This is a genomic window from Streptomyces sp. NPDC007084 (assembly GCF_040703595.1).
Lineage (GTDB): Bacteria > Actinomycetota > Actinomycetes > Streptomycetales > Streptomycetaceae > Streptomyces.
The window spans coordinates 171,853-227,887 of sequence record NZ_JBEYFY010000005.1 but is presented as its reverse complement, the minus strand read 5'-3'; the positions used below and the strand labels follow the sequence as shown (position 1 = coordinate 227,887).

General features: G+C 72.3%; 55 protein-coding genes (2 of these 55 running past the window's edge). 32 read left to right on the top strand and 23 right to left on the bottom strand.

Annotated features, from left to right (window positions below):
- Positions 1–303 carry the 3' portion of a MarR family transcriptional regulator gene (locus AB0912_RS07460; RefSeq protein ID WP_366697004.1) on the top strand. Its footprint begins 129 nt before the window's first position, so the window shows 303 of its 432 coding nt (coding positions 130–432); the start codon falls outside the window, past its left edge; it ends in the stop codon at positions 301–303.
- A gap of 343 nt (positions 304–646) precedes the next feature.
- Here the strand turns inward: AB0912_RS07460 and AB0912_RS07455 are convergent, their stop codons facing one another.
- Positions 647–1,024, bottom strand: a complete 378-nt coding sequence (locus tag AB0912_RS07455) for an STAS domain-containing protein (RefSeq protein WP_366697003.1) — start codon at positions 1,022–1,024, stop codon at positions 647–649.
- 296 nt (positions 1,025–1,320) lie between these two features.
- On the opposite strand from AB0912_RS07455, the gene AB0912_RS07450 reads away from it, so the two are divergent.
- The 4 genes from AB0912_RS07450 (at position 1,321) to AB0912_RS07435 (ending at position 5,208) form a co-directional block, all read left to right on the top strand.
- The gene (locus tag AB0912_RS07450) at positions 1,321–1,782 is read left to right on the top strand and encodes a helix-turn-helix domain-containing protein (RefSeq protein ID WP_366697002.1); all 462 of its coding nucleotides are present in this window, start codon (positions 1,321–1,323) and stop codon (positions 1,780–1,782) included.
- Positions 1,779–2,639 (top strand): ATP-binding cassette domain-containing protein, encoded by an 861-nt coding sequence (locus tag AB0912_RS07445; protein ID WP_366697001.1) that lies wholly within the window; start codon positions 1,779–1,781, stop codon positions 2,637–2,639. Before AB0912_RS07450 ends, AB0912_RS07445 begins: the two co-directional genes overlap by 4 nt.
- Positions 2,599–3,459 (top strand): ABC transporter permease, encoded by an 861-nt coding sequence (locus AB0912_RS07440; RefSeq protein WP_366697000.1) that lies wholly within the window; start codon positions 2,599–2,601, stop codon positions 3,457–3,459. The genes AB0912_RS07445 and AB0912_RS07440 overlap by 41 nt, the downstream gene beginning before the upstream one ends.
- A 114-nt stretch (positions 3,460–3,573) precedes the next feature.
- A complete protein-coding gene (locus AB0912_RS07435) occupies positions 3,574–5,208 on the top strand; it encodes an MFS transporter (protein ID WP_366696999.1) in 1,635 nt (544 codons plus the stop codon).
- An 80-nt stretch (positions 5,209–5,288) separates the two neighbouring features.
- Here the strand turns inward: AB0912_RS07435 and AB0912_RS07430 are convergent, their stop codons facing one another.
- A complete protein-coding gene (locus tag AB0912_RS07430) occupies positions 5,289–8,024 on the bottom strand; it encodes a SpoIIE family protein phosphatase (protein WP_366696998.1) in 2,736 nt (911 codons plus the stop codon).
- Positions 8,025–8,223: 199 nt separating this feature from the next.
- Between AB0912_RS07430 and AB0912_RS07425 the strand changes: the two genes are divergently transcribed.
- On the top strand, positions 8,224–8,460 hold the full coding sequence (locus tag AB0912_RS07425) for a DUF6296 family protein (protein WP_366696997.1): 237 nt from the start codon (positions 8,224–8,226) through the stop codon (positions 8,458–8,460).
- 5 nt (positions 8,461–8,465) lie between these two features.
- On the opposite strand, the gene AB0912_RS07420 is transcribed toward AB0912_RS07425, so the two are convergent.
- Together AB0912_RS07420 and AB0912_RS07415 are read right to left on the bottom strand one after the other, a co-directional pair.
- Positions 8,466–9,020, bottom strand: coding sequence for a GNAT family N-acetyltransferase (locus tag AB0912_RS07420; protein ID WP_366696996.1), 555 nt, complete (start codon positions 9,018–9,020; stop codon positions 8,466–8,468).
- 115 nt (positions 9,021–9,135) lie between these two features.
- Positions 9,136–9,783 carry an AAA family ATPase gene (locus AB0912_RS07415; RefSeq protein WP_366697042.1) on the bottom strand — a complete coding sequence of 216 codons (648 nt, stop codon included), beginning with the start codon at positions 9,781–9,783 and terminating at the stop codon, positions 9,136–9,138.
- Positions 9,784–10,147: 364 nt separating this feature from the next.
- On the opposite strand from AB0912_RS07415, the gene AB0912_RS07410 reads away from it, so the two are divergent.
- Entirely contained in the window at positions 10,148–12,544 is a 2,397-nt protein-coding gene (locus AB0912_RS07410; RefSeq protein WP_366696995.1) for a M4 family metallopeptidase, read from the top strand.
- An 89-nt stretch (positions 12,545–12,633) separates the two neighbouring features.
- On the opposite strand, the gene AB0912_RS07405 is transcribed toward AB0912_RS07410, so the two are convergent.
- Positions 12,634–13,254 carry an L-threonylcarbamoyladenylate synthase gene (locus AB0912_RS07405; RefSeq protein WP_366696994.1) on the bottom strand — a complete coding sequence of 207 codons (621 nt, stop codon included), beginning with the start codon at positions 13,252–13,254 and terminating at the stop codon, positions 12,634–12,636.
- Between the two features lie 148 nt (positions 13,255–13,402).
- Between AB0912_RS07405 and AB0912_RS07400 the strand changes: the two genes are divergently transcribed.
- The gene (locus tag AB0912_RS07400) at positions 13,403–14,476 is read left to right on the top strand and encodes a dihydrodipicolinate reductase (RefSeq protein WP_366696993.1); all 1,074 of its coding nucleotides are present in this window, start codon (positions 13,403–13,405) and stop codon (positions 14,474–14,476) included.
- A gap of 12 nt (positions 14,477–14,488) precedes the next feature.
- Entirely contained in the window at positions 14,489–14,968 is a 480-nt protein-coding gene (locus AB0912_RS07395) for a carboxymuconolactone decarboxylase family protein (RefSeq protein ID WP_366697041.1), read from the top strand.
- A gap of 84 nt (positions 14,969–15,052) precedes the next feature.
- On the opposite strand, the gene AB0912_RS07390 is transcribed toward AB0912_RS07395, so the two are convergent.
- Both AB0912_RS07390 and AB0912_RS07385 read right to left on the bottom strand, forming a co-directional pair.
- A complete protein-coding gene (locus AB0912_RS07390; RefSeq protein WP_366696992.1) occupies positions 15,053–16,696 on the bottom strand; it encodes a GMC oxidoreductase in 1,644 nt (547 codons plus the stop codon).
- A gap of 96 nt (positions 16,697–16,792) precedes the next feature.
- Complete coding sequence (locus AB0912_RS07385) at positions 16,793–17,896, bottom strand: PP2C family protein-serine/threonine phosphatase (protein ID WP_366696991.1); 1,104 nt, start codon at positions 17,894–17,896, stop codon at positions 16,793–16,795.
- 330 nt (positions 17,897–18,226) lie between these two features.
- Between AB0912_RS07385 and AB0912_RS07380 the strand changes: the two genes are divergently transcribed.
- The 3 genes from AB0912_RS07380 (at position 18,227) to AB0912_RS07370 (ending at position 21,874) form a co-directional block, all read left to right on the top strand.
- Positions 18,227–19,084 carry an anti-sigma factor gene (locus AB0912_RS07380; protein WP_366696990.1) on the top strand — a complete coding sequence of 286 codons (858 nt, stop codon included), beginning with the start codon at positions 18,227–18,229 and terminating at the stop codon, positions 19,082–19,084.
- A gap of 133 nt (positions 19,085–19,217) precedes the next feature.
- On the top strand, positions 19,218–20,873 hold the full coding sequence (locus tag AB0912_RS07375; RefSeq protein ID WP_366696989.1) for a sulfite oxidase: 1,656 nt from the start codon (positions 19,218–19,220) through the stop codon (positions 20,871–20,873).
- Between the two features lie 143 nt (positions 20,874–21,016).
- Positions 21,017–21,874 (top strand): DMT family transporter, encoded by an 858-nt coding sequence (locus AB0912_RS07370; protein WP_366696988.1) that lies wholly within the window; start codon positions 21,017–21,019, stop codon positions 21,872–21,874.
- Positions 21,875–21,952: 78 nt separating this feature from the next.
- Here the strand turns inward: AB0912_RS07370 and AB0912_RS07365 are convergent, their stop codons facing one another.
- From AB0912_RS07365 to AB0912_RS07350, 4 genes are all read right to left on the bottom strand, one after another.
- Complete coding sequence (locus AB0912_RS07365) at positions 21,953–22,378, bottom strand: SsgA family sporulation/cell division regulator (protein WP_366696987.1); 426 nt, start codon at positions 22,376–22,378, stop codon at positions 21,953–21,955.
- Between the two features lie 318 nt (positions 22,379–22,696).
- Positions 22,697–25,096 carry a SpoIIE family protein phosphatase gene (locus AB0912_RS07360; protein ID WP_366697040.1) on the bottom strand — a complete coding sequence of 800 codons (2,400 nt, stop codon included), beginning with the start codon at positions 25,094–25,096 and terminating at the stop codon, positions 22,697–22,699.
- A 150-nt stretch (positions 25,097–25,246) separates the two neighbouring features.
- Positions 25,247–29,242, bottom strand: coding sequence for a HAMP domain-containing protein (locus tag AB0912_RS07355; RefSeq protein ID WP_366696986.1), 3,996 nt, complete (start codon positions 29,240–29,242; stop codon positions 25,247–25,249).
- 355 nt (positions 29,243–29,597) lie between these two features.
- Positions 29,598–30,479 (bottom strand): RNA polymerase sigma factor SigF, encoded by an 882-nt coding sequence (locus AB0912_RS07350; protein ID WP_366696985.1) that lies wholly within the window; start codon positions 30,477–30,479, stop codon positions 29,598–29,600.
- 415 nt (positions 30,480–30,894) lie between these two features.
- Here AB0912_RS07350 and AB0912_RS07345 point away from each other — a divergent pair, with 415 nt between their 5' ends.
- Positions 30,895–31,839 (top strand): sensor histidine kinase, encoded by a 945-nt coding sequence (locus tag AB0912_RS07345; protein WP_366696984.1) that lies wholly within the window; start codon positions 30,895–30,897, stop codon positions 31,837–31,839.
- 198 nt (positions 31,840–32,037) lie between these two features.
- Here the strand turns inward: AB0912_RS07345 and AB0912_RS07340 are convergent, their stop codons facing one another.
- Positions 32,038–32,607, bottom strand: a complete 570-nt coding sequence (locus AB0912_RS07340) for a DNA starvation/stationary phase protection protein (protein WP_366696983.1) — start codon at positions 32,605–32,607, stop codon at positions 32,038–32,040.
- Positions 32,608–32,842: 235 nt separating this feature from the next.
- On the opposite strand from AB0912_RS07340, the gene AB0912_RS07335 reads away from it, so the two are divergent.
- The gene (locus AB0912_RS07335; RefSeq protein WP_366696982.1) at positions 32,843–33,205 is read left to right on the top strand and encodes a DUF5133 domain-containing protein; all 363 of its coding nucleotides are present in this window, start codon (positions 32,843–32,845) and stop codon (positions 33,203–33,205) included.
- Between the two features lie 235 nt (positions 33,206–33,440).
- Here the strand turns inward: AB0912_RS07335 and AB0912_RS07330 are convergent, their stop codons facing one another.
- Together AB0912_RS07330 and AB0912_RS07325 are read right to left on the bottom strand one after the other, a co-directional pair.
- The gene (locus AB0912_RS07330; protein WP_366696981.1) at positions 33,441–33,842 is read right to left on the bottom strand and encodes an STAS domain-containing protein; all 402 of its coding nucleotides are present in this window, start codon (positions 33,840–33,842) and stop codon (positions 33,441–33,443) included.
- A gap of 116 nt (positions 33,843–33,958) precedes the next feature.
- Complete coding sequence (locus tag AB0912_RS07325; protein WP_366696980.1) at positions 33,959–34,108, bottom strand: hypothetical protein; 150 nt, start codon at positions 34,106–34,108, stop codon at positions 33,959–33,961.
- 182 nt (positions 34,109–34,290) lie between these two features.
- Between AB0912_RS07325 and AB0912_RS07320 the strand changes: the two genes are divergently transcribed.
- Positions 34,291–34,755, top strand: a complete 465-nt coding sequence (locus tag AB0912_RS07320) for a hypothetical protein (RefSeq protein WP_366696979.1) — start codon at positions 34,291–34,293, stop codon at positions 34,753–34,755.
- A gap of 25 nt (positions 34,756–34,780) precedes the next feature.
- Here the strand turns inward: AB0912_RS07320 and AB0912_RS07315 are convergent, their stop codons facing one another.
- Positions 34,781–35,338, bottom strand: coding sequence for a DUF4383 domain-containing protein (locus AB0912_RS07315; RefSeq protein WP_366696978.1), 558 nt, complete (start codon positions 35,336–35,338; stop codon positions 34,781–34,783).
- A 129-nt stretch (positions 35,339–35,467) separates the two neighbouring features.
- On the bottom strand, positions 35,468–35,929 hold the full coding sequence (locus AB0912_RS07310) for an SRPBCC family protein (protein ID WP_366696977.1): 462 nt from the start codon (positions 35,927–35,929) through the stop codon (positions 35,468–35,470).
- 178 nt (positions 35,930–36,107) lie between these two features.
- Here AB0912_RS07310 and AB0912_RS07305 point away from each other — a divergent pair, with 178 nt between their 5' ends.
- The 8 genes from AB0912_RS07305 to AB0912_RS07270 all read left to right on the top strand — a co-directional run bounded on the left by AB0912_RS07305 (position 36,108) and on the right by AB0912_RS07270 (position 42,421).
- Entirely contained in the window at positions 36,108–36,284 is a 177-nt protein-coding gene (locus tag AB0912_RS07305; RefSeq protein ID WP_203659033.1) for a hypothetical protein, read from the top strand.
- Positions 36,285–36,563: 279 nt separating this feature from the next.
- Positions 36,564–38,126: a GAF domain-containing SpoIIE family protein phosphatase gene (locus AB0912_RS07300; protein WP_366696976.1), complete on the top strand. Its 1,563-nt coding sequence runs from the start codon at positions 36,564–36,566 to the stop codon at positions 38,124–38,126.
- Positions 38,123–39,235, top strand: a complete 1,113-nt coding sequence (locus AB0912_RS07295) for a cobalamin-dependent protein (protein WP_366696975.1) — start codon at positions 38,123–38,125, stop codon at positions 39,233–39,235. Before AB0912_RS07300 ends, AB0912_RS07295 begins: the two co-directional genes overlap by 4 nt.
- Positions 39,232–39,615 (top strand): STAS domain-containing protein, encoded by a 384-nt coding sequence (locus AB0912_RS07290; protein ID WP_366696974.1) that lies wholly within the window; start codon positions 39,232–39,234, stop codon positions 39,613–39,615. Before AB0912_RS07295 ends, AB0912_RS07290 begins: the two co-directional genes overlap by 4 nt.
- A gap of 213 nt (positions 39,616–39,828) precedes the next feature.
- Positions 39,829–40,194, top strand: coding sequence for a PRC-barrel domain-containing protein (locus AB0912_RS07285; protein WP_366696973.1), 366 nt, complete (start codon positions 39,829–39,831; stop codon positions 40,192–40,194).
- Positions 40,195–40,365: 171 nt separating this feature from the next.
- Complete coding sequence (locus AB0912_RS07280; protein ID WP_366696972.1) at positions 40,366–40,737, top strand: STAS domain-containing protein; 372 nt, start codon at positions 40,366–40,368, stop codon at positions 40,735–40,737.
- Between the two features lie 80 nt (positions 40,738–40,817).
- The gene (locus AB0912_RS07275) at positions 40,818–41,273 is read left to right on the top strand and encodes an ATP-binding protein (RefSeq protein WP_366696971.1); all 456 of its coding nucleotides are present in this window, start codon (positions 40,818–40,820) and stop codon (positions 41,271–41,273) included.
- Positions 41,274–41,761: 488 nt separating this feature from the next.
- Positions 41,762–42,421, top strand: a complete 660-nt coding sequence (locus tag AB0912_RS07270) for a fasciclin domain-containing protein (RefSeq protein ID WP_366696970.1) — start codon at positions 41,762–41,764, stop codon at positions 42,419–42,421.
- Positions 42,422–42,699: 278 nt separating this feature from the next.
- Here AB0912_RS07270 and AB0912_RS07265 read toward each other — a convergent pair whose 3' ends face one another.
- The 3 genes from AB0912_RS07265 to AB0912_RS07255 are packed head-to-tail and all read right to left on the bottom strand — an operon-like array spanning position 42,700 to position 44,248.
- Entirely contained in the window at positions 42,700–43,038 is a 339-nt protein-coding gene (locus AB0912_RS07265; RefSeq protein WP_366696969.1) for an Asp23/Gls24 family envelope stress response protein, read from the bottom strand.
- The gene (locus AB0912_RS07260) at positions 43,035–43,670 is read right to left on the bottom strand and encodes an Asp23/Gls24 family envelope stress response protein (RefSeq protein WP_366696968.1); all 636 of its coding nucleotides are present in this window, start codon (positions 43,668–43,670) and stop codon (positions 43,035–43,037) included. The genes AB0912_RS07265 and AB0912_RS07260 overlap by 4 nt, the downstream gene beginning before the upstream one ends.
- Positions 43,667–44,248 (bottom strand): sigma-70 family RNA polymerase sigma factor, encoded by a 582-nt coding sequence (locus tag AB0912_RS07255; RefSeq protein WP_366696967.1) that lies wholly within the window; start codon positions 44,246–44,248, stop codon positions 43,667–43,669. Before AB0912_RS07255 ends, AB0912_RS07260 begins: the two co-directional genes overlap by 4 nt.
- Before the next feature lie 249 nt (positions 44,249–44,497).
- On the opposite strand from AB0912_RS07255, the gene AB0912_RS07250 reads away from it, so the two are divergent.
- The 7 genes from AB0912_RS07250 (at position 44,498) to AB0912_RS07220 (ending at position 49,731) form a co-directional block, all read left to right on the top strand.
- Entirely contained in the window at positions 44,498–45,037 is a 540-nt protein-coding gene (locus AB0912_RS07250) for an Asp23/Gls24 family envelope stress response protein (protein ID WP_366696966.1), read from the top strand.
- Positions 45,038–45,106: 69 nt separating this feature from the next.
- A complete protein-coding gene (locus tag AB0912_RS07245; RefSeq protein ID WP_366696965.1) occupies positions 45,107–45,292 on the top strand; it encodes a hypothetical protein in 186 nt (61 codons plus the stop codon).
- On the top strand, positions 45,289–46,383 hold the full coding sequence (locus AB0912_RS07240; RefSeq protein ID WP_366696964.1) for a DUF6286 domain-containing Asp23/Gls24 family envelope stress response protein: 1,095 nt from the start codon (positions 45,289–45,291) through the stop codon (positions 46,381–46,383). The genes AB0912_RS07245 and AB0912_RS07240 overlap by 4 nt, the downstream gene beginning before the upstream one ends.
- Positions 46,383–46,964 carry a hypothetical protein gene (locus tag AB0912_RS07235; RefSeq protein ID WP_366696963.1) on the top strand — a complete coding sequence of 194 codons (582 nt, stop codon included), beginning with the start codon at positions 46,383–46,385 and terminating at the stop codon, positions 46,962–46,964. Before AB0912_RS07240 ends, AB0912_RS07235 begins: the two co-directional genes overlap by 1 nt.
- Positions 46,965–47,073: 109 nt before the next feature.
- Positions 47,074–47,877 carry a YihY/virulence factor BrkB family protein gene (locus AB0912_RS07230; RefSeq protein WP_366697039.1) on the top strand — a complete coding sequence of 268 codons (804 nt, stop codon included), beginning with the start codon at positions 47,074–47,076 and terminating at the stop codon, positions 47,875–47,877.
- 76 nt (positions 47,878–47,953) lie between these two features.
- Positions 47,954–48,232 (top strand): GlsB/YeaQ/YmgE family stress response membrane protein, encoded by a 279-nt coding sequence (locus tag AB0912_RS07225; RefSeq protein WP_366696962.1) that lies wholly within the window; start codon positions 47,954–47,956, stop codon positions 48,230–48,232.
- A gap of 287 nt (positions 48,233–48,519) precedes the next feature.
- Entirely contained in the window at positions 48,520–49,731 is a 1,212-nt protein-coding gene (locus tag AB0912_RS07220; protein WP_366696961.1) for a cysteine desulfurase-like protein, read from the top strand.
- A 128-nt stretch (positions 49,732–49,859) separates the two neighbouring features.
- Here the strand turns inward: AB0912_RS07220 and AB0912_RS07215 are convergent, their stop codons facing one another.
- The 4 genes from AB0912_RS07215 to AB0912_RS07200 all read right to left on the bottom strand — a co-directional run bounded on the left by AB0912_RS07215 (position 49,860) and on the right by AB0912_RS07200 (position 54,926).
- Positions 49,860–50,945: a MerR family transcriptional regulator gene (locus AB0912_RS07215; RefSeq protein WP_366696960.1), complete on the bottom strand. Its 1,086-nt coding sequence runs from the start codon at positions 50,943–50,945 to the stop codon at positions 49,860–49,862.
- 395 nt (positions 50,946–51,340) lie between these two features.
- The gene (locus AB0912_RS07210) at positions 51,341–51,661 is read right to left on the bottom strand and encodes a DUF6480 family protein (protein WP_366696959.1); all 321 of its coding nucleotides are present in this window, start codon (positions 51,659–51,661) and stop codon (positions 51,341–51,343) included.
- A 60-nt stretch (positions 51,662–51,721) separates the two neighbouring features.
- On the bottom strand, positions 51,722–53,749 hold the full coding sequence (locus AB0912_RS07205; RefSeq protein WP_366696958.1) for a regulator: 2,028 nt from the start codon (positions 53,747–53,749) through the stop codon (positions 51,722–51,724).
- Between the two features lie 277 nt (positions 53,750–54,026).
- Complete coding sequence (locus AB0912_RS07200) at positions 54,027–54,926, bottom strand: oxygenase MpaB family protein (RefSeq protein WP_366696957.1); 900 nt, start codon at positions 54,924–54,926, stop codon at positions 54,027–54,029.
- A gap of 342 nt (positions 54,927–55,268) precedes the next feature.
- On the opposite strand from AB0912_RS07200, the gene AB0912_RS07195 reads away from it, so the two are divergent.
- Entirely contained in the window at positions 55,269–55,517 is a 249-nt protein-coding gene (locus AB0912_RS07195) for a WhiB family transcriptional regulator (protein ID WP_366696956.1), read from the top strand.
- A 426-nt stretch (positions 55,518–55,943) separates the two neighbouring features.
- Positions 55,944–56,035: the 5' portion of a DUF2071 domain-containing protein gene (locus AB0912_RS07190; RefSeq protein WP_366696955.1), read on the top strand. 670 nt of this gene lie beyond the right edge of the window; the window shows 92 of its 762 coding nt (coding positions 1–92); its start codon is at positions 55,944–55,946; its stop codon lies beyond the right edge, outside the window.

Sequence of the window (56,035 nt, the reverse complement as noted above, 5' to 3'; positions counted from 1 at the left end):
GCCGACGCGCTCGGCTCCACGCCTCCCTCGACGAGCCGGCTCTGTGACCGGCTCCAGGCCGTCGGGTACATCGAGCGGACGCCCAGCGCCACCAGCCGCCGGGAGTTGCGGCTGTTCCTCAGCGTGCGCGGCCGGACCTTCCTCAGGGAGCTGCGCGCGCGCCGCGAGGGCGCGGTGGAAGCGGTGCTCGCCCAGATGCCGGCGGCGCAGCGGACGGCGCTCGCGGAGGGCCTCGCGGCCTTCTGCGCGACCGCGGCCGCACAGCTCCACGAGGACGACACGCCGGCCGCCCGCACGGCCTGAGCCGCCGCGCGGCCCGGACCGGGGGCCGGTCGCCGCGAGGGCGTGCGGCGCGCGAGCCGCACGGGCTCCGCCTCCATCACTCTCCGCGCCATCTCGGATCCTCTCCGCTCTTCGGGGGCGATCACTTTGTTGCCTCACGGTCATAGTTGTCAAATGGCAACTGTCGGCCGCGTGATCACGGTCTCCTGCGGTTCCGCGCAGGGGGTGGGGTTGGGTGGGTCTGACGGTGCCGATGCGCCCGGGAAGGGCCTCCGGAGAGCCGCGGGAACCGCCGGGTGACCGCACGTCGGTCCGGTGGTGCTCTCCGGCCGCGTGCCGCCCCTGGGCCCGTCCCGCTCCCGGTCTACTGACGCGAGGTCTCCTCGCCCACGTGCGCGAGCGCCGCTTCGAGGCCGTCCACGGACGCGATCGTGAGGCTCACGCCGGTGAGGTCCAGGACGCGGCGGACGACCGGGGCGGGCGAGACGAGGCACAGGCTCCCGCCCGCGAGGCCGGCCTCCTCGTGCGCCTTCAGGAGTGCGTTGATGCCGGAGGAGTCCATGAAGGGGACCGCCGACAGGTCGAGCAGCAGGTGCGGGCGGCCGGCCCGTATCTGGTCGGCCAGCCGGCCGCGCAGCTCGGGAGCCGTCTCGACGTCCAGTTCCCCGGCGACGCCGACCAGGACGATGCCGTCGCCGTACGGGGTCACCTCGATGGACACGGGCGCTGGTTCGGCCGGCACGCTTACCTCCAAAGGACACTGACCCGTCGGACACTGACCCGTCGGGAACCGCCGGCGCTGGGACGCCGGTGAGCAGGTCAACGGTTACCCCCCGAACCGGGATGCACACCTGGGGCTTCGCCGCCGGGAGCGCCCCCGGACGCAGTGGCCCGGGTCACGCGGCGCGCGCTCCGGGGCGCGGCGCCCACGTCGGCGCGCGGATCGGCGAGGCAGCCCAGGGCCGCGGCCTCCCGGCCCTCCTTTTCTTGACCCTCTCTTTTCCGCAATGCCTCTGACGCAGAGCTAATCTCGGGAGGGTGGAGCACGAGCCGGAGAGTTTTCCCGAGGCGCTGGCGGACGCCCTCGCCGGGCTGCAACGGCTGATCAGGAAGCGGCTGCGCGGCGGCACGGACGGGCCGCGGCTGCGCGGCGCCGAGGTCGACCTGCTGCGGCTGGTCGCGGAGCGGCCGGGGCTCGGTGTGTCCGAGGCCGCCAAGGAGCTGTATCTGGCGGCCAATTCGGTCTCGACCCTGGTCAACCACCTGGTCCGGGACGGCTACTTGGTCCGCGAGACCGACCCGGCCGACCGGCGGGCGGCCCGGCTGCTGACCACACCCGCCGCCGACACCCGGCTGCGGGACTGGCGGCAGCGGCGCGCCGTCCTGGTGCGCCGCGAGGTCGACCGGCTCGACGCCGCGGACCGCGCGGCCCTGGAAGCCGCCCTGCCGGCCCTGCGCACGCTGGCGGCGAACCTGCACGAGGAGGCCGAGGAGACATGACCGCGCACGAGAGCGAACCCGGGCAGGACACGGTGAACGCCGTGTCCTGCTCCGGGCTCGTCCACGCCTTCGGTGAGACCGTCGCCGTCGACGGACTCGACCTCGACGTCCGCGACGGCGAGGTGTTCGGACTGCTCGGCCCCAACGGCGCGGGCAAGACGACGGCGATCCGCTGCATCACCACGCTGCTGCCCGTCCCGGCCGGCAAGGTCCGGGTCTTCGGGCACGACGCCACCCGCGAACAGATGGCCGTACGCAGGCTGTTGGGCTACGTCCCGCAGCAGTTGTCGGCCGACTCCGGACTCACCGGCCGGGAGAACGTCGAGCTGTTCGCCCGCGTCTTCGACGTGTCCCGGCGCGAGCGCGCCGCCCGGGTCGAACAGGCGCTCAGCGCGGTCGACCTGACCGACGCGGCCGACCGGCTCGCCAAGACGTACTCCGGGGGCATGGTCCGGCGTCTGGAGCTGGCCCAGGCGCTGGTCAGCGCGCCACGCCTGCTGATCCTCGACGAGCCGACCATCGGCCTCGACCCGATCGCCCGCACCAGCGTGTGGGAGCACATCAACGCCGTACGCGCCGCCACCGGCATGACCGTCCTCGTGACCACCCACTACATGGACGAGGCCGACCAGTACTGCGACCGGGTCGCGCTGATGCACCGCGGACGCGTCCGCGCGCTCGGCACACCGGAGCAGCTCAGGCAGGGCCTCGGCGAGCGCCGGGGAACCACCGGCGACGGTGAACTGCCCACGCTGGAGGACGTCTTCCGGGACGTCGCCGGCAGTGGACTCGACGACCACTCGGGAGAATTCAGGGATGTCCGAAGCACCCGCCGCACCGCGTCCCGTGTCGGCTGAAGCGGCCCCGACGGGGAGCCTCGACCTGCTCGTTGTCCCGCCCCGGGCCCGTACCGGCTGGCGGGTGCTGCCCGCCCGGGTCGCCGCGATGTGCGCGGTCGAACTCCAAAAGCTCCGGCACGACCGCACCGAGCTGTACACGCGGGCGATCCAGCCCGCCCTGTGGCTGCTCATCTTCGGGGAGACCTTCACCCGGATCCGCGCGATCCCCACCGGCGGCATCCCCTACCTCGACTACCTGGCGCCCGGGATCATCGCCCAGTCCGCCATGTTTATCGCCATCTTCTACGGCATCATGATCATCTGGGAGCGCGACGCCGGCATCCTCACCAAGCTCCTGGTCACGCCTACACCCCGCTCCGCGCTCATCACCGGCAAGGCGTTCGCCGCCGGGGTGAAGGCGCTCATCCAGGCCGTGGTGGTCGTGGTGATCGCCGCTCTGCTCGGCGTGGCCATGACCTGGAACCCGCTGCGGCTCCTCGGGGTGGCGGTGGCCGTCGTCCTCGGCTCGGCGTTCTTCTCGTGCCTCTCCATGACGATCGCGGGCATCGTTCTCACCCGCGACCGGCTGATGGGCATCGGGCAGGCCATCACGATGCCGCTGTTCTTCGGCTCCAACGCGCTCTACCCGGTGGCCGTCATGCCGGGCTGGCTCCAGGCCGTCAGCAAGGTCAACCCGCTCAGCTATCAGGTAGACGCGCTGCGCGGACTGCTGCTCGGCGTCCACGCGCACCTGGCCCTGGACTACGGCGTCCTCGTCCTGGCCGCCGCCCTCGGCATCCTGTCCGCCTCCTCGCTGCTGGGACGACTGGCCAGGTGAGAGGGGGTCCGGGAGCCGTGCCGGTGATCGATTGGTGAGGTCGCGTGGTCGGGCATAACGTCGATGGGGTGACCATCCACGTTCATCGCCGACCCTAGATGCGGGGCCCTCTCCATGACGGCCGATCACGTGACATCCTCCGAGTCCGCCGACTCTCCGCAGCGGGGCAGAGGAAGCGGCCTCGCTCTTCTCGTCATCGCCTCGTGTCAGCTCATGGTGGTTCTCGACATCACCATCGTGAACATCGCGCTCCCGCACATCCAGACGGCCCTCGGCTTCTCGACCGAGAACCTCTCCTGGGTGATCAACGCCTACACGCTGACCTTCGGCGGACTGCTGCTGCTCGGCGGCCGGTCAGGGGACATCCTCGGCCGCCGCCGCGTCTTCATGTTCGGCGTGCTGCTCTTCGTCTTCGCCTCCCTGCTCGGCGGAATCTCCCAGGAGTCCTGGCAGTTGCTCGCCGCGCGGTCGCTCCAGGGCGTCGGCGGCGCCATCGCCTCGCCGACCGCGCTGTCCCTCATCACCACCACGTTCCGCGAAGGACCCGAACGCAACCGGGCGTTCGGCGTGTTCGCCGCCGTCTCGGCGGGCGGCAGCGCGATCGGCCTGCTCGCGGGCGGCATCCTCGTCGAATGGCTCGACTGGCGCTGGGTCTTCTTCGTCAACATCCCCATCGGCCTGCTGATCGTGCTCGCCACCCCCCGCGTCATCAAGGAGTCCGAGCGCCACCCGGGCCACTTCGACTTCCTCGGCGCCCTCACCTCCACACTGGGCATGGTGCTGCTCGTCTACGGCTTCATCCGGGCCTCGGAGGACGGCTGGAGCGATTCCCTCACCCTCGGCGCCTTCGGCGCCGCGGTGGTGTTCCTGATCGCGTTCATCACCGTCGAACGCCGGTCGAGACAGCCCATCACACCGCTGTGGATGTTCCGCGACCGCAACCGCTCGGGCGTCTACGCGATGATGCTCAGCCTGTCCGCCGCGATCTTCGGGATGTTCTTCTTCCTGACCCTGTTCGTGCAGAACATCCTCGGATTCAGCCCGCTCAAGGCCGGGTTCGCGTTCCTGCCGGTGAGCGTGATCATCGCGATCGGCGCGGGCGTCGCCTCCAACCTGCTGCCCCGCTGGGGTCCCAAACCCTTCATGGCGGTGGGCGCCATCCTGGCCGCCGCCGGTCTCGGCTGGCTGACACTGACCGACGTCCACAGCACCTACCTCGGCAGCATCCTCGGGCCGACGATCGTCTTCGGCTTCGGCATGGGTCTGCAGTTCGTGTCGCTGACGCTGATGGCGGTGTCCGGCGTGGAGTCGCGGGACGCGGGCGCCGCCTCCGGCATCCTCAACGCCACCCAGCAGGTCGGCGGCTCCCTCGGCCTGTCGGTGCTGGTCACCGTGTTCGGCACGGCGAGCCGCAACGAGGCCACCGACCAGGTCAAGAGGTTCCTGTCGACCGCGACCCCGCGGCAGCGGCTGGAGTTCCGCAGAACCGGACAGCTCCCGAAACCCTTCAGCGACCAGGTGCTGACCTCCGGCATCTCGGGCGCCTTCGTCGCCGCGGCCGTCTTCGCCGTCTTCGCGGCCCTGGTCGCCCTGATCGTCATCCAGGTGCGCCCCTCCGACCTGGAACGCCTCCAGGGCGGCGCGGGCCTCGTACCGGTGGACGGCGGCGGCTCCGGAGCGGGCGAGGGCGTGAGCGGCGGCCCGGCGCACGCGCGGGACTCCCACGAGCGACCACCGCCGCCCGGCTGACCGGATCACCCCTCCGGCCTGACCTCGGGTACCCGTGGGCGCTGGTCGGGCAGTGGGCGTCCGGGGCAGGCGAGCGCCCCTCAGGGCAGTGGCTGTTCCGCCCAGATCACCTTGCCCCCGGGGGTGTACCGGGTGCCCCAGCGGTCGGCCATCTGGGAGACCAGGAACAGACCCCGGCCGCCCTCGTCCGTCGACGCCGCGTACCGCAGATGCGGCGAGGTGCTGCTGCCGTCCAGGACCTCGCAGATCAGCGTCCGGTCGTACAGCACCCGTACCGAGATGGGCCCGTTGCCGTACCGGATCGCGTTGGTCACCAGCTCGCTCAGGATCAGCTCCGTCGTGAACGCCATCTCCTCCAGCCCCCACTCCGCCAGCCTCCGGGTGACCGCGGCACGCACCTCGCCGACGGCCACCGGGTCGGACGGCACGTCCCACTCCGCGATCCGGTCGGCGCCGAGCGCGTGGGTCCTGGCGACGATGACGGCGATGTCGTCGCTCGGCCGGGCCGGCAGCATCGCCTCCAGCACGGCCCGGCAGGTGTCCTCCGGGGAGCGGTCGGCGCCGGTCAGCGCGGCGCGCAGCATGCCGAGGCCGACGTCGATGTCCCGCTCCCGGTCCTCGACCAGCCCGTCCGTGTAGAGCACCAGCCGGCTGCCCTCGGCAAGCTCCACCTCCGCCGTCTCGAACGGCAGCCCGCCGAGGCCCAGCGGCGGCCCGGCCGGCACGTCCGCGAACTCCACGCTGCCGTCGGGGTGGACCACCGCGGGCGGCGGATGGCCGGCCCGGGCGAAGGTGCAGCGCCGGGTCGTCGGGTCGTAGATGCCGTACAGACAGGTGGCGCCGGTGACGGCGGCCGTGCCGCCCCCCGCCGGCTCGTCCTGGTCGATCCGGCCGACCAGCTCGTCCAGCAGGCCCATCAGCTCGTCGGGCGGCAGATCGAGCGAGGAGAAGTTGTGGACCGCCGTACGCAGCCGGCCCATCGTCGCCGCGGCGAGCAGCCCGTGCCCGACGACGTCCCCCACGACCAGGGCGACCCGCGCCCCGGGCAGCGGCAGCACGTCGAACCAGTCGCCCCCGACGCCCGCCTGCGCCGGCAGATAGCGGTAGGCGAGGTCGAGGGCGCTCTGCTCGGGCAGGCCGCGCGGCAGCAGGCTGCGCTGGAGCGTGACGGCCATGGCGTGCTCGCGGGTGTAACGGCGCGCGTTGTCGATGGAGACCGCCGCGCGGGCGACCAGCTCCTCGGCGAGCGCCAGGTCCTCGGCGTCGAAGGGCTCCGGCTTCTCGGACCGCCAGAAGTTCACCACGCCCATGACCAGCGGCCCCACCCGCAGCGGCACGGTGATCAGCGAGTGGATCCCGTACTCCACGATCTGCGCCGTGCGCGCGCGGTCCTGGTCCAGCCAGCCCGGCGCGCCCCCGAGGTCGGGCTCCACCACGGCCTCGCCGGTGCGCAGGCTGTGCGCCTGCGGCGAGGAGGGGATGAACCCGATGTGCTGCCCGACCGGGTACAGCGGGGCGTCCTTGCGGATGCCGCCGAAGGCGGTGCGGCGCAGCGCGGTGCCCGTCTCCGGGTCCTGGCCGCTGAGCACCGCGTCGGCCAGGTCCACGGTGACGAAGTCCGCGAACCGGGGGACGGCCACCTCCGCCAGCTCCTCGGCCGTGCGCGTGACGTCCAGGCCGGTTCCGATGCCCACCCCGGCGTCGTAGAGGAGTTTGAGGCGTTCGCGGGCGGACTCGGCGCGGCCGGACAGGGCCCGCAGCTCGGTCGAGTCGCGGAGCGTGGCCACGCTTCCTGCGGGGCCGCCCCGCAGGTCCGTGGGCCGCTGGTTGATGGCCAGCAGGCGGTCGCCCACCAGGTGCACCTCGTCGGTGGCCACGCGTCCGGAGGTCAGCAGGTCGGCGGTGTCCGCGTCGAGGCCGAGTTCGCCGACGGACCGCGCCTCGGCGTCCGGGGGCAGGTCGAGCAGCCGGTTCGCCTCGTCGTTGGCGAGCAGGAGCTGCCCCTCGCCGCCGACGATGATCACTCCCTCCCGGACGGAGTGCAGCACCGCGTCGTGGTGTTCGTACATCCGGGTCATCTCGTACGGGCCGAGACCGTGGGTCTGGCGCAGCAGGCGCCGGCTCACGAGAGCGGTGCTCGCGGTGGCCAGCGCGAGTGCGACGCCGGCCGCGCCGAGCACGAGCGGCAACTGGCGGTCGGCCGCGCCGCCGACGTTCGCGGTGGTGATCCCGGCCGACACCATGCCGACCACCGTCCCGTCGGGCGCCTTGATGGGGACGGTGGCCTGGACGAGCGGCCCGATGGTGCCGTTGACCTGTTCGGTGATGGAGTGCCCGGCGAGGACCGGCGCGGTCGTCCCGACGAACTTCTTCCCGATCCGGTCCGGCTTGGGGTGGGTGTAGCGGATCGCGTCGGTGTTCAGGACGACGATGAAGTCCACCTTCGAGGCCTTGCGGGCGGCCTCGGCGCTCGGCTGGAGCACGGCGGTGGGGTCCGGGGCGCTGAGCGCCGCCCGGGTGCCCGGCGCGTTGGCGAAGGTCTCGGCCACGGCGAGTGAGCGGCCACGGGCCTCCTGAGTGCTGTCGTGCCGCACCTGGAGCACCAGGGCGACCACCGCCGCGACGACCAGCAGCAGCACGACGGCCACTTGCAGGACGAAGACCTGGCCCGCGACACTGCGCCCGCCGAGCGCGGAGCGGAACCCGCCGAACGGGCCGCCACGTCGGTGCCTGCCTTCGTGTGACCCCCGCTTCTGGTGCGCTGTACTGGGGCGGCGGGTCGACTGAGCCCGGGTTCGACCCAATAGTCCGACCATGAGCTATGTCTACACTGCCGGGCGGCCGGTGGCGAGAGGCGTCACCCACCGTGAGCGCGTGCGGTTGCGGCCACGGGGCGGCCCCGGCGCCCCTTCGCGGGGGCGGCGCTGCTGTCCCGGACAACTGACGGCATCATGGAGACGTACCCCTTTGTCCGTTCCATCACGTTGGCACGTCACTGTGGCGCGGGAGGCCTGCATGAAGACCGTGGACCGCTACCGGCTGACCTTCACCCACCCCGGACCCGGCACGGGCATGGTCGCGGACGAGGTGGTCGTCGAACGGACGGATGCCAAGGGTCCGGGCGGCCACCCCGTGTACAGCGATCCCACCGGCATCCTGCGCGCCGAGATCAGCCCGGCGGGCGAGGTGCGCATGCTGGCCAGCGGCGCCTACCAGAACCCCATCAACCCGGCCGCCGAACCGGTCGACTGATCCGTTCACCCGCGGGGTGCGGCCGGCTCCGCCGCCGCGAGGCCCAGTTCGAAGCGGAGCGCCGGCCGGCCGTTGAGGACGGTTTCGCCGATGAGCCGGAACCCCGTACGGGTGAGCACGGTGCGGGAAGCCGCGTTGTCGACGGTGGCGGCGGCCCGCAGGGAGCGCAGCCCGTACGCCGTCACGGCCAGGGCGCGGACCTCCCGTACGGCGGCCGTGGCGAGCCCCTTCCCGGCCGCCCGCTCGGCGATCCGGTATCCGAGGTCCGCCGCGCCCTCCGCCACGTCGACCAGGTTCACCCGGCCCAGCACCGCGCCGGTGTCGTCCACCAGGAGATGGAAGAAGCACAGCCCGGCCGCCTGCTCCGCCAGCCGTTCGCGGTGGAGGGCGTCGAATCGGTCGAAGAAGGCGTCACCGCGGTCGGGGACGGACGCTCCGAAGTAGGCGCGGTTCTCCCGCTCGAACGTCAGCAGCGCGGTGGCGTGGTCCGCACGAAGCTGTTCGAGGCGGAACGGTTCCGCGCGGAACGGTTCGACGCGGAACGGTTCGAGGCGGGGCACCGGGCCATGCTAAGGACCCGGGCGGTTCCCGGCACCCGGGTTTTCGCGCCCCCGTGACGGGCGGTTCGGGCATCCGCGCCTCGGGCGATCCCGGCCGGCGTCTCGGACCGACGGTTCACGGCTCGACGATGTGCCGCAGATAGGCCCGCGGGTCCGCGAGATAGCGGCGCCAGTGGTCCACGAGCGCCAGTTCCTCCCAGGCCGCCCGGCGCATGCCGTGGTCGCCGACCTCGATGATGTCCGCGCCCGGCAGCGCGGTCAGCAGCGGGGAGTGGGTGGCGCAGACGACCTGCCCGCCTCCCTTCGCCAACCGGTCGACATGGCCGATGAGTTCGAGGCACGAGGAGAAGGAGAGCGCGGCCTCCGGCTCGTCCAGGACGTAGAGCCCCGGCCGGTCGAACTTGCCCCGGAACGCCGCGAGGAAGCCCTCCCCGTGACTGACCGACTCGGGGGCGAACCCTTCCCGGCCGAGCGCGTCCAGCGCGGTCTCGGCCCGCAGGAAGAAGCCTTTGCGGGCGGCCCAGCTCGCCGCCATCCGCCGCCCGCGCGGCGCCGCGTCGAACCGCACACGCTCGCCGAGCACCGACTTCTCGCGCGGGGAGGCATAACGCCAGTCGTGCGAACCGCCGTAGGAGTCGAGGCCGAATCCCTCCGCGAGCGCCTCGGTCAGAGTCGACTTGCCGGACCCGTTCTCCCCGACCAGGAAGGTCACCGGAGCGGTGAACCGGAGCCCCTCGTCGAGGAGTTGCCGGACGCAGGGCACCGACCAGGGCCAGGCGGCCGGGTCGAAGGCGTCGGCGCCGCCGTCCCGCGGGCCGTGCGACGCCGGGGGACGGACGTACGCGCGCTCGATGATCACCCCACCAGTGTCGGCCCCGGGAGGGGCGGCGGCGCGGTGCGCGCGGGGTGTTCCCTCGCCGCGCCGTAGGGATAACCCTCGATCGGCCCCGCGACGATGTCATGCATCGGTCAACAGTGTCATCCTTCCCCCACCTGTACGGCAGGCCGCGTCCCGCCTGCCCACGGTCGCGTTCCCGCACGCCCCTGCTCAGCTCGTCCCGGACAGCACATCCGTCTGCCCGGTCTGTCACCGGCCGCCGAACGCGGCCGAAGCAGTAGGAGTACGAGTGAGACGTATCCCCCGTCAGGCGACCGCGGCCGGAGCCCTGGTGGCCACCGCCGCTTTCCTGGCCGTCGGCATACAGACGGTCCCGGCAGCCGCCAAGCCCGCCCCCCACACCCTCAGCCCCCTGCGCACCGGGGGACTCGAGGCCACGCTCTCCCCGGCCCAGCACACCGCCCTGCTGAAGAAGGCCTCGCAGCAGACCACGGACACCGCCGGTCTTCTCGGCCTCGGCCCGAAGGAGAAGCTGGTCGTCAAGGACGTCGTCAAGGACAACGACGGCACCCTGCACACCCGTTACGAGCGCACCTACGCCGGGCTCCCGGTGCTCGGCGGTGACGTCGTCGTGCACACCCCGCCCGCCTCCCTGGCCTCCGGCACGGTCGGCACCACCTTCAACAACAAGCACACCATCAAGGTCGCGACCACCACGGCGACGGTCACCCGGTCCGCCGCCGGGGCCAAGGCACTGAAGGCGGCGAAGGCGCTCAAGGCGGAGCGGCCCGCCGCCGACAGCGCCCGCAAGGTGATCTGGGCCGGCACCGGCACCCCGCGCCTCGCCTGGGAGACCGTGGTCAGCGGCTTCCGGGACGACGGCACGCCGAGCAAGCTGCACGTCGTCACCGACGCGACCACCGGCAAGGAACTCAGCCGGTACGAAGGCGTCCAGACCGGTACCGGCAACACCCAGTACAGCGGCACGGTGACGCTGAACACCACGCTGTCCGGGTCGACCTACCAGCTCTACGACACCACGCGCGGCGGCCACAAGACGTACAGCCTGGGCAACGGCACCTCCGGCACCGGCACCCTGATGACGGACGCCGACGACGTCTGGGGCACCGGAGCCGGCTCCAACACCCAGACCGCCGGCGCCGACGCGGCGTACGGCGCCCAGGAGACCTGGGACTTCTACAAGAACACCTTCGGCCGCAGCGGCATCAAGAACAACGGCGTCGCGGCCTACTCCCGCGTCCACTACAGCTCGGGCTATGTGAACGCGTTCTGGGACGACAGCTGCTTCTGCATGACCTACGGCGACGGCTCGGGCAACACCCACGCCCTGACCTCGCTGGACGTGGCCGGCCACGAGATGAGCCACGGCGTCACCTCCAACACCGCGGGCCTCAACTACTCGGGCGAGTCCGGCGGCCTGAACGAGGCGACCTCCGACATCTTCGGCACCGGCGTCGAGTTCTACGCCAACAACGCCTCCGACCCCGGTGACTACCTCATCGGCGAGAAGATCGACATCAACGGCAACGGCACGCCGCTGCGCTACATGGACAAGCCCAGCAAGGACGGCGGCTCGGCGGACAGTTGGTACTCCGGCGTCGGCAACCTGGACGTCCACTACTCCTCGGGCCCCGCGAACCACATGTTCTACCTGCTCTCCGAGGGCAGCGGCAGCAAGGTCATCAACGGCGTCACGTACAACAGCCCGACCTCCGACGGCGTCGCCGTCACCGGCATCGGCCGGGCCGCCGCCCTGCAGATCTGGTACAAGGCGCTGACGACCTACATGACGTCCAGCACCAACTACGCCAGTGCCCGCACCGCCGCGCTGAACGCCGCGACCGCCCTGTACGGCGCCGGCTCGGCCCAGTACGCCGGGGTGGCGAACGCCTTCGCCGGCATCAACGTGGGCAGCCACGTCACCCCGCCGGCCAACGGGGTGACCGTCACCAACCCGGGCAACCAGTCCGCCACCGTCGGCACTGCGGTGAGCCTCCAGATCGCCGCGAGCAGCACCAACAGCGGCTCCCTGAGCTACGCGGCCTCCGGCCTGCCGGCCGGTCTGTCGATCAACAGCTCGACGGGAGCCATCACCGGCACCCCGACGACCGCGGGCACGTCCAGCACGACCGTCACCGTCACGGACAGCACCGGAGCCACCGGCACCGCGACGTTCACCTGGACGGTCAGCTCCTCCGGCGGCGGAGGCACCTGCACCGCCACACAGCTCCTCGGCAACCCCGGCTTCGAGTCCGGGAACACCACCTGGACGGCCACCAGCGGAGTCATCACCACCGCCAGCGGCCAGGCGGCCCACGGCGGCTCCTACAAGGCCTGGCTGGACGGCTACGGCACCACCCACACCGACACCCTGTCCCAGTCGGTGACCGTGCCCGCCGGCTGCAAGGCCACGCTCACCTTCTACCTGCACATCGACACGGCCGAGACGACCACCGGCACCGCCTACGACAAGCTGACGGTGACGGCCGGATCGACCACGCTGGCGACCTACTCGAACCTGAACAAGGCCACCGGCTACACGCAGAAGACGTTCGACCTGTCCTCGTTCGCCGGTTCCACCGTCACGCTGAAGTTCAGCGGAGTGGAGGACTCCTCGCTCCAGACCAGCTTCGTCGTGGACGACACCGCCCTGACGACGAGCTGACCCGCACCACCACCCGTTTCCCCTGAACGGCGACGGCCGCGCCGTGGGTCCTCCGCGAGGACGACCCACGGCGCGGCCGAGCGTGTGGCCTACTCGAACCGTGCCGGGTCGCCCGCCCCCAGCCGTACGATCTCGGGCTCCCCGGCGGAGAAGTCGACCACCGTCGTCGGCTCCGTGCCGCAGTCCCCGGAATCGATCACGGCGTCCACCACGTGATCGAGCCGGTCCTTGATCTCCCAGCCCTGCGTCAGCGGCTTGTCCTCCTCCGGCAGGAGCAGGGTGCTCGACAGCAGCGGCTCACCCAGCTCCGCGAGGATCGCCTGGGCGACCGTGTGGTCCGGGATGCGCACACCGACCGTCTTCTTCTTCGGGTGCAGGAGCCGGCGCGGAGCCTCCTTCGTCGCCGGGAGGATGAAGGTGTAGCTGCCGGGCGTCGCCGCCTTGACCGAGCGGAAGACCGCGTTGTCGATCCGTACGAAGAGCCCGAGCTGCGCGAAGTCCTCGCACATCAGCGTGAAGTGGTGCCGCTCATCGAGCTGCCGGATCGACCGGATGCGGTCGATGCCCTCCTTGTTCCCGAGCGCGCAGCCCAGCGCGAAGCAGGAGTCCGTCGGATAGACGATCAGTCCGCCGCTCCGGACGATCTCCACCACCTGGCTGATGATGCGGCGCTGCGGATTGTCGGGGTGCACGTCGAAGTACTTGGCCATGCCCCCGAGCTTAGGCCGCTCCCGTCCCGGGCCTCGGCTCCGGCCGCCCCGGCCCCTCGCGGCACCCCCGACGGGCCGTCCGGGGACCGGATTCTTTTCCCCGTTCACGGCTATGGGAACCTCGCGGCCGACTCGCTACCCTCCGCGCATGATTTCCACGGTGGTCTGGGGTACCGGCAACGTCGGCCGCGCGGCCATCCGCGCCGTCGAGGCCCACCCGAAGCTGAAACTCGCGGCCGTCCTCGTGCACGATCCCGGGAAGGTCGGCCGTGACGCGGGCGATCTCGCCGGGCTCGGTCACGGCCTCGGCCCGGCCGCGACCGACGACATCGACGCCGTTCTCGCCGCGGGCCCGGGGGCCGTCGTCTACGCGGCCTCCGGCGACATCCGCCCCGACGAGGCCCTCGCCGACATCGCCCGGGCGATCCGGGCCGGCGCGGTCGTCGTCACCCCCGCGCTCTATCCGCTCTACGACCAGCGCAACGCGCCGCCGGAGTTCCGGGAACCGATACTCGCCGCGATCGCGGACGGCGGCGGCTCCCTGTTCGTCTCCGGTGTCGACCCCGGCTGGGGCAACGACGTACTGCCCCTGCTGATCAGCGGACTCGGCACCACGATCGACGCCATCCGCTGCCAGGAGATCTTCGACTACTCCACGTACGACCAGGAGGAGTCCGTCCGGTATCTGGTCGGCATGGGGCAGCCCATGGACTACGAGCCGCTGATGCTCGCCCCCTCGATCCCGACGATGGTGTGGGGCGGCCAGATACGGCTGATGGCGCGGGCGCTCGGCGTCGAACTCGACGAGATCACCGAGACGCTGGAGCGACGCGCGCTCACGACGACGGTGAACACCCGCACGATGGGGGAGTTCGCGGCCGGCACCCAGGGCGCCGTGCGCTTCGAGGTACGGGGGATCGTCAGGGGCGAGCCGCTGATCGTCATCGAGCACGTCACCCGCGTCCACGCCTCCTGCGCCCCGGACTGGCCGACGCCCCCCGACGGCGACGGCGCCCACCGCGTGATCATCGAGGGCCGGCCGCGGATCGCGGTCACCGTCGAGGCGACCGACGAGGGCGAGAACCGCTCCGCGGGCGGCAACGCCACCGCGGTCGGCCGGCTGGTCGGCGCCGTCGACTGGCTGGTGGACGCCGACCCCGGCCTCTACGACGCACTCGACGTCCCGCTGCGACCCGCGGTCGGCCGACTCGGAAGGAAGTGACGGCCCATGACCATGCACATCGACATCCCCGAGGGCGAGGAGCCGATCGGATACGTGTGGGGGGACATGGTCCCCGGCATCGGGATGGCGGCGGCGAACTTCTCGCTGTCGGTGTACGCCCACACGACCCTGGGACTGCGCGAGTTCGAGGCCGCCCGGCTGCGTATCGCGCAGATCAACGGCTGTATGTTCTGCCTCGACTGGCGTACCGAGCGGGACGGCGTGAAGGTCGAGGAGGAGTTCGCGGACGCGGTGACCCGGTGGCGTACCACCGACGCCTTCGACGAGCGGACCAGACTGGCCGCCGAGTACGCCGAGCGGTACGCCCTGGACCACCACGGGCTGGACGACGAGTTCTGGGGCCGGATGACCGCCCGCTACAGCCAGCGGGAGATCGTGGAACTGAGCATGAGCATCGGCTCGTGGCTGGCGTTCGGCCGGCTCAACCACGTCCTGGGCCTCGACAGCGTGTGCGTGCTGCCCACGCACTGAGACGCCCGCACGGAGGCGACCCGGGCCGCTCGGGCGGCCCGGACCATCTCGGGCGGACGTCGGCCGAACCCAGGGCGTGGTGTCCTAGAGGTCGGTGGCGATGATCTTCTCGATGTTCCGTTCGGCGAGCGCCGTGATGGTGACGAACGGGTTCACGCTGGTGTTGCCGGGGATGAGCGCGCCGTCGATGACGTACAGGCCCGAATAGCCGTGCAGGCGTCCGTAGTTGTCGGTCGCCTTGTTGAGGACGGCGCCGCCGAGCGGGTGGTACGTGAGGTGGTCGCCCCAGATCTTGTACACACCGAAGAGGTCGGTCCGGTAGATCGTCCCCTCCTTCTTGTTGATCTTGTCGAAGATGGTCTTCGCCATGTCGATGGCGGGCTGCTTCCAGGCGGTCTGCCAGTTCAGGTCCACCGTGCCGGTCGCCGCGTTCCAGCTGAACCGCGCGCGGTGGGGGTTGTCGGTGATGGACAGGTAGAACGAGGCGAACGTCTCGATGCCGGTGGGCAGCGGGGCGACCTCGGCGAACGCGCCGCCCGCGGACCAGTTGTCGATACCGCCGCAGGGGATGCTGGACTGGAGCGAACCGGTCGGGTCCCAGATGTGGTTGGCCCGCCCGCACATGACGTTGCCGTTGTCGCCCCAGCCCTGCCCGATCTCGCTGTTGAGGGAGGGCAGCGCGCCGGTGGCTTTCAGTTTGACCAGGAGCTTGCTGGTGCCGACGCTTCCGGCGGCGAAGAACACCCGGTCCGCGGTGACCGTCTTGGAGGACACGGTGTCGCCGTTGGTGCTGAGTTCGTCGATCAGCACGGTGTAGCCGCCGGCCGCCGCGGGGGAGACCGAAGTGACCTTGTGCAGCGGGGAGATGGTGACCCGCCCGGTCGCCCTGGCCTGCGCCAGATAGGTCTTCTGCAGGGACTTCTTGCCGTAGTTGTTGCCGTAGAGGATCTCTGCGGCGAGCGCCGACTTGGGCGCGGTGCCGGCGGCCTCCTGCTTCATGTAGTCCCAGTCGTACACGTCGGGCACGAACACGAACGGGAAGCCGGAGCGCTGGGCCTGTTTACGGCCGACCCGCGCGTACTGGTAGCAGTCGGTGGTGTCGAACCACGCCGGGTCCACGACGCCCACGCCGAGGTTCGTGTTGGCGCGTGGATAGTAGGTCGAGTACATCTCGTCGGCGTTCACCGACGGGAGGACGGCGCCGAAGTTCTCCCGCTTCGGGGTGACCGCCATGCCGCCGTTGACCAGCGAACCGCCGCCCACGCCGCGGCCCTGGTACACGATGATCTGCCCCATCTCCTCGGCGTCGAGAATGCCCGTGTAGCGCGGCACGGACCGGTCGATGGGGAAGCCGAGGAAGTTGCTGAGGGGCTGCTTGGTCTTGGTGCGCAGCCAGTACGAACGGTAGTCCGGGCTGGTGGTGTTGGCGAAGATCTTGCCGTCGGAGCCGGGGGTGTCCCAGGCCATGCCCATCTCGACCATCTGCACGTCGACGCCCGCCTGGGCGAGCCGCAGCGCGGCGACCGAGCCGCCGTACCCGGTGCCGATGACCAGGACCGGGATGTGCGCCCCGGACGGGATGGACGCGGTGGCCGTGACGGCGGGGGCCGGGGCCGCGACGGCGCGGCCGGCGAGGCTCACGGCGCCGAGAATAGAACCTGTTCCTGTGATGAATCTCCGGCGCGAGACACCTCTTTGTCCCCCGCCGGACTGGTTGATGTCAGTCATGTGACGCTCCTCACTCGGGGATGAGTGGGAACACGTTCTACTGTTGCGGGCTTGTTAAGTCACTACATACCGAAGGGTAATTTGTGCTCGCCGTGATCAGCCCGCCGACGGCACCCGCTCCAGCACCAGCATCGTCACGTCGTCCCGGACCGAGGGGCAGAAGGCGGTGAGGTCCTTCCAGAGCCGGTCGGGGAGGGTGGCCGAGGGCTCGTCGGCGAACGCGGTCAGGCGGTCGGGCAGGGGATAGAAGGCGCCGGACCGGTCGCGGCTCTCGCTCACCCCGTCCGACGCCAGGAACAGCCGGTCCCCGGGCTCCAGCTCGACCGTGCGGCACTCCGGAGGGGACAGGGCGAAGAAGCCCGTGCCGACCGGCGGCCCGGGCTCGCTGTCGAGTTCGAGGGCCTTCGTGCCGCGCAGCAGCAGCGGACGCGGATGCCCGCAGGACACCAGCCGCACGGCGTCCGCCCCGGGCGGGAACTCCAGCAGCAGCGCGGTCGCGAACATCTCCGCGTGCTCGGTCCCAGCCGAGTCCACCACCAGTCTGCGGTCGAGCCGCGCGGCGGCCTCCACCAGATCACGCTGGTCGAGGACGGTCTCCCGGAACGCCCCGAGCAGCGACGCCACCGTCCCCACCGCCGACAGCCCGTGCCCCTGCACGTCCCCCATCACGGCGCGCACCCCGAACGGGCCGTCGCGCACGTCGAAGAAGTCACCGCCGACCAGCGTCTCCCGCTGCGCGGGCCGGTAGAGCCCCACGCAGCGCACCGGCCCCACCCGGTCGGGCAGCGGGGGCAGCACGGCGAGCTGCGCGGCCTCCGCCACCGACCGCACCGTCACCAGATGCTGTTCCCTGCGGCTGCGGACCAGCGCGACGAGAACGCTGAGCAGCGCGATGAAGATGATGGTGAGAAGGTCGGCGTTGCCCGGATGGTTGAGCTGGATCGCCGGGATGTTCAGCAGGACCACCACGACCAGCCCGTACGCCGCCGTCCCCACGGGCCCGTACGACAGGACGGCGAGCGAGGGGATGGCGCCCAGCAGGAACCCGATGTCCAGTGCGTGACTGGTCGAGAGTTCGGCGGAGCAGACGCCGACGAGCAGGGCGAGCGGAAGCAGCCGCACCCAGCGTGGCGGGGGCGAGCCCCGCAGCCAGCCCCGGTCCCTGCCGTCCCGCTCACCCGGCGGGGCCTTCGTGGCCATCGCACTCCTCCTTATGCCACCACGCTCCTCCATGGCGGGCCGCCGCGCATTCCGGTCGACCGGGCGGGCCTGGGGCATCCGGGCGCGAGAAGCCCCGCCACCACGGGGAGAGACGAAGCCCCGCCACCACGGGGAGACCGGGAGAAGCGAAGCCCCGCCACCACGGGGATAGGGGGTGACGGGGCTCCACTCCTCGGGTGCCCGGCGCGACGCGCTTCACCCGCAGGCGTGAGGAGCTTCACCCGGAGTCGTGAGGAGTCGTACACCAATCCGCGGCCCCCGCGGCTGCGGATTACCGGCGATGGGCCGCGCCCCGGGAAAGGACTCCGAATGTCGCGTGGAATTCTCGCAGGTGCGTTCCAGGCCGGGAGGGACCGCGGCTTTTCCGCGTTCGCCGGACGCTTTCGTCCCGCGGGCCGCCACGCCGCCGGTGTCCACGCCAACCGCGCCGGGGTGAACGACCCGCATCTGCTGATGGGCGCGTACGCGCTCGACGCCCTGGACCCCGGCGAACAAACGGAATTCGAACGGCATCTGCGTTCCTGCCCCCTCTGCGCGACCGAGGCGGAGGAACTCCGGGAGACCGCCGCCCGCCTCGCCGCCGCCACGACGGTACGGCCCCGGCGGGAGTTCCGGCACGAGGTGCTGACCCGCGTCGAGGCGACCCGGCAGCTCCCGGCCGCCGGGCCACGGACGGGAATCCCGGCGCTCGCCGGGGGCCCGCACCGTGCCGCGCGCTGGGCTCTCGCGGCCTGCGTCGCCGCCGCCGTCGCGCTCGGCGGCACGAGCGTGTGGCAGAACCACCGGGCCGGCCTCGAACAGGGCCGCGCGGAACAGCGGCTGTCCCTCGTCACCGCCCTGCTGGCCGCGCCGGACACCCAGAGCCAGTCCCTGCCGCTGACCGGCGACGCCACCGCCCGCCTGGTCGTCTCCCACCGGGTGGACCGCGCCCTGTTCACCGCCGAGGCCGTCCCCTCCCCGGGGAGCGGGCGGGTGTTCGAGCTGTGGTTCAACGACGCCGGGGTGATGCGGCCCGCCGGGCTCGTTGCGGCCTCCACGCGCCCCGTCGCCCTGGTCCTCGACGGCGGTGTCGGCCCTGCCTCCGGGCTGGGCGTCACCGTGGAGCCGGCCGGCGGCTCGGCCCACCCCACGTCCACGCCGGTCGCCCTGCTCGGCTTCCGCACCTGAGCCACCATCCCGGCGATACCGCCCCCGGAAGGGCAACTCGCCGAGGCGACGGGCCGGCGCGGAACACGCCGCCCGAGGCGAATTCCCCGTCCGGACCAATCCGCCGCCTCACCGGAATCGGATTCCCCACGTGATGACAGGACAGAACGACCGGAAAACGCGGAAGAATTGGGTGCGGTATCCGCTCGGCGCGCTCAGCGGAATCCTCGCCGGATTCGCCGCCCTCGCCGTGGCCGAACTGGTCTCCGCGCTCGTACGGCCCGAGGCGGGCCCGATCGTCGCCGTCGGCGGCGCCGCCATCGACCGCACGCCCCCGGCGGTCAAGGACTACGCGATCCGGCATTTCGGCACGAACGACAAACTCGTGCTCCAGCTCGGCATCCTGGCCGTGCTCGCCCTGTTCGCCGCGGTGCTCGGCGCGTTCGCCGTCCGGCACCGCCGCACCGGAGCCGCGGGAGTACTCCTGTTCGGCGTCATCGGCGGCGCCGCGGCCGTCAGCCGGCCCGACTCCACGAGCATGACCGACGCCCTGCCCTCCGTGGTCGGCGCCCTGTGCGGCGCGGTCCTCCTCTACGTGCTGGTCGGACGGCTCACCGCCACCCGGCCGGCACCCTCCGCGCCGGACCCCCAGCCGGACGGGATCCACTCCGGGACGACCGACGGAGCTGCCGCCCCGGCCGTCCCGTCGAGGGAGTCCGGCTGGGACCGGCGCGGATTCATCGTCGCCGCCACCGCTGCCGCCGCCGCGTCGGCCGGGGCGGGCGCCCTCGGCCGCTCGCTCAACAGCGACCGCGGCCAGAACGCCGTCGCCTCACGCGACAAGCTCGTCCTGCCCGCCGCGTCCTCCCGGGCCCGCCCCGTCCCCGCCGGCGCGCGGCTCCGCGTCCCCGGCATCAGCCCCTTCATGACCCCGAACGGCGATTTCTACCGCGTCGACACCGCCCTGGTCGTCCCCAAGGTGGACGCCACCGGCTGGCGGCTGAAGATCCACGGCAAGGGCGTGACCCGCCCGATGACCCTGACCTTCGACGACCTGCTCCGGCGCGACCTGATCGAACGGAACATCACGCTGACCTGCGTGTCCAACGAGGTCGGCGGCCCCTACGTCGGCAACGCCCGCTGGATCGGGGTGCGGTTGGCCGACCTGCTCGCCGAATGCGGCGTCCGCCCGCCGTCCAAGGGGGGCCGCGCCGATCAACTCGTGGCCCGCTCGGTCGACGGCATGACCATCGGCAGTCCCGTGGACGACGTGATGGACGGCCGGGACGCGATGCTCGCCGTGGGCATGAACGGCCGGCCGCTGCCCTTCGAGCACGGCTTCCCCGTACGGATGCTGGTGCCCGGGCTCTACGGCTATGTGTCCGCGTGCAAGTGGATCAAGGACATCGAGCTGACCACCTTCGACTCCTACGACCCCTACTGGGTGAAGCGGAAGTGGGCGCGCCGGGCGCCGATCAAGACCGAGTCCCGCATCGACACCCCGAAGCCCTTCGCCCGGCCGAAGGCGGGCACCGTCATGGTCGCCGGGGTCGCCTGGGCGCAGCACCGGGGCATCGACAAGGTCGAGGTGCGGGTCGACGACGGCCGCTGGCAGGAGGCCCGCCTGGCGGCCGAGGACACCGTGGACACCTGGCGGCAGTGGTCCTTCCCCTGGCAGGCCACCAGCGGCGGGCACACCCTCACCGTCCGGGCCACCGACCGCACCGGCCGGGTGCAGACCGCCAAGCGCACGGAGACCATCCCGGACGGGGCCAGCGGCAGGCACTCGGTGGTCGTCACCGTCGACTGACCGCCCCGCATCCCGGCGACCCGCCCCCCGAGCCGTAGCCGCTCCGCAAGAAGTCCCGGTAGTCCCGGCCGCCCCCCGTCGGCCCCCGTCCGTCCGGTGCGGCCGGGATGCCACGGTCCAGCGTCCCGGGGCATGGTGGAGGGGTGATAGCGCTGGCCGTACTGTTCGCCCTGCTGGGAGCCGCGAGCAATGCCATGGGTACGGCATTCCAGCGCAAGGCGGCCGCCCGCGTCCCCCAGGGCGGCGGACTGCGGCTCATCCTCCAGCTCGCCCGGCAGCCCGCGTGGCTGATCGGCATCGCCGGAGTGGCCGGGGCGGCGCTGTTCCAGGCTCTCGCGCTGGTGAACGGTCCCCTGTCCCTGGTCCAGCCGCTGTTCATCCTGGAACTGCCGTTCGCCCTGATGATCGCCATCCCGCTGCTGCACCGCCGCCTCCCGCGCGCCGGATGGTGGGCCGTCGCCGGGGTCGTGGGCGGCCTCGGTCTGGTCCTCGTCGCCGCCGACCCGTCGGGTGCCACCGTCTCCGCGCCGATGGCCCGCTGGATCCCCATGCTGATCCTGTGCCTGTCGGCGGTGACCGTGGCCGTCGCGGTCTCGCGCCCCGGGCGCCCGCCGCTGTTCCGCGCGGCCGTCCTCGGCTCGGCCTCCGCCATCAGCAACGCCCTGACCGCCGCGCTCCTGAAGTCGGCCATGGGCACCCTCGACGACGACGGCTTCGGCGCCTTCCTCGGCGTGTGGCAGACGTACGGCTTCGTCGTGACCGGCATCGGCGCCGTGCTGCTGCTGGAGAACGCCCTCCAGGCAGGCCCGTTGGCGGCCTCGCAGCCCGCGCTCACCATCGGCGACGCGACGGTGAGCCTGTTCCTCGGTGTCTTCCTCTTCGGCGAGACCATCCGCACCGGCTGGTGGCTGCTCCCCGAACTGGCCGGGGCCGCACTCGTCCTGTGGGGCGTCCTGCGGCTGACCCGCGTGGTGCCGCACGCGGCCGACATGGCCCACTGACCCGGTGCCGGTGCCGGTGCCGGTGCCGGTGCATGTGCAGGGCCGGTGCCGGAGCCGGGTACGGGCCCGGCAGCCCGGTCAGCCCCCGGCGATGACCTCCGCCAGGAACCCGTCCAGGGCGACCGTCTCCTCGCCGGGAGGCACGATCCGGTGCGTCTCGTCCAGGAAGGAAAGGACCGCCGGCGCCCAGCCGAGCACCATCGCGTGCTGCCGGTCGCCGTCCGGGGAGGGCGCGCCGAAGAACTCCAGCCGCACCTCCCGCCAGACGCCCGTGGCCCGCGGGCTGATCCGGACGTCTCCCTCGCCCACCGGACGCTCGATCCCCTCGGCGAGCATCTCGCGGTCGAGCCGCCAGCGGGCGAGCACCAGACCGTCGTGGCCGAAGGTCACGGTGACGGCGAACGGGTCGTCGGCCCGGTACGCGAGATGAGCCGTGACGGGCAGACGCCCGGTGGTCTCGGTGACGAGCTGCATGACGAGCGTTCGGCGCACGGAGGTGATCAAGGCAGGCCCCTGGAGAAGACGGACGGAGACCCCCCTAGTACCCGTCCCGCCCGCACCATGCTGCTCCATTCGAGGGAAAGCCGTCCGGAAAGCCGTGTGCATGCGTCGTGCGGGGCGGGGCAGCCGCATCCTGAGACAGCTTGAGGACGCCAACCCCCCCTGGCGGACCCAAGCCTCGCGGCCCCGCAGACAGTCACCCCCCCCGGCTGTCGGCGGGGCCGCACCTCTGTCCCGGCTCAAGAAGGCCCGCTCTGCCCCGGCTCAAGACCGCCCGCTCTGTCCCGGCTCAAGACCGCCCGCGACCGGATTCCCGTCCGGTCACGAAGTAGCGTCCTGGCCCGTCTCGCCCACCTGGATGCCGACGATGCAGGTGTCGTCGTCCGTGTCGGACCTGCTGTACGTCAGGAGCCGGTCCAGCTGGTGGTCCAGGGTGCGGGAGGTCGTCCGGGCCGCCTGGAGCAGTTGGCGCAGCGACACCTCGACCGAGCGGTCCCGCCGCTCGATCAGACCGTCCGTGAACATCAACAGGGTGTCGTGGACGGCCAGTTGGATCTCGTCCTCCTCGAACGCGGCCTCGGGGACGGCGCCGAGCAGGATGCCCTTGAGCAGCGGGAGCGGGGTGGCGTCCGCGTCACGGACCAGGACGGGCGGCAGATGCCCGGCCCGCGCCCAGCGCAGCACGCGGCGTCCGGGGTCGTAGATCCCGCAGACCGCGGTGGCGGTGACGCCGCCGGTCAGATGGTGCGCCACGACGTTGAGCCAGGACAGGAGCTGGCCCGGCCCGGCACCGGTCACGGCCAGTCCGCGCAGCGCGTTGCGCAGCACGACCATGCTGGTCGCCGCCTCTATGCCGTGCCCCGCCACGTCGCCGACGCACAGCAAAACCAGACCGGAGGGCAGGACGACGGCGTCGTACCAGTCGCCGCCGACGAGCTGCTCGGTCTCCGCCGGGCGGTAGCGGACCGCCACGTCGAGTCCCGGTACCCGCAGCGGAGCCTGGGTCGGCGGCATGATCGCGTGCTGGAGCTGGAGGGTGAGCCGGTTGCGTTCGTGGGCCCGCTGCTCGGTGTGCGCGAGCTGGTCGCGGGTGACGGCGAGCGCGACCTCGGTCCAGTGCTGGGCCGAGATGTCCTGGTAGGCGCCGCGGACCACGAACAGCCGGCCGTCGGCGTCGAGCACCGGCTCGGCGACCATCCGGATGTGCCGGGTGACCCCGTCGGGGCGTTGCAGCCGGAACGCCGCCGACGCCGGGCGCCGGTGGTGCAGGACGGTGCGCAGGAAGCGGCCGATGGTGACCGCGTCGTCCGGATGCGTGTGCGCGGGCAGTTCCTCCAGCGGCACGGGGCCGACGGCGGGGGAGCGGCCGTACAGGTCGTAGAGCGTGTCGTTCCAGATGATCTCGGCGGTCAGCAGGTTCTCCTCGAACCCGCCGATCCTGCCCAGCCGTTGGGCGTGCTGGAGCAGGCTCGCCAGCCGCGCCGTCTCGTCCTCGATCCGCCAGATGAGCAGCAGGGTCTTGCCGTGCCGGCTCACACTGATGTCGGCCACCGCCGACAGCGGCACCTGGTCGACCAGTGCCGTGAGATCCATCCGCCGGGCCCGGAACGGCTCCCCGGTGGCGTGCACCCGCTCGATGCAGTGGAACAGGTCGCTGTCCCCGGCGGCCATCGGGTAGGCCTCCAGCAGCAGCGCGCCCTGGACGGTTCCCCGCGGCCGGCCCGCCGGGTCGAGGAACCGGCTGTTCACATGGCGGATGCGGAAGTCCGCGAGACGCCCGTGGCCGTCGAGCTGCGGCACCAGGACCAGGGCGGGATCGTGCAGCCCGTCGACCAGGTCGATCAGTTCGGCGACCTCGGCCGTCCCCCGCGCCTCCTCGTCCTCACCCGGCGGCAGATGCGTCTCCAGCGTGTGCGAGCACAGCTCCGCCAGCGCCTCCACCTGACGGACGACCTGCGGCGGCTGCGGTGCCAGCGGCGTCGGCCAGACGATTTCGAGTACGCCGTGCAGGCGGCCCCCGGAGCCGGCGGGCACGGCCACCCGGCCGCCGTCGGGCCGGTCCGCGTGCCCGATCGAGGGCAGCCCGGTGCCCGCCAGCGAGGTGACCCACTGCGTGGACCGCTCGGTGAGCGCGCGGCGCGCCATCGTGGCGACCCCCGGAGGCACGTAACGCCAGCGGGTCGCCTCGTCGGCCGGGAACCCCGCGCTGCCCGCCAGCGACAGCGAACCGTCCGCGTCCGCCGCCCAGATGGCCACGGCGACGGCCCCGAGCGGGGTCAGCGCGTGCTGGAGCAGGGAGTCGGCGACGGCCTGGGTGTCGTTGGCCGCCAGCGCGCCGCTCTCCGCGGCGCGCAGCCGCACGGCGGGGCCGTCCTCCCCGGAAGCGCGGGCCGCCGTCACCGCGAGGAAGGTGCTGGTGACCTCCGAAAGCCGGTCGCGCGCCGCCTGGTTGATGATCTCCACCGCGAGCTGGATCCGCGGCACCTTGGCCTGCGCGGCCAACTCGGCGAGCTGCCGGGCCGCTTGGGCGGGACCGCAGCTCAGCCGTTCGACCAGGATGCCCTTGGCCAGTTCGATCAGCGCGCGTCCGTCGGCCTCCAGGTGGGCCGTGCGCACCTCGCGGCGCAGCCGCTCGACGGTCGCGGCCAGCCGGCCCACCGGCGAGATCCGCCCGGCGTCCGCCGGACCGTCGGCCCGTTCTGCCTCCGAGGAGCCGGACACACCGCCGGCGTCGACGCCGGCGCCGGCTGCTTCAGGACTGTTCACCGTGCGGTTGCTCCTCGGCGGGGACGCCCGAAGGCGCGGGGGAGGGGAGCGGGCACGGGCGGTTCTCCCGTGGCCCGGCCGCACCCGGGGGTGCGGGGCGTCATGTCACTCGCCCAGCCAGCGGCGGACACAGGCGATGAGGTCGTTGGTGTCCACCGGCTTGGTGACGTGGTCGCTGGCCCCCGACGACAGGCTCTTCTCCCGGTCGCCCGGCATGGCCTTCGCCGTCACCGCGATGATCGGCAGGTCGGCGTACCGGGGCATCTTGCGGATCTCGGCGGTCGCGGTGTACCCGTCCATCTCGGGCATCATCACGTCCATCAGGATCAGCGCGATCTCGGGCCGGGCGAGCAGCGTCTCGATGCCCTTGCGGCCGTTCTCCGCGTGCAGCACCTGGAAGCCGTGCAGTTCCAGGATGCCGCTGAGCGCGAAGAGGTTGCGGGCGTCGTCGTCCACGACCAGCACCGTACGGCCCCGGAGCGCGCCGTCGGCCGGCTGTGCGGGCTGCCGCCTCGCCTCCTCGGCACGCACCAGCGGGACCACGTCGCCGGGCTGCTCGGCGGACAGGTGCAGGGCGACGCGCTCGCGCAACTCGTCCAGGCTGGACAGGAACTCCAGCGAGCGGGCGCCGGAGCGGGACTGGAGCGCCCGCTCCTGGGCGAGGTCGACCCGGCTGCCGTTGTGGACGAGCACGGGCACGGTCGCGAGGGCCGAGTCGCCCTCGACGGCCTCGAGGAACCGGGCCGTCTCCCCGCCGGGCAGACCGAGTTCGAGGACGACACAGTGCCAGGGCTCGGCGGCCAGCGCGCTCGCCGCCTCCTGCGCCCCCACGACCGTGACGACGTCGACGGACTCACGGGCGTCGCCCTCGTCCCGGCTGCGCGCGACATCGGCGACCGCGCTCTCCGCGACCAGTGTCAGCAGCCCCCGCGGCCGGTCCTCGACGACCAGCAGCCGCCGCCGGCGCGAGCGGGCCGGACCGGCGGGATCGGTGACCGCGCGCCGGGGTGCCGCGGGCGTCGACGCGTCCCGAGCCCCCTCCGGCCCCCGTCCGCCGGACAGCAGTTCCTCGAACTCGGGGCGGGCGACGGGCAGGAAGAGCGTGAACGTGCTGCCCTGCCCCGGCACGCTGTCGACGGTCACCGCGCCGCCGAGCAGATGGGCGATCTCCCGGGTGATGGACAGCCCGAGCCCGGTCCCGCCGTACTTGCGGCTCGTCGTGCCGTCCGCCTGCTGGAACGCGCCGAAGATCGTCTCCAACTGCTGCTCGGGGATGCCGATCCCGGTGTCCTTGACCCGGAACGCGGCCACCGTCCCGCCGCGCCGGACGCCCGGCGGGATCTCCTGGTCCGCGGCCGGCTCGATCCGCAGCTCGACGCGTCCGCGTTCGGTGAACTTCACCGCGTTCGACAGCAGGTTGCGCAGCACCTGGCGCAGCCGTGAGTCGTCGGTGAGGAGGTCGACCGGGGCTCCGGGAGCCGTGGAGACGGTGAAGTCGAGGCTCTTCTGCGAGGTCATCGGGCGGAAGGTGGCCTCGACGTACTCCAGGAGCCTGCGCAGCGGGACCCGTTCGGGCGTGACGTCCATCTTGCCCGCCTCGACCTTCGACAGATCGAGGATGTCGTTGATCAACTGGAGCAGGTCGGAGCCCGCGGAGTGGATGATCCCGGCGTACTCGACCTGCTTGGGTGTGAGGTTGCGCGAGGGGTTCTGCGCCAGCAACTGCGCGAGGATGAGCAGGCTGTTGAGCGGGGTCCGCAGCTCGTGGCTCATGTTGGCGAGGAACTCGGACTTGTACTTCGAGGCGAGGGACAACTGCTGTGCCCGCGCCTCCAGTTCCTGCCGGGCCTGCTCGATCTGGAGGTTCTTCGCCTCGATGTCGTGGTTCTGGGTGGCGAGCAGCGAGGCCTTGTCCTCCAGCTCCGCGTTGGACCGCTGGAGTTCGTCCTGCTGCACCTGCAACTCCTCGGACCGGGCCTGGAGTTCGGCGGTCAGCCGCTGGGACTCGCCGAGCAGCTCGTCGGTGCGGGCGTTGGCGACGATGGTGCTCACGTTCACACCGATGGTCTCCATGAGCTGGTCCAGGAAGGTGCGGTGGCCCGGGGTGAACCGGGTCACCGAGGCCAGCTCGATGACACCGAGCACCTGCTCCTCGACGACGATGGGCAGCACCACGAGAGCGGTCGGCACCGTCCGGCCGAGGCCCGAGGAGATGGTGACGTAGTCCGGCGGCACGTCGTCCACCGTGATGGCGCGGCGGCTGCGCGCCGCCTGCCCGACCAGCGAACGGCCCAGCGGGATACGGGTGGGCCGCCCGTCCTCGTCGGGATAGCCGTACGAGCCGACGAGCCGCAGCTCGGTGCCCTTGGCGGTCTCCTCGGCGAGGTAGAACGCCCCGTACTGGGCGGCGACCAGCGGGGTGAGTTCGTCCATGATGAGGTCGGCGACCACGTCCAGGTCCCGGTAGCCCTGCATCAGGCCGGAGATGCGCGCCAGGTTCGTCTTGAGCCAGTCCTGCTCCTGGTTGGCGCGCGTGGTCTCCCGCAGCGACTCCACCATGGAGTTGATGTTGTCCTTCAGGTCGGCGACCTCGCCCGAGGCCTCCACCGTGATGGACCGGGTCAGATCGCCCTCGGCGACGGCGCTGGTGACCTCGGCGATCGCGCGGACCTGGCGCGTGAGGTTGCCGGCGAGTTCGTTCACGTTCTCGGTCAGCCGCTTCCACGTGCCCGAGACGCCCTCCACCTCGGCCTGGCCGCCGAGCCGGCCCTCGCTGCCGACCTCGCGTGCCACCCGGGTGACCTCGGCCGCGAACGCGGAGAGCTGGTCGACCATCGTGTTGATGGTCGTCTTGAGTTCGAGGATCTCGCCGCGCGCGTCGACGTCGATCTTCTTCGACAGGTCGCCCTTGGCCACAGCCGTCGTCACCAGGGCGATGTTGCGCACCTGCCCGGTGAGGTTGTTGGCCATCGAGTTGACATTGTCGGTGAGGTCCTTCCAGGTGCCCGCCACGTTCGGCACGTGCGCCTGGCCGCCGAGCCGGCCCTCGGTGCCGACCTCGCGGGCGACGCGGGTGACCTCGTCGGCGAACGCGGACAGCGTGTCGACCATGGTGTTGATGACGTCGGCCAGGGCGGCGACCTCGCCCTTCGCCTCCACGGTGATCTTCTGCGACAGGTCGCCGCGGGCCACGGCGGTGGCCACCTGCGCGATGGAACGGACCTGGCCGGTCAGGTTCGACGCCATCACGTTGACGTTGTCGGTGAGGTCCTTCCAGGTGCCGGACACCCCCCGCACGGTGGCCTGCCCGCCGAGATTGCCGGCCGTGCCGACCTCGCGGGCGACGCGGGTCACCTCGTCGGCGAACGCGGAGAGCTGCTCGACCATCGTGTTGATGGTCTCCTTCAGCTCAAGGATCTCGCCGCGCGCGTCCACCGTGATCTTCTGCGACAGGTCGCCCTTCGCCACGGCGGTGGCCACCTGGGCGATGGAACGGACCTGCGCCGTGAGGTTGCCGGCCATGAAGTTGACCGAGTCGGTGAGGTCGCGCCAGGTGCCCTTGACCCCCTTCACATCGGCCTGGCCGCCGAGCCGTCCGTCGGTGCCCACCTCGCGGGCGACACGGGTGACCTCGTCGGCGAACGCGGAGAGCTGGTCGACCATCGTGTTGATGGTGTTCTTCAGTTCGAGGATCTCGCCCCGTGCGTCCACGGTGATCTTCTGGGACAGATCGCCCTGGGCCACGGCCGTCGTCACCTGGGCGACATTGCGCACCTGCGCGGTGAGGTTGCCGGCCATGAAGTTGACCGAGTCGGTGAGGTCGCGCCAGACACCGCCCACGCCCGGCACCTGGGCCTGGCCGCCGAGCCGTCCGTCGGTGCCGACCTCGCGGGCGACACGGGTGACCTCGGAGGTGAACACCGACAACTGGTCGACCATGCCGTTGAACACGGTGGCGATGTCGCCGAGCAGACCCCCGGCGTCGTCCGGCAGCCGGGTGCCGAAGTCGCCGTCGCGTACGGCGGTGAGGCCGGCCAGCAACTGGCGCAACTCCTGCTCGCCCGGGGTCCGTACGGACGTCCCGCTCGCTGCCCTGGTCATACCCACCCTCGTTCCGCTCCCCCGGAGCCCCGTGACAGGGAACCCGGAACCACGCCGGGCCCCGTTGGCCCAGGCCCGTCCGTGGAATATCCGGCGGATCGCGGGTCGTCCGGCCGGCGAAATACGCCGCAGGCTAACCCAGAACGCGGGTGCTGAACAAAGCGTGAGAGACAACTCCCCGGCGGCCGCGAAATGTTGCCGAGAGCAGGATTAAGGCCGCGCGAAGGGGATACACAGGACCCTCTCGGTCCGCCCCGGCCGGACCCCTCACGAAGAGGTCCCGCCTCCCCGCGCCGGACCGGAGTCCTGGCGGGAACGACGGGACCGTCGTACCGGGTTGTGCCGAGCGGGCGGGTCAGGCGACCGAGGGGTCCAGCAGGCCCGTGCGCAGTCGCTTGATGATCCGGGTGATCAGGCGGGAGACGTGCATCTGCGAGATGCCCAGCTCCTCGCCGATCTGCGCCTGGGTGCGCTCCTCGACGAACCGCATGTGGATGATCCGGCGCTGCCGGTCGTCCAGCTCGGCGATGAGCGGGGCCAGCGAGTTGAAGTCCTCGACCAGCTCCAGCGACGGGTCGTCCTCCCCGAGGAAGTCGGCGAGGACGGCCTCGCCGTCCGCGCCGCCGTCCGCGGTGAGCGCGGCGTCGAGGGAGGAGGAGTTGTAGCCGTTCGACGCCTTGCGGGCCTCGATGACCTCTTCCTCGGACAGGCACATCAGCTCGGACAGTTCCCGCGTGGTGGGCGTGCGGCCAAGGCGGGTACGGAGTTCCTCCGTCGCCTTGGCCAGCTCGACGCGGGCCTCCTGGAGCCGGCGCGGCACGTGGACGGCCCAGCTCGTGTCACGGAAGAAGCGCTTGATCTCACCGACGATGTAGGGGACGGCGAAGGAGGTGAACTCGACCTCGCGGGTCAGCTCGAACCGGTCGATCGCCTTGATGAGGCCGATCGTGCCGACCTGGACGATGTCCTCCATCTCGCCCTGGCTGCGGCTGCGGAAGCGGGCCGCCGCGTACCGGACGAGGGAGAGGTTCATCTCGATGAGGGTGTTGCGCGCGTACTGGTATTCGTGCGTGCCCTCTTCGAGAACGGTGAGCCGGTCGAAGAACTGGCGGGACAGTTCACGCGCGTCCTTCGGGCTGACCTTCAGCGGCTCGGCGATCTGCGGAAGGGTGCTCTCCACCGTCGTCGCCGCCGACTGCGCCGTGTCCGTTGCCCTCGCTGCCGTCACGGCTGCCATGCCGTCCACCCCAAATCGTCCGAAGGGAATTGATGCCAGGGCCCGTCTGCCCCGCATCACACCGCTCATGCCCCCGATCGAGAACTTTCTCGGATTCGTCCGCCGGGCTTCCCGGCCGGAGGTGTTCCGCCCGAGGGCGGCCGGCCGGATACGCTCCGACCGTATCAACGCCCGAACGCGGTGACGGACGGTTCCGCCGGGCAAAACGGGGCAAGTGAGGGCCAGGCGCGGCCGTTTGGCGCGGGCCGGACGGTGGGGCCGGGTCTCCCGGGAACCCCGCCACGCACAGGGGTTGGCGAGGTGAGTCGGTGGACATCGAGCGGCACCAGGACTGCGCGGGGACGGACTTCGCCCCGAAACGGCGAAGAGGCGCACGGCCTGCGCGGCACACGGCCCGGAGCGCGGGGGCCGGAGCGTGACGACGGTGCCGGGCGCCTCGCCCGCCGCCGATCCCTTCGTCCACCCGGCCCTCCTCTATCGCGGCGACCGTGAATACGTGGCGGCGACGACACGCTTCGTCGCGGAGGGCGTAGCGTCCGCGGAGCCGGTGGCGGTGGCCGTACCCGCCCGCCGGCTCGACCTCATCCGACGCGCGCTCGGCCCGCTCGGCGACGGCGTCCGCTGGATCGACATGACCCGGGACGGCCGGAACCCCGGCCGGATCATCCCCACCGTGCTGCGGAAGTTCGCCGACGCCCACCCGGGTGGCCGGGTCCGCGTCATCGGCGAACCCGTCTGGCACGGACGGACGGCCGCGGAGTACCCGGCCTGCCTCCAGCACGAGGCCCTCATCAACCAGGCCTTCGAGGGACGTGACGTAACGATTCTCTGCCCGTACGACGCCGAGGCCCTCACCCCCGAGGTGCTCGCCGACGCGCACACCACACACCCCGTTGTCATCAGCGGAGGCCACGAGCGCGTCAGCCCCGCCTTCGACCCGGACGCGGCGCTGGAGCGCTGCAACGAACCGCTGCGCCACCCGCCCGGAGCGGCCGCCTTCCGGTTCGACGCGGATGCCCTCCCCGCCGTCCGCGCCTTCGCGATGAGCGAGGCACGGGAACGCGGCATGGCCCCGGACCGCCTCCAGGACCTCAACCTCGTGGTCGCGGAACTGACCACCAACAGCGTCGTGCACGGCGGCGGCGCGGGGACCCTGCGGATCTGGGCCGAGAGCGAGCAGATCGTGTGCGAGGTCCGGGACGGGGGACGGCTGAGCGATCCGCTGGCCGGCCGCCGCCCGGTGCGCCCCGACCAGCTCGGCGGACGCGGCCTGCTCCTGGTCCACATGCTCTCGGACCTCGTCCGCGTCCACACGGCGGAGGCCGGGACGACCGTACGGAGCTGCCTCGCGCGCTGCTGAGCGCGGCCGGCGGGTGAGCGGCCAACCCCGGCCGGCGCGAGCTTGCCTCCGACGGGCAGTGCCGGGCCATCCCCGAGCGGCGAGGGGCGAGCGGCGGCGGGGCCCGGACCGTCTCCCCGGTCCGGGCCCCGCCGCCAAGTCTCCGCCGCCGTCTCGGCGTTGCGTTGCGCACCGGTCCTTCCGGATGCGCGTCCGCCGTTACCGGCCGGCGCTCCGCTCGGCCGAGCGGGCCGCGTCCTCCTCCGTGTGGGCGCCGGACTGCGACAGGGAACCGCCCGAGTTCTCCAGGTGCGCGCGGACGAACCACTGGAACTGTTCGAGCGACCGCAGGTGTTCGATGAGCAGGTCCTCGGTCACCGGGTCGATCTTGCCGACCTCGGCGACGGCCGCACGGTGGTCCTCGACGATGCCGGTGTAGACGAGGTCGAGGGCGCCGAGGTGGGCGATGGCGTCGGCGCGGCCGACGCTGTAGTCGTCCCACGTCCGCTCGGCTACGAGCGCGCCCGGCGTGCCCTTCGGCACACCGCCCAGCGCGGAGATCCGCTCGGCGGTGTCGTCGGCCATCTCACGGACGCGGTCCACCTGGGGATCGAGCATCTCGTGGACGGCGATGAAATGCGGGCCCACCACGTTCCAGTGAATGTGCTTCAGCGTCAGCGAAAGGTCGTTGAGGGCGTGCAGGCGGCTGCTCAGCACCTCGATGATCCGGCCGCCGTCGTGCGTGCTGATGCCCGGCACGGTGTACTTCGGTGTCGTGGAATTCGTCATGTCGTCTTCCTTCCGCACAAGTTCTCGCGGGTGTTCCCCAGAAGTCCTCGGGGAGCGCCCGGAACGTCGAGTGCCCGCGTTGCCCCTGGTCACACCTGGGCCGGCGGGCGGTCCGCGCGACGGGATCCCGCCACGGGGAAAGTGTTGGGCCAAAGAGGTTGTAGGGGGCCGCTGTTGTGAATGAACCGGCACGCACCGGGCACACGGTCGGAAAACCGAGAGAGGAGCCCTCGCCGTGCTCGTGCCCGACCCGAAGGTTGTCCGGAGACTGCTCACGCGTTACGCGGCTCTGAAGATCGCCTATGCCGAGAAGGAGGCGCCGGAGACGGCGCGCCGGCTGGAGGACGTCACGTACACCCTCTGTGTGATGACGGGGACGACCAGCGTTCACGACGCGGTCGACGCGGCGGACGCCATGCTCGCGGCGGGCGGCAACCGGCGGGACAGCGACAAGGCCGCGCTGGTGGGGAGCGGCGGACCGGCCGCCGCCCACGCGACGAACGGCATGACGACGGTCCCGGCGCCGATGGCGCGTACGCACACCGGGGCGGGGGAGCTGACCGGCCAGGGCGCGGGCGTGCCCGGCCCCCGTATCTGACGGGCCGGCCCCCGTATCTGCCGGGACGGGCACGGCGACGGGCACGGCCTAGCGTCGGCCCGGAGGCATGGGAGCAGCGGCAAGAGGTCTGAGGGCAGCGATACGAGGTGGGGGCGGACCGGCTGGGTCCGCCCCCACCTCGTATCGGGTACGACGTCGAGTAGCCGAGTAGCCGAGTAGCCGAGTAGCCGAGTAGCCGAGTAGCCGAGTAGTCGAACAGGGAGATCGGCCCGGATCAGGAGGCCGGTGTTCCCGTCCGCGCTTCCTCCTCCTGCCAGGAGTCCACGAGCGCGAGTGCCTCTTCAAGGGTCTCCGAGACCGACACCGTGAGGCTCACGCCGGTGAGGTCGAGAATCCGTCGTACGGCAGGGGTCGGCGCGATGACGTGCACGCTGCCCGACACCTTGCGCGCTTCCTGGTAGGTGCGCAGCAGCACGTTCATGCCGGACGAGTCCATGAACGGAACGGCGGAGAGGTCGAGCAGGAACCGGCGGCGTCCGTGATGGAACTGGTTCGCCAGGTGGTGCTGCAATTCCGTGGCCGTGTCGATGTCCAGCGAACCCTCGACGGTCAGCAGGGCGACGTCTTCACGGGGCAGCGTGACATCGATGGACAGCGGTTCCAGGTCTGCGGACACGGGTGCCTCCTACATAAGGACATGGGTAGTAGGAGGGGCGGCTACCCCGATCAGCCGATTCGACGCACCCTGATGTCGGATCGACCTGAAGTTCGTGATCCGGCGGCTCGCCGGGATCAGCGCCGGCGGCCGCGCAGTTTCCCGATGAGCTGCTGGGCCTGGGCCCGGCGGCGGGGGTCGGCCGCGGCGCGCCGTATCTGCTCGGCCGTACGCCGTCCCTGGGGGCTGCGGGCGAACTCCTTGAGACGCTGGACCATTCCTGCCATGGCCATCCTTCCGTTCCGGGGGATCGGGCTCTGGTGGACCCGCTTACCCCGTCACGCCCGCCTCAGGCCCCCGCGGAGCCGCCGGATCCCCCCGGCGCCTGTCCTTCGAACGGCTGAACTACCTTGGCGGGATTCGCTCGTTCTCCTGCTGTGAGCATCGTCGAGGCGGAGATGAGGAATCGATGAGCCGACACCGCAAGGGCCGTAGGCACCGCAAGGTGAACATGACGCCGCGTCCGGTCGGACCGAGGAGATCACCGCGCGCGGTGCGGGAGCGGCCCGTCCCCCGTACCACCGAAGTGGCGCGGGCCGGCGCCCCGGCTCCCGCGCCCGGTGCCCCCATCCCCGGGCAGGACAGCACCGGTGAACGGGCCGGCGTCGTGTCGCGGAAGGTGAGCGAGAGCGGACTGAGCCGGCACGCCGTGCGGACCTGGGAACGACTGGCCGAGGCCGGTTCCGCCGGAGCCGAGGTCGGTGAGCTGAGCGCGACCGTCGGTTTCCAGTGCTCCACCGTGCTCGGCCACCTGAGGGGGCTGGCCGAACTCGGACTGGCCGAGGGCGACGAGAGCGTGTGGCGTGCCACGGGCCCGCTGGAGGACGCGGCGCCCCGTGAGGACGTACGCACTTCCGCCGGAGCGGCTTCTTAGCGCGACCGGCTCTCGCGAGGGGCGCTCACCGGGAACGGCCTCCGGGGAGCGCCCCTCGCGCGTCGGAGCGTACGTCGGGCCGCGCGGGCGGCTCGCGCCGGGACCGGGACTCCCGCGCGGCCTCCTCGGGGTGGCGGAGCTGCCAGTACGGATTGTCGTGCGGCAGCTTGCTCGACACCCGGCCGTACATGCCGAACGTCAGGATCACCAGCCCCATCAGGAAGCTGAACACGACGTTGGTCATGCCGAAGCCGAGGATGTTGGCCGGCCGGTCCAGGATGAAGACGTGCGCGAATCCGCTGAGCAGGAACAGGGTTCCGATCGCCATGTTGAGGGTGGAGGCGATGTTCCCGCCGATGAAGCCGCCGGCGATCAGGAGGGCGCCGACGAGAACGGAGATCAGGCTCAGGGCGCCGTTGCTCGACAGGCCCGCGATGGTGTTCCCGTCCGTGCTGAACGGACTCAGCCGGTCGGCGAAGCCGAGGCTGCCGAAGACGAGCAGCACCACACCGCAGAAGGCGGCACCCCAGCGGTACACGGCGCCGAGATGGTGGTCGACCGGCAGTTCGTCCTGAAGTTTCATGGCACTCTTCCCTTCACCTGCCGGGAAAGGGCACGCACGCGATGCCCGTTACCTGTGTTCTGCCCCTTTGTTCCGGTGCGGGCGGCTCGACGGTTGCACCCGGGGCACGGACGCGGAGGGGCCGCCGGATCAGTTCGCGGGGCGCGCGTCGGCGCCGAAGTGGTGGTCGACCGCTCCCGGCAGCCGCCGGACCACCTCGTCCCCCAGCCGCTCGAACTCCCCCCGCAGGAAAGGCGACGCCAGCCGGGCCACCCCGCGGAACTCGATACGGGCGCGGTAGGTCAGCCGGGTCCCGGCGCCGTCTTCCCGGAAGGTCATGTCGTCCGTGGAGGTGGCCGTCCGGTTCCGCCCGACGAAGGTCAGCCGCCGCTCCTCGAACCGCACCAGCCGGTAACGGAGTTCGGTGCGCCGCCCACGGAACTCCGACACGTTCTCCCACTCGGTCCCCTTGCCGACGGGAACCCCGTCCCGTACCGGACGACAGCTCACCGTTCCCGGATCCCACTCCTCCGTATGCGCGAAGTCCGCGAGATACGCCACCACGTCGGGCAGGGCGTGCTGCAGCGTGAGTGTGCGCTCGACCTCGATCATCGGATCTCCCTTGCACGGCGTTCGGAGGGCGTGTTGTACGGAATACGGCGAGTCCTCCTGTCTTCCGGGCGGGACCGCCCGACGGATGCAGCGGATTGGTCACCCGGCAGAGTGTCGAGTCGCCTTCCGTGGGCATCCGGTCTCCACCACCTCCACCACTTCGACACAAGGAGACCTCATGCTCGGCATCGTCGCCGCTGTCCTGTTCTTCATCTCGTTCCTCATCAACGCGGCGGACATATCGACGAACGACGTGTTCACCTCGACCAACGTCATGCTGATCGGTCTCGCCCTCCTCGCCCTGCACGTGGCCGGCGTGGGCAGCGGCTGGGCGACGCGCAGCCGCCGCCGGTGACCGCGGGGCGGGGCCGGCCGACGCCGAACGCGACAGGCCCCGGCCGGCGGCCCCCCTTCGTGTGACTTCCGTGAAGCGACTTGCAACGAAGCCGCTCACCGCGAGATGGTTGCCGGACGGAAACAATCTGTCGTCCGGAAAGGTGGTGGGCCCGCGTGACGCGGGCCCTTGCTTGTGGACACTTCCCAGCAGCCTCCTGCCAGCCCGCGCGGCGTCGGCCTCGGCGCCACGTGGGGATCCGCCCCCTACCCCGTCGTGGTCGCGGACCCATCCGGCGCAGTGATCGACCTGAACACCGCGGCGGCCGCCCTCTTCCCCGGCGCCGTCACCGGCGCGCCCCTGCGGGACGTGGTCCCCGAATGGCTGGCCGAAGCGCACACCCGGCTGCGGGCGTCCGTCCCCGGCCCACGCCGAAGCGGACCCGCGCCGCCCGCCGACGGCCCGGTCGGGGACCGCACGTTCGAGGCGCATCCCACCTGCACCGACGACGGTGACGTCATGTGGTGGCTGGTCGACGACACCGACCGGCGCCTCGCCGAGGACGCCCTCAAGAGCGAACGCCAACGCACCGCCTTCCTGGCCGGCGCCTCCAGCGCCCTGCTGTCCTCGCTGAACGTCGAGCGGTGCATGGAGGTCACGGCCCGGCTGGCGGCGGAACACCTCGCCGACGCCGCCGTGATCGTCGCCCCGCCGCGCGGCCGCAAGGTCCCCCTGACCTTCTGCGGACCCGACGGCACGCTGGTGCACCGCACGGTCATGGAGGACGTCGGCCAACTGCCCGGCCTCGGGGACGCCCTGCGCGGATTCCCGCCCGTGCCCTCCCGCTGGATCGACCCGGCGAGCGTTCCCGCCTGGATCGTGCCCGACGACTTCACGGAACCCGTCGGCTCCGCCGTCGTGACCCCGCTGCCCGGCCACGGCGTACCGGCCGGCGCGCTGATCCTGCTGCGCTCCAGCCACCACGCCGCGTTCACGGAGAGCGAGGAGATCTTCGCCCGCCTCTTCGCCTCGCGAGCCGGCGCCGCCATGTCGGCGGCCCGTATGTACGCCGAGCAGGCCGCCATCACCACCACCCTCATGCGCGAACTGCTGCCGCCCCAGCTGCACAGCGTGCACGGCATCGAGTTCGCCGGGAAATACCGTCCCGCCGGCCAGACCGAGCGGGTCGGCGGCGACTTCTACGACGTCCACCCCGGCACCGACGAGGGGCAGGAATCCCTCGTCGTCCTCGGCGACGTATGCGGCAAGGGCCTCGAAGCCGCCGTGCTGACCGGCAAGATCCGCAACACCGTGCAGGCGCTCCTGCCGCTCGCCTCGGACCACCAACGCCTTCTCGGCCTGCTCAACGGCGCGTTGATGAACTCCCACCACACCCGCTTTGTCACCCTCGCCATGGCCTCCGTCGTCCGCCGGGCCGGAATGGTCCACCTGCGTGTCACCAGCGCGGGCCACCCGCCGCCGCTCATCGTGCGCGCCGACGGCCGGGTCGAACAGGCCAGGACCCGGGGCACCCTCGTCGGCGCGTTCTGGGAGATCAGCTCCACGACCGCGCACATCGAACTCGCCCCCGGCGAGACCTGCCTGTTCTTCACGGACGGCATCACCGAGGCCAGGGGCGGACCGCTGGGCGACGAACTCTTCGGCGTCCAGCGGCTGGAGGCCGCGCTCACCCAGTGCGCCGGCATGCCCGCCGAGGCCGTGGTCGAGCACGTCCAGATGCTCGCCGCGCAGTGGGTCGGACGCGGACTCCACGACGACATGGCCACCGTCGCCGTCACCGCCCCCCACCACGCCCACCTGAGCGCGGTCGACGGCCACACCCGGGGCAGGTACACCGCATGACCGGTTCCACCACCCGGAACGCCGAGGGCGTGGCGCTCGGCCCGGCCAGGGAACACCTCTGGTCGGCCGTCCACACCGGCGACGAGCCCCGCGCCACCGCCGTCGTCCTCGACGCGGTGGCGGCGACCGGCGATGCCGAGACCGTCCTGCTCGACCTGATCGCCCCCGTGCAGGAGAGGGTCGGCGTGGAATGGGCGGCCAACCGTCTCACCGTCGCTCAGGAACACACCGCGACCGCCATCCACGACCGGGTGATCGCCGTGCTCGCCCACCACACCCGCCCTCGCCCGGACGCCGCCCGGAGCGGCCGTATCGCGGTCGCCTGCGTGGACGGCGAGTGGCACGCGCTGCCCGCCCGGCTGCTCGCGGAGACCCTGCGGCTGCGCGGCTGGCGCGTCGACTTCCTCGGCGCCCACGTGCCCACCCCGCACCTCATCGCCCACCTGCACCAGACCGGCCCGGACGCGGTGGCCCTCTCCTCGTCGCTGCCCACCCATCTGCCCGCCGCCCACACCGCCATCACGGCCTGCCAGGCCGCCGGCGTGCCCGTCATCGCGGGCGGCGCCGCCTTCGGCCCCGACGGCCGCTACGCCCGGGCCCTCGGCGCCGACGCCTGGGCGCCCGACGCGCGGAAGGCCGCGTCCGTCCTCGCCGGCGGCCTCGACCGGCCCGATCCGATGGCCGCGCACCAGGCCGTGGACGACCTGCCGCACCTGGCCGACCAGGAGTACACGATCGTCGTCCAGACGGCGCACCGGCTCGTCAGGACCACCCTGACGGCACTGGAGGACCGCTTCCCTCCGATGCGGGGATACACCGAGGAGCAACGCCGGCGCACCGCCGAAGACCTCGCCCATGTCGTGGAGTTCCTGGGCACCTCCCTGTACGTCGACGACGCGGAACTGTTCTCCGGGTTCATCCTGTGGACCGCCGGCATCCTCGCCGCACGCCAGGTCCCCGCCCGCAGCCTCGACCCCGCCCTCGACCTGCTGGCCGTCCAGCTCAAGGATTTCCCGCGCGCCCGCCGCACCCTGGCACACGCGCGAGAGGCGCTCCGCACCCGGAGAACGCCAGCCATCACGATCCCCGGCCCCGGAAAGCCCGCATGACGACTTCGCACCCCCCGTCCTTCTCGCTCACCGTCGAGGCCGAGACCACCGACCTGGTGATCCGCGTCGCGGGCGATCTCGACTACGAGACCTGCGACGAGCTGATGAGGACCGTCGACCAGAACCTCACCGTCCGGCGCACCGCCGAGAGACGGCCCAGCGCCCTGCGCATCGACTTCACCGCACTGCACGGCATCGACTCCATGGGCCTGTCCGCCCTGTTGATGATCCGGCGGCACACCGACGCGGCCGGCATGAGCCTGCACCTGGACGAGCGCCCGCCGCACCTCGAACGGCTGCTGGAGATCACCGGGACCCTCGACCACCTCACCGCGCCCTGCCACCCGACCGGCGCGGAGCAGCGCCCCGGCACCGGCTGACGGGCCGTCAGGCCAGGATCGGGGCCCGCGCGCATGCGACGGCGACAGCTCCGGCGCGGGGCGGGATTCCATCGAATGCGGACCGGATACCAGGGTATTTGCAGCCCTGAGGGCGGCACGGAGGCGGATCACCGCCTCCCGGCCCGCGCTCCGCCGCGCACACCACACGAGGGTGCCGACGGCGGGGCGGACCGCGAGCTGAAGGAGGACGACATGACCGTCGACAGAATCTGGTCCTACGCACCGGAGTTCAACCACCCCGAGGTCCACGAACTGGCCGGCTACAGCGTCGAGGCCACCGACGGGACCATAGGGCACGTGGACCGGCAGGCGGACGACTCCGGGATGCGGCACCTCGTCGTCGACACCGGCGTCTGGGTGTTCGGGAAGAGCGTGCTGGTCCCGGTGGGCGTCGTCAACGGCATCGACACCGACGCCCAGAAGATCACCGTGGCGTGCACCCGCGACGAGATCAAGTCCGCGCCCGTGTTCAAGACCGACCGTGAGACCCTCGACCCGGCCTACCTCACCAGTGTCGGGACCTACTACCAAAGCCTGCCGCCGCGGCAGCCCGCGTGAGCCGTCCCCGCCTGAGCCGTCGCCGGGCGTCGCCCGCGGGCGGCAACACGATGGTCCGCCGCCGCGCATCCGCGAGCGGCTTCCGTGCCGAAACGCACGGGGGACACCCGCGGACCGTGACGTCCGGCCGGGAGGGTGCCCTCGCACGAACAGACGGGAAAGAGTGTTCAGATGTCCGAAGGGTTGGAGGCCACCGTGACGCACGGGGCGGCCCAGGACGCCTTCGTCGTGCGCGTGGGCGGCGACATCGACTACGAGACCGCGAGCAGGCTGGAAGAAGCGCTGGACCTCGCGGAGCGGGTGGGCTCGTCCCGTACGGTGGTGGACCTGTCGGGGACGGCCTTCGCGGACTCGTCCATCCTGCACGTCCTCCTCGAAGCGCAGCGCGCCCACCGGGCTTGCGGCACGCCCATGGTGGTGTGCGGACCGTTCAGTGACATCGTTCGGAGGCTGTTCGACGTGACAGGGACCGAGGGCTTCTTCGTCCTCGCCGACAGTGTCCAGGAAGCGCTGGAACTCCCGGTCACGGCGACCGAGCGATGAACCGGGCCAACCTCCCTGCCGCGACCGGCCCGAGCGCCGGAGCGGGCGGTACGCGGGAATCGGACCTGAGGGAAACCGGCATGACGAACCAGGACGAAACCCCGCGGCTCACCTCGCTCACCGCGCCGACGGCCCGTCCCCTCACGGCCGAACTCGCCGTCACGAGCGCCGCGACCGCGCGCCGTCACGTCCAGGCGCTGGTGCGCCACCACCCGGCCTTCCAGGCCGGCGGGGTGCGCCAGGAAGCGGTCATCGACCTGCTTCTCGTCGTCTCCGAACTGGTCACCAACGCCATCCGGCACGGCGACGGGCTCGCCGGCTTCGCGGCCGTCCCGGCCGACGGCGGCGTACGCCTGGAGGTGCGCGACCACAGCGACGTCGTCCCGATCCACGCCTACGGCACCGGGGAGGTCCCCCGGCACCGGCAGGCGAACGGGTACGGATGGCCGCTGATCATCCGCCTCTCCCGGGACATCACCATCGAACCGTCGCCGGACGGCGGGAAGTCGATCCGGGTGTTCGTACCGCTGGGCTGAATCGACCCCCCTTTCCTGGAGCCGCGGCCCCCGTGCCGCGGCTTCGGCGTGTCCGGCCGCCCTCGTCCGGCCGCCCTCGTCCGGCGGTCCGTCAGCGGGGCGTCGGGGCGGGCGGATTGGAACGGCCACTGGCAGTGGTCGATCGGAACGGCCGGTCGGACGCCCGATCCGAACGGGCGGGCGGACCTGTCGGCCGGAGCGAACGGCGGGTGCCGGGGCCTTCTCCGAAGCTGCCGGCGTTCCGGATTGGTCCCGCGGCGAATTTCCCCCGAACCGGGGAATCCCCGAACTCCGACCAATCCGTGCCCGCCCCGGCGCCGGATTCCCCGTGTGAGCCGGAAAACGAGGAGTTCGACAACCGCCCCCGGGCGTACGGCAGGTGCCCCGAACGGGCCCGCCCTTTCGTTCTCCACGGAATTCCCGCTCGAAAACCACGGCATTTGCCGGCCTGCGCCGCGAATGCCGCTTCGTTCCGACAGGAGAACCTCATGAGCATGCGTATCCGTCACGTCGCGGTCGCCTTCGCCACTGCCGCTGTACTGCCGATCGCCCTGACGGCGTGTTCCAGCGACAGCAAGGACAGCGACGCGTCGAGTTCGGCGAAGGCCTCGGCCTCCGCGCCGGCCTCGGACGACGCCTCCACCGGTTCGTCGGGCATGGCGGGCAGCTCCGACGAACCGTTCGGCCCGGGCTGCGCCTCGGTCCCCAAGGACGGCGCGGGCTCCTTCGACGGCATGGCCAAGGACCCGGTGGCGACCGCCGCGTCGAACAACCCGGCGCTGTCGACCCTGGTGACGGCCGTGAAGAAGGCCGGCCTCGTGGACACGCTGAACAACGCGGAGAACATCACCGTGTTCGCGCCGACGAACGACGCGTTCGCGAAGATTCCGAAGGCGACCCTCGACAAGGTTCTCGCCGACAAGGCACAGCTCACGAAGATCCTGACCTACCACGTCGTGGGCCAGAAGCTGACTCCGAAGGACCTGGAGAAGGGTTCGTACGACACGCTGGAGAAGAGCAAGCTGACGACCAGCGGTTCGGGGGAGTCGTACACCGTGAACGACTCCGCCAAGGTGGTGTGCGGCAATGTGAAGACCGCCAACGCCAACGTCTACATCATCGACACCGTCCTGATGCCCAAGAGCTGACACGGCGTCGCGGCGGCCCCGCGGGAGACGGCCACGGGGCCGCGAGGACCTTCCAGGACCTTCCGGTGGCGGGCAAAGACTTCCTGCGGCGGGCAGGAAAAGGGGAGTGACCGGGACACGCGTCCGTCCCGGTCACTCCCCGCCTCCATGCCGGTAGCCCGGCTGGGCGCCGTGCCCGGTGCTGAGCGCCGGCACGCTCCCCCGAGACCGGTGACGGTGGCCGGAGGCGTTACCCGGCCCCGGTGGCCGTGAGGGTGACGGTGGGTCGGGCCGAGTTGCTACACCAGCCCCGTCACCGTCACCCGTACCGACGCCTTGCCGTCCGGGAGCAGGACCGCCAGCGACTCCTCCACGGCCTGGCGGGTGGCGCGGGCCACGTCCACGCTGCGGCGCTCCTTGCGCGCCACGATCCGCACGTCCACCTCCCACGGCTCCGACTCCTCGCGGCGCGTCACCCGGATCCCCGCCGTACGCGCGCCGGGCCGCGCGGGCTCCGCGCCCGTGCGCGAGCGCAGCAGGTCGGTGAGGCCCGGCTTCAGGAACGCGACCCCCGGCACGTCGAGCACCGTGCGGGCCAGCGCCTCCGTCAGCGTGTCGTGCGCGGCGTACCGCGTCATCGGTCCCGGCCTTCCTCGAAGTCGGCCACGGGGCCGAGCAGATCGGTGATACGGATGTCCACGGCCGTCACGTCCATCCCCAGCCGGACGCGCGCCGTGTCGAGCACCTGGTCCCGCACCTGTTCGGCGAGGTGGTCCAGCGCGGCGCCGGGGGGCGCGACGATGTCCAGCCGCACGTCCAGCCCGGCGACACCGCCCGACACGGACGGCTCGCGCGGGACGATCCGGCACGAGCCCGCCCGGACCCCGGCGACCGTCTCCCCGGCGGTGCGCAGCGCCCGGGCCGCCACCGCCTCCATGATCCACAGATCCTCGGCAGGCTCGCCGAGCGGAAGCGGTCTGCCCGGCCGCAGTTCGACCCTGACCACCTCCATCACCCGGCGCGTCAGGGGAGTGACGTCGTACGAGGCGACGGCGTCCGTCTCCTCGCGCAGGCTGCCGACGAGGGACTCCAGCCGGGTCCATTCGCCGAGCGCACGACCGCAGTGCGGGCACTGCTCCCCATGGGCGTCAGAACGGCCGGGGTCCTCCGCGATCTCCCAGACCTCGGAGAGCGGGCGGCCGCACGGCAGCAGTTCGTCGTCCTCGTCGGGAACGAGCCGGCGGTCCGGCGGACCGGAGTGGTGGGTCATCGCCAAGCCCCCATCGCTTGTGTCAGTCGGTGTCGTGCGCGGAAGACGCGGGCGCGGACCGCCTGCTGGCTGATTCCGACGGTGTCCGCGATGAACTCGTAGGAGCGGCCGTCCAGTTCGCGCAGCACCCAGCAGGTCCGCTGTTCCGCGGAGAGGTCGGCGAGCGCGGTCTGCAGCGCGTCGAGCGCCGCCCGGGACTCCGCCAGCCGGGCGGGCGAGGCGACGTGCTCCGGGGCCGCGACCTCCGCGACCGTGTCGAGGCCGCTCTCCGGCCGCCTGGCCCGCAGCACGTTGAGACAGCGATGGGTGACGATCCGGTATATCCAGGTGCCGAACGAGGACCTGCCCTGGAACTCGGGCAGCTTGCGCCACGCGCTCACGAAGGCGTCCTGCACGGCGTCCTCGGCCTCCGAACGGCTGCCGAGCAGCCGCGCGGCCAGCCCCACCAGGCGCGGGGCATGCCGGCGTACGAGCGCCTCGAAGGCTTCCTCGTCGCCCTCGGCCGCCCGGGCGGCCAGCAGCGCGTCCTCGGTCGCGACGTCCGCCGGCTCGGTGATCTGTGTCTGGGCCCCCGGCACTCGGTGGCTCCTCTCGCTTGCCTCTGCGGGTTGGACACACCTGCGCGGTTGTCTGTTACGCACCCGATGCGCCCGTGGATGCGCCCGCACCCTCCTCCTTTCCGCCGAGCCCGGACGCACTCCGGAAAAAGAACGCGCGCCGGCGGCGTAACAGAACGGCCCGCGGCGGGTCTCTCGTGGTGAAGGCGGTCCACAGCGACCGAAGACACAGCGACCGAAGACACACAGCGACTGAAGTGGGAGATCGTCATGACTACCCAGCAGACGGCACCGGAGGCCCGCCGCGAGGCCGACTCCTCCCGTCCCGAGTCCGCCCCGTCCGGGCGGCTGACCGGCCCCGCCGGTGTCACCGGATCGACCACGCTGAGCGGCGGTCTGTCCGGCGCGGGCGCACCGGCCGACAGCCGGGGCAAGACGTCCATCGCCGACGTCGTCGTCGTGAAGATCGCCGGTATCGCGGCGCGCGAGATCCCGGGTGTGTACGACATGGGCGGCGGCCTGTCCCGCACGATCGGCGCGGTGCGCGACCGCGTACCCGGCGGCCGTCCGAACGTGGGACGCGGAGTCAAGGTCGAGGTCGGCGAGCGCCAGACCGCGATCGACCTCGACCTGGTGGTCGAGTACGGGGTGCCCATCACGGACGTCGCGCGTGACGTCCGGGAGAACGTGGTCTCCGCGGTGGAGCGCATCACCGGACTGGAGGTCGTGGAGGTGAACGTCACGGTCAACGACGTACATCTTCCCGAGGAAGAGGGCGAGGAGGCGTACGGGGACTCGCGCGTGGAATGAGAGCCCCGATCGGCCCCTGTCCGGACCCGGGTCGAAAGCGCCGGCCCGGCCGGCGGTGAGAGGTGAGGAATGAGCAGAGCAATCGTCGGCATGTTCGCGGGCATGGCCCTGGCGTTCGCCGGCTACTTCGGCGGATTCGGCGCGTTCCTGCTGGTGGCGGCTCTCGGCGCCGTCGGATACGCCGTGGGCCGCTACCTGGAGGGCGGAGCCCGTCGTGAGGACCTGCGGGTCCTCTTCGAGCGGAGGAACCGATGACGGCACCGGCGGTGCGCGGTACCACCACCGTCTCGGAGAAGGCCGTGCGCAAGATCGCCGAGCGCGCGGCCTCCGAGGCCCTCCCCGATCACGTACGTCCGACGGCCCGGGGTTCGGCGGCCGTGCGCGGCCGGCGGGCCGCGGTCTCCCTCGGCGTCACCCTGCCCTACCCGGCGCCGCTCGCCGCGACCGCCGAGCGCGTGCAGCGGCATGTCACGGACCGGACGGGCCGGCTCACCGGACTCCAGCTCGGGCCCGCGCGGGTCACCGTGACCGGGCTCGCCGGCCCGGCGCGGCCGTCCGCGCCGACGCTGGTGAAGCCCGCGCTGACCGGCCCGGCGCCACGGCGCCCGTGGTCGGCGCGGCGCGTTCCGGCCGTGTGCCTCGCCCTCGTCGCGGCCCTCGCCTGCGGCGCGGTGGCCGTCGACGTACTGCGGGTCCACCTCGCCGGACAGCAGGCCGCCGCCTGGCGGACCGACCTGCTGGACACACTGGAGCGCCGGGGGCCTGCGGACCTTCCGGTCCTCTTCGGGCTCGTTCTCGCGGTCGCCGGTCTGTGGCTCTGCGCGCTCGCCCTGACGCCGGGCCGGCGCGGCCTGTTGAGCGCGGCCACACCGGGCCTGAACGCGGCCGTGGACCGCACGGCGGTCGCGTCGGTGATCCGCGAGGCGGTCGCGGACGTCCCCGGTATCGACCAGGTCCGGGTACGCGTCGGCCGCCGACGCGCCCGCGTCCGGGCAGCCCTGGCCTTCGGCGAACGGGACGGCGCGGCCCAGGCCGTGGTCGCCGCCGCCCACCGGGCCCTGGACGACTGCGTGTTGCGCCGGGCTCCGCGCCTGCGCGTCTCCGTACGGCCCACACCGGCCTGGCAGCCCCCGGGCACGGAACCCGGCAGACCGGTAGGTGCGCCGCCGGAGTTCCGGACGGGCGAAGCCGTACCCGATGAGTACCGAGCGCCCGAGCCCGCGTCGCCCGTGGGGCCCAGATCCGCGGAGCAGTTCCCTGCCGCGCCGTGGATCGCTGAGGCGGCCCGGGACGCGGCACCGGCGGACCGCGCCGAGCCCGTCCGACCCGCAGGAAGCGAGGCGTGATGGAACAGCCGTCCGGCACGGTCAACCGTGCCGTCCTGGCCGTAGCGGGACTCGCCCTGCTCGCGGCCGGCGTCTGGTCGGCGACCGCCGGCCCGTCCGTGGCCGACCGGCTGCCGGGGTGGTGGCCGAAGGCGGACGCCGACGCCGTGTGGGTCTCCGCCTCCCAGGTGGCCGGCCTGCGCGACCACACCTGGTGGATTCCCGTCGTTGTCGCCGCGACGGTGCTCGCCGCGCTGCTCTGCCTCCTGTGGGCGGCGAGCCGGCTGCGCGGCGGGACCAGTCCGCGCCTCACCCTCACCTCCCGGGGCGCCGTCCTGCGCACCCGGGCGCTCGCCGACATGCTCACCCGGCGCACCTCCGCCGTCCCCGGCGTCGCCCACAGCCGCGTCGCCGTCCGCGCCCGCCGCGGCCGGCTGTACGTCCGCGCCCACGTCCGGCTCGCCCCGGACACCGCACCGAACGGAGTTCTCTTGACCCTGGCCGCGCTCGTCGAGGAAGCACGGGCCGCGGCCGCCCCGTGCCGGGTCCTCACCCACGTACGGATCAGCAGCCGTTCGCACCGGACCGCGCATGTCCGCTGAGTCCGGACCCAACAGCGCGATCGACACGGTGCGGCCCGCCGCGCTGTGCGGCACCCGCCGCAGGCTGCCCGCCCTGTGGTGGCCGGCCCTGCGGCGCACCCCGGTGTCGATGTGGAACGACGACGTCTCCGACTGGGCCGCCGCCCTGACCTACTACGCGACCCTGGCGGTGCTGCCGGCCATGCTCGTCATGGTCGTCGCCTTCGGCCTGATCAGCCCCGACACCGCCGAGCAGTTCATCGCCCACGTCACCGCCTACGCGCCCGCCCAGTCCGGGGCCGAACTGCACCAGGCGCTGGGGGAGATGCTGCGGCAGCGCTCGGCGGCCTGGACCCTGCTCGTCGCGGGCGCGGCCAGCGCGCTCTGGTCGGCCTCCAGCTATCTCGCGGTGTTCCGCCGCGCCCTGCACCGGATGCACGAGGTGGCGGACAGCCGCTCGGCCTGGCGCACCGCGCACCGGCTGGTGCTGACCGCGCTGGCACTGCTCGGCCTGCTCGTCGTGAGCGCCCTCGTGCTGCTGCTGACCGGCCCCGTGGCGGAGGCCATCGGGCGTGTCGTCGGCATCGACGGCCAGGTGGCGGTGGCCTGGGGCCTGCTCCGCTGGCCCCTGCTGCTGTGCCTGGTCGCCCTGTTGGTCGTCGTCGTCTTCCACACGGGCCCCCGGGTCGCCCGGCGCCGCCGCTACAGCCTGCCCGGCGGCGTCCTCGCCGCGTTCCTCTGGCTGGTCGTCTCCGCCGGATTCGCCGTCTACGCCTCCACGTTCGGCAGCTACAGCCGGCTCTACGGCTCGCTCGCGGGCCCCGTCGTTTTCCTCGTCTGGCTGTGGCTGTCCAACCTCGCGCTCCTGGCCGGCGCCCAGTTCGCCGCCGAGCTGAGCGAGGCCGCGACGAGCCAGGAGAACGCAACAGTTTGAGATCCGAAGGTTTGTCCAGGCCTATTCGGCGCACACGGACTGTGGACATCAATTCTGTAGGGACGGTGGAGGAACTGTGGGCATCATCGCGTGGATTCTGATCGGGTTGCTTGCCGGCGCCATCGCCAAGCTGCTCCTGCCGGGCAAGGACCCGGGCGGCATCATCGTCACCATGCTGATCGGCATCGCCGGCGGCCTGCTGGGCGGCTGGCTCGGCAAGGTCATCTTCAACGTGGACTCGATTGACGGGTTCTTCGACCTGTCGACGTGGATCGCCGCCATCGTCGGATCGCTGATCCTGCTGGTTCTGTACCGCGTGCTGACCGGCAACCGCCGTTCGCACCGGCACGCCTAGGAGTTCGCACTCCCACGACGCGTCATGACTCACGGCTCGGGGCCGGCACCGGAAACTTCCGGATGCCGGCCCCGAGCCGTTTCCGTTTCAACGGCGGCTCCGGAAAGCAGGGTTGGCGCATTCCTGGGAGCATGCGCCTCCGGCGGCCGAGGCGCCCTCCCCGTCCGCCATATGACCTGCGATGATCGTCGGACACCGTGTGCCCCGTCCGGACACCCGCCCCGGCCCGCCCGAGCGCCTTCCGGGCCGGCCCACGCGGGGCGCGCCACCGCCCGTGAGGAGTCCGAGTGACGTACGACGTCGGCGCGCTGCGCGCCGAGATCCCCGCCCTGCAGTCCGGTGTCGCCCACTTCGACGGGCCGGGCGGAACGCAGACCCCGGCCCGGGTCGCCCGGGAGGTCGCCGACGCGCTCACCGGCCCACTGTCGATCCGGGGAAGCCTGACGCCGGGGGAGACGAACGCGGAGACCCGCGTCCGGGAGTTCCGGCGGGCGATGGCCGACCTGGTGGGCGGCGATCCCTCCGGTGTCGTCTTCGGCCGCAGCGCCACCCAGCTCACGTACGACTTCGCCCACACCCTCGCGAAGGACTGGGCGCCCGGTGACGAGGTCGTGGTCAGCCGGCTCGACCACGACGCGAACATCCGCCCCTGGATCCAGGCCGCGGCACGGGCCGAAGCCGTGGTGCGCTGGGCCGACTTCGACCCGGCGACGGGCGAACTCCCGCCCTCGGCCGTGGGCGACCTGCTGACCGACCGCACCCGGCTCGTCGCCGTGACCGCCGCCTCCAACCTGATCGGCACGATCCCCGACGTCGCCGCGATCGCGCGGCTCGTCCACCGCCACCCGCGGGCCCTGCTCCTCGTGGACGGGGTGCACTACGCCGCCCACGCCTCCGTGGACCTCGCCACGCTCGGCGCGGACTTCTTCGTGTGCTCGCCCTACAAGTTCCTCGGCCCCCACCACGGCGTCCTGGTCGCCGCCCCCGAACTGCTGGAGGGGCTGCGGCCGGACAAACTGCTGCCGTCCACCGACGCCGTGCCCGAGCGCTTCGAACTCGGCACCCTGCCCTACGAGGTGCTCGCCGGTACCACCGCCGCCGTCGATCTGCTCGCCGGGCTCGCACCGGAGGCGACGGGCGATCGCCGCGACCGGCTGCGGGCCGCGTTCACGGCCGTCGAGCGCCACGAGGACGCGCTGCGCGGCGAGGTGGAGGCGGGCCTCGCCGAACTGCCCGGCGTGACCGTCCACTCCCGGGCGGCCCGACGCACCCCCACCCTGCTGCTGACCTTCGAGGGCCGGGACACGGCCGACGCCTACCGGTTCCTGGCGGCCCGAGGCGTGCACGCGCCCGCCGGTTCGTTCTACGCCCTGGAGGCGTCCCGCCACCTCGGCCTCGGCGACACCGGCGGGCTCCGGGTGGGCCTGTCGCCCTACAACGACAAGGACGACGTGGCGCGGCTGTTGGAGGGGCTGGCCGCGTTCCTGCGGTCCTCGTGACGGGGAGCGGGCCCCGGGGCGTGGCCTGACGCCGGTGTCGCACGTCTCACCGCCGTCACCGCCGCCATCGTCGCCGTCACGGGTGTTGCCGGTCTCGCGGGTGTCGGCGGTGTCGCGCGGCCGGCGCGTCAGTTCTCCCGTGCGGAGATCAGGCGCAGCGCGTCGGCCAGGTGACGGGGGCGCAGGAGGCCCGGCGCCGACCGCCGGCCCCAGCCCGGTCCGCTCAACAGGACCTGGCTCCGCGTCCGCGCGCCCCGGACACCCCAGCGGATGGCGCCGATGTGCCGGGCCAGCGGCAGGTTCGCCGTGTCCGAGGACTGCGACCACAGCACCACCGCGGACGGACCGACCCGGTGGAACGCCGTCATCAGCGCTTCCGGCGGCACGGCTCCGCCGAGCATGAGGACGGGAACCCCGCGTTCCGCCAGGGCCGCGTTCAGCGCCTCCAGCGGCAGGGTGTGCGGCTCGCCGGGAAGACAGGCGAGCAGGACGGGGGAGGCCGCCGCGTCCCGGCCGTGGCCCGCGGCGGACACGTACACGTGCCGCAGGGTGGCGGACACATGCCAGGACAGCAGGTGCTCGACCTCGACGTACCGGTCGCCCGACGACTCCCACTTGCGCCCCACCGCGCGCAGGGTGGGCACCATCACCTCCTCCCACGCCTTGGCCAGCCCGTGCGTACGGACCGCCGCTGTCAACTGCTCCTGGACGGCGAACGCGTCCAGACGTACGGCGGCCCGGGCGAGGCCCCGGCACTCCTGGCGTACGTCGCCGAGCGGGAGCCCGGTGGCCGACCGCGAGGCCTGGGGCCGCGAGCGCGGAGGAGCGGCCGACGGGCGTTCCGGGAAGCGGACGTCGGCAGGGCCGCGGGCGACCCGGAGCGGGGTGGCGGGTGCGCTGCCGCGGGCCGCCTCCTTCGCGGCGCGCGCGGCCTCGGCGGGCGGCAGGCCGACCGCGGTCAGCCGGCACATCTCCTGGACCATGGCCACGTCCTCCGGGGCCCAGCGGCGGTGCCGGCCGTCCGGGCGCACGGCAGGCCCCAGCCCGTACCGCCGGTCCCAGGAGCGCAGCGTCGTGGGGGACACGCCGAGCTTTCTGGCCAGGAAGCCGGTGGTCACACCGGCGTCGCCGCTTTCGCCGCTTTCGCCGCTTTCGCCGTTCTCGGCGCTGTCGGCGTTCTCGGTGTCCGCGTCCTCGCGGGCGCTCAGCGCCATGCCCGGACCCCTGTCGGGCCGATGGAGACGGATGCGGTTGCGGTTGCGCATGCAGATGCGGATGCGGAGGGGTTGGCGCGGTCTGCGGGAGTGGCCCGGTCGGGAGCGACGGGCTTCCGGGGAGGGCGGCAGCAGGTCATGACAGGGGCTCGCCTCGCTTCCGAAGCCGTCCGGGCCCGGCCGAAGCGCCGGGCTCACCCCTCCTTCGGGCCGGGGGCGGCGGACGGATGCGGTGCGGCTCCCGGGGTTCGCGCCCTGTGAAGACCCGGGTTCGTGCGCGGCGGGGTCCCGAATTCACGCACGGCGGAGCGTCCTCCCCGGAGAGCGCGCCGGCTCACCGGGGAGGACGCTCCGCCGTGCGTCAGAGTCCGCTGATCCGGACGCTTCGCCGTGCGTCAGAGTCCGCTGATCCGGGCCACGAAGAAGCCCGCGATGATCAGCGAGCCGAGGACGATCAGCCCGAGCCACAGATACGGGTGTTCCCACATCCCGCCGTCCGGCCGTTCCTGATGCGCCTCGGCGATGGAGCCCTCGACGGGCGGGGTCTCTCCTGGTGGTACGAGTGGATGTGCCATCTCTCCACCGTCCGCCCGAACGGGTGAGGGCGCATCTTCGCGGCCAGCCCCCCGGCACCGTCCGGGGGCCCCGTTACGGCCAGGGCGCCCGAGTCGTCCGATGAACGTCCTTCGGCCAGAGCCCCCGGGAGGCCAGTGCACTCCCGTCCGCCGGGACCCCCGACGTCCATGAGCGACCACGCGGCCGTCCGGCGAGTGGCCTCAAGGACCGTGCCCGGAGCTGTCCAGGAGATGCCGCAGCACCGTCTCCGGGTCGGAGAGCGCCGAGCGCAGCAGCGCCTCCTCGTATCCCTCGTCGCCCAGCAGGGAACGGGCCGTGTCCTCGTAACGCTCGCGGACCGGCCCCAGCTCGGGAGTGCCGCGCTGCGGATGGCCGACCGCGCTCCAGTACGTCTCCCCGGCGCCGAACGCCGCGACCGCCCGTTCGCCCGCGCCCTGGGCGGCCAGCGCGGAGGCCAGCAGGTCCAGGCCGAGTGCCAGGCCGAAGCTGTCGCCGATCCGGCGTTTGCCGTCCAGCATCGACAGGGCGTGCGAGGTGGCGTCGTCGGCGCGGTCTTCGAAGAGGGAGATGAGCGCCAACTGGTAGTCGGCGTAGGAGCGGGTCCACCACTCGCCGCGCTCGACGCACCCGTTCCGCAGATCCCGCGCCTCCCAGCGGGCCTCGGCGAGCAGTCCCTCCGCCGTCAGCGCGAACACCCGGACCAGGTGGCACTGGAGATGCGCCGCCGAGGTGAACGCCGTCCCGCCCGCGCCCCGCAGAGCCTCGTCCACGCGGTGCCGGGCCGTCATGGGCCGGCCCTGGAGGAGATGGGCCAGACCCAGCAGGTACGTCGCGCGCAGCGTCCCCTCCAGGTCGTCCTGGAGGTCCGCGCGGCGCCGGCAGTACTCGGCGAGCTGCCGCGCCGGCTCGTGCTCTCCGCGCAGCACACGGGTCACACCGAGGGCCCACAGCGCCCGCGTCCGCTCCGGGCCGGACGCGTCGGACAGCGCGAGGGCGTCCTCCAGATAGGTCGCGGCCTCCCGTAGATGACCGCAGCAGCTCCACGGGAAGCCGAGCAGCCCGATCAGGTCGAGGGCCGTGTCGGGGCGGTCGTCCAGGAGATGGTCGAGTGCGGCGCACAGGTCGGCGTGCGCCGAGCCGAGCCGCGCGTACCAGTGGGCCTGCTGTTCGCCGAGCCAGTGCTCGTGGGAGGCGCGGGCCATCGCAAGGAAGTGGTCCGCGTGCCGCCGCGACAACTCGGCCTGCTCGCCGAGTTGTTCGAGCCACATCGTGCCGTACTCCCGCACTGTGTCCAGCATCCGGTAGGCGGAACCCGGCCGTGTCAGGACCGACTTGCGGGACAGCCCGGCAAGGGCCTGGCCGACGGCCTCGGGGGAGAGGGGGCCGCCCGCGCAGACGGCACGGACCGTGTCCTCGTCCACCTCGCCCCGGAACACCGACATCCGCGCCCACAGCAGGCGTTCGGCGGGCGTGCACAGTTCGTGGCTCCAGCCGACCGTCGTCCGTACGGCACGGTGCCGTGGCGGTCCGGCGGGAACGGTCTCGGCCGTGATGTCCAGCCGCGGGCCCAGTTCGAGGTCGATCTCCGCGACCGCGCGCTGCGTCAGTTGGCCCGCGATCAGCTCCACCGCCAGCGGCATGCCTTCGAGCCGCCGGCACAGCCGGGCCACGGTCACCATGTCCACCGGGGCCGACACCGGGGTGCCCGCCGCCGCGGCCCGCCGGCAGAACATCTCGACGGCGTCCGTCGCGGGCGGCAGCGGACCGACGGCGACGAGGTGTTCACCGGGTATGCCGAGCGGCTCCCTGCTGGTCGCGAGGACGGTCAACCGGGGGCAGGACAGCACCAGTTGGGCCACCATGCGACGGCACGGCCCGACCAGGTGCTCGCAGGAGTCCAGCACGAGCAGGACGTCCTTGTCGGACAGCCAGCCGGCGAGGGAGTCCAGCGCCATGTTCGTCGTGTGGTCGGAGAAGTCCACCGCGTCCGCCACGGTGGCCGTGAGCAGCCGGTCGTCCTGGAGCGGCCAGAGGTCCGCCCAGGCCACCCCGCCCCCGCTCGCGCCGAGCAGCTGGTCCGCCGCGTGGAGCGCCAGCCGGCTCTTGCCGACGCCCCCGGCGCCGGTCAGAGTGACGACGCGGTGCTCGTGCAACGCCTTTGCGAGATGGGCGAGTTCGTCTCCGCGTCCGACGAAGTCGGGGGGAACGGCCGGCAGGTTTCTCAACACGCGCTCAGTCTTCCGGCCTCGGACCCACCACGGCACGGACTTCGCAGACTTGGGCCCCGGATTCCGTAGAGGAGGGGGAGATGTGCCGGGATGGGGCAGCCCGTGGGAGCGGGGAGGCGTCCGGGGACGGGGAGACGCGCCGGTTTTGAGAGGCCCGCCGGTTCCGAGAGGCTCGCCGGTTCCGAGAGGCGCGCCGGTCCGGAGAGGTCCGCCGGTTTGACGGGGCGCGCCGGGGTAGAGAGACGCGCCGGGGCGGGCGCGTCGACGCGGTTCCCGTTCACGCGGCGGAGGCGGGGGCGGGCGCCGAGACCGTCTGCCGGGACGGCGTCAGCGCCCAGCGGACGACCGAGGTGATCGCGGAGCCGAGCGGGCGGACGCACACACTGTCGACCAACGGCAGCCGTGGCAGCCGCAGTTCGGCCGCGGCCCAGGAGGGCAGCAGGGACACCGCGTTCGCCGCGAGCACCCCGTACGGCAGGCGAACGGCCAGCGGGACCGGCGGGTTCAGCAGGAGGAACCGCGCCGCCTCCCGCGCTTCCGGGGTGGCGCGCACCTCGGCGCGGTAGGAGGCGAGGCGCGCGTCGAGTTCGGCGAGGGTCGTCGGCGGGTCGGCCACGCCCAGCGCGTTGGCGACACGGGCGGCGTCGGAGACATAGCCGTCGCACTCCGCGTCCGACAACGGGTGCAGTCCGTAGCGCTGGTGGGCGCGCAGGAAACTGTCGACCTCGGCGACATGCACCCAGCCGAGCAGGTGGGGGTCCGACGCGTGGTACGGCGTGCCCTCCGAGGTCACCCCGCGCACGCGCTCGTGTACGGCGCGGACCCGGTCGCAGGCATCCTGGGCGCTCTCGGCGGTCCCGTACGTCGTCGTCGCGAGGAAGGTGCTGGTGCGCTGGAGCCGGCCCCACGGGTCCCCGCGGAACCCCGAGTGCGCGGAAACGGCGGCCATGGCGAGCGGGTGGAGCGACTGGAGCAGCAGCGCGGAGAGGCCGCCGATGAACATGGACGCGTCCCCGTGCACCCTGCGGATGGGCCGGTCCGGGCCGAACCAGCGGGGTCCCGGCGTGTGGTGGATACGGGCGCGGTTCTCCGGCCCGTCGGGGCCCGCGACGCGGGCGAAGAGCGCGCTGCCCAGCCGCTCCCGCACCGCGGTGATGTCCGGTCCGGTGAGTTTCATGGGACGGGCGGCCTCCCTCCGTGTCGTGCTCCCTCCGTGTCGTGCTCCGGGCGTGTCGTGCTCCGGGCGTGTCGTGCTCCGGGCGTGTCGTGCTCCGGGCGGGCCCGTGACGTACGGCGTGCCGGCCCCGGTGCATTCGTCGGTACGCGGCGGATCGGATGCGGCCCGTGCGGACGACTTCCGGTGGCCCGCGCGGACTGGCCGAGGCAGTCTCCAGCATGGCCGAATTCGCCGGGAAAGCCTAGATTGATGCCTACCTCTGCCGGGTCGGGCGGTGCTGAGGGCACCGCGGAGACGACCTGCCCGCGAACGCGCGGCGGCCGACGGAGGGCCTGATGAGTCATGAACTGGCGTGAATCGGCGGCCTGTCGCACCGAGGACCCGGAACTCTTCTTCCCCCTCGGTGAGGACGGCCCGTCCCGAGGACAGATCGAGCAGGCCCGCGCGGTCTGCCACCGTTGCTCGGTGATCCACGCGTGCGCGAGCTGGGCGCTGCTGAACGCGGAGTACGACGGGGTGTGGGGCGGCATGACAGCGTCCGAACGCCGGGGCCTCATCCTCGGGCGCGCTGCCAGGCGTCACGGGACGTGACCGGCCGAGGACTGCGTGGGTGCTCGGTGACGCCGCATCCGGGCGTCGAGCACGGGCCGAATAGCCAGACGAACCTGGACGGTCCGGAGAGAAACCGGGCCACGGGAGTCGCGGTATCGAGACGGCAGTCGCGGCATGCGGCATGCGGCATCGAGGCGGTAGCCGTGGCATTCGGACGGGAGGTGTGGCGTGGAGGCCAGGGGCGCGCGGACGCCGGTCCCAGGCGTGAGCGGAGTACTCGGCGTGAGCGGAGTACTCGGCTCCACTCTGACGGCGTGCCCGGCGTGCCCGGCGTGCCCGGCGCGTGCGGGTGCGAGTGCCGATGTGCTCTCGGCCGGTGCCCGTCCGGTGCGGCCGGCCGCCGGCGCGACCCTCGACGTGATCCGGTAACCGGGAGAGCGGGGAGCCATGGTGTCCGGCGGAGGAGTGTCCCGACAGCACCACCGCGGCACGCGGCCCGTCGAGCCGGTCACCCCGCTCGCGCCGCGGCCGGTACGGCGGACGCTGTTCCGGCAGAA

Bases quoted from the DNA above. Each gene is read 5' to 3' on its own strand.
- AB0912_RS07320 (WP_366696979.1), top strand. From the start codon at position 34,291: ATGAGCCGACACCGCAAGGGCCGTAGGCACCGCAAGGTGAACATGACG.
- AB0912_RS07385 (WP_366696991.1), bottom strand. From the start codon at position 17,896: ATGGCCACGAAGGCCCCGCCGGGTGAGCGGGACGGCAGGGACCGGGGC.
- AB0912_RS07295 (WP_366696975.1), top strand. From the start codon at position 38,123: ATGACCGGTTCCACCACCCGGAACGCCGAGGGCGTGGCGCTCGGCCCG.
- AB0912_RS07375 (WP_366696989.1), top strand. From the start codon at position 19,218: ATGACAGGACAGAACGACCGGAAAACGCGGAAGAATTGGGTGCGGTAT.
- AB0912_RS07230 (WP_366697039.1), top strand. From the start codon at position 47,074: ATGTGGAACGACGACGTCTCCGACTGGGCCGCCGCCCTGACCTACTAC.
- AB0912_RS07305 (WP_203659033.1), top strand. From the start codon at position 36,108: ATGCTCGGCATCGTCGCCGCTGTCCTGTTCTTCATCTCGTTCCTCATC.
- AB0912_RS07310 (WP_366696977.1), bottom strand. From the start codon at position 35,929: ATGATCGAGGTCGAGCGCACACTCACGCTGCAGCACGCCCTGCCCGAC.
- AB0912_RS07445 (WP_366697001.1), top strand. From the start codon at position 1,779: ATGACCGCGCACGAGAGCGAACCCGGGCAGGACACGGTGAACGCCGTG.
- AB0912_RS07400 (WP_366696993.1), top strand. From the start codon at position 13,403: ATGATTTCCACGGTGGTCTGGGGTACCGGCAACGTCGGCCGCGCGGCC.
- AB0912_RS07340 (WP_366696983.1), bottom strand. From the start codon at position 32,607: ATGACGAATTCCACGACACCGAAGTACACCGTGCCGGGCATCAGCACG.
- AB0912_RS07380 (WP_366696990.1), top strand. From the start codon at position 18,227: ATGTCGCGTGGAATTCTCGCAGGTGCGTTCCAGGCCGGGAGGGACCGC.
- AB0912_RS07250 (WP_366696966.1), top strand. From the start codon at position 44,498: ATGACTACCCAGCAGACGGCACCGGAGGCCCGCCGCGAGGCCGACTCC.
- AB0912_RS07195 (WP_366696956.1), top strand. From the start codon at position 55,269: ATGAACTGGCGTGAATCGGCGGCCTGTCGCACCGAGGACCCGGAACTC.
- AB0912_RS07425 (WP_366696997.1), top strand. From the start codon at position 8,224: ATGAAGACCGTGGACCGCTACCGGCTGACCTTCACCCACCCCGGACCC.
- AB0912_RS07325 (WP_366696980.1), bottom strand. From the start codon at position 34,108: ATGGCAGGAATGGTCCAGCGTCTCAAGGAGTTCGCCCGCAGCCCCCAG.
- AB0912_RS07215 (WP_366696960.1), bottom strand. From the start codon at position 50,945: ATGGCGCTGAGCGCCCGCGAGGACGCGGACACCGAGAACGCCGACAGC.
- AB0912_RS07435 (WP_366696999.1), top strand. From the start codon at position 3,574: ATGACGGCCGATCACGTGACATCCTCCGAGTCCGCCGACTCTCCGCAG.
- AB0912_RS07405 (WP_366696994.1), bottom strand. From the start codon at position 13,254: ATGGCCAAGTACTTCGACGTGCACCCCGACAATCCGCAGCGCCGCATC.
- AB0912_RS07350 (WP_366696985.1), bottom strand. From the start codon at position 30,479: ATGGCAGCCGTGACGGCAGCGAGGGCAACGGACACGGCGCAGTCGGCG.
- AB0912_RS07390 (WP_366696992.1), bottom strand. From the start codon at position 16,696: ATGACTGACATCAACCAGTCCGGCGGGGGACAAAGAGGTGTCTCGCGC.
- AB0912_RS07290 (WP_366696974.1), top strand. From the start codon at position 39,232: ATGACGACTTCGCACCCCCCGTCCTTCTCGCTCACCGTCGAGGCCGAG.
- AB0912_RS07260 (WP_366696968.1), bottom strand. From the start codon at position 43,670: ATGACCCACCACTCCGGTCCGCCGGACCGCCGGCTCGTTCCCGACGAG.
- AB0912_RS07355 (WP_366696986.1), bottom strand. From the start codon at position 29,242: ATGACCAGGGCAGCGAGCGGGACGTCCGTACGGACCCCGGGCGAGCAG.
- AB0912_RS07395 (WP_366697041.1), top strand. From the start codon at position 14,489: ATGCACATCGACATCCCCGAGGGCGAGGAGCCGATCGGATACGTGTGG.
- AB0912_RS07265 (WP_366696969.1), bottom strand. From the start codon at position 43,038: ATGACGCGGTACGCCGCGCACGACACGCTGACGGAGGCGCTGGCCCGC.
- AB0912_RS07200 (WP_366696957.1), bottom strand. From the start codon at position 54,926: ATGAAACTCACCGGACCGGACATCACCGCGGTGCGGGAGCGGCTGGGC.
- AB0912_RS07280 (WP_366696972.1), top strand. From the start codon at position 40,366: ATGTCCGAAGGGTTGGAGGCCACCGTGACGCACGGGGCGGCCCAGGAC.
- AB0912_RS07430 (WP_366696998.1), bottom strand. From the start codon at position 8,024: ATGGTCGGACTATTGGGTCGAACCCGGGCTCAGTCGACCCGCCGCCCC.
- AB0912_RS07440 (WP_366697000.1), top strand. From the start codon at position 2,599: ATGTCCGAAGCACCCGCCGCACCGCGTCCCGTGTCGGCTGAAGCGGCC.
- AB0912_RS07270 (WP_366696970.1), top strand. From the start codon at position 41,762: ATGAGCATGCGTATCCGTCACGTCGCGGTCGCCTTCGCCACTGCCGCT.
- AB0912_RS07245 (WP_366696965.1), top strand. From the start codon at position 45,107: ATGAGCAGAGCAATCGTCGGCATGTTCGCGGGCATGGCCCTGGCGTTC.
- AB0912_RS07285 (WP_366696973.1), top strand. From the start codon at position 39,829: ATGACCGTCGACAGAATCTGGTCCTACGCACCGGAGTTCAACCACCCC.
- AB0912_RS07235 (WP_366696963.1), top strand. From the start codon at position 46,383: ATGGAACAGCCGTCCGGCACGGTCAACCGTGCCGTCCTGGCCGTAGCG.
- AB0912_RS07275 (WP_366696971.1), top strand. From the start codon at position 40,818: ATGACGAACCAGGACGAAACCCCGCGGCTCACCTCGCTCACCGCGCCG.
- AB0912_RS07240 (WP_366696964.1), top strand. From the start codon at position 45,289: ATGACGGCACCGGCGGTGCGCGGTACCACCACCGTCTCGGAGAAGGCC.
- AB0912_RS07315 (WP_366696978.1), bottom strand. From the start codon at position 35,338: ATGAAACTTCAGGACGAACTGCCGGTCGACCACCATCTCGGCGCCGTG.